This is a genomic window from Achromobacter sp. GD03932 (assembly GCF_029839485.1).
Taxonomy (GTDB): domain Bacteria; phylum Pseudomonadota; class Gammaproteobacteria; order Burkholderiales; family Burkholderiaceae_B; genus Achromobacter; species Achromobacter bronchisepticus_A.
Window position 1 is genome coordinate 221,027 of record NZ_JAOCAT010000004.1, and the last position, 44,210, is coordinate 265,236.

At 68.8% G+C, this 44,210-nt stretch carries 45 protein-coding genes (1 of these 45 cut by a window edge); 25 read left to right on the forward strand and 20 right to left on the reverse strand.

Annotated features, from left to right (window positions below; genetic code table 11):
* The 9 genes in view from ccmA to ccmI are tightly spaced (at most 29 nt apart) and all read left to right on the forward strand, a layout consistent with a single transcriptional unit that may run on beyond the window.
* On the forward strand, positions 1–617 hold the 3' portion of the coding sequence (gene ccmA / locus N5C88_RS05780) for a heme ABC exporter ATP-binding protein CcmA (RefSeq protein ID WP_280014945.1). Its footprint begins 58 nt before the window's first position; only the last 617 of its 675 coding nucleotides appear in the window; its start codon lies off the left edge, out of view; the stop codon is at positions 615–617.
* Entirely contained in the window at positions 583–1,248 is a 666-nt protein-coding gene (gene ccmB / locus N5C88_RS05785; protein ID WP_013393089.1) for a heme exporter protein CcmB, read from the forward strand. Before ccmA ends, ccmB begins: the two co-directional genes overlap by 35 nt.
* 7 nt (positions 1,249–1,255) lie before the next feature.
* Positions 1,256–2,044, forward strand: coding sequence for a heme ABC transporter permease CcmC (ccmC, locus tag N5C88_RS05790; protein ID WP_280014946.1), 789 nt, complete (start codon positions 1,256–1,258; stop codon positions 2,042–2,044).
* Positions 2,041–2,208 (forward strand): heme exporter protein CcmD, encoded by a 168-nt coding sequence (ccmD, locus tag N5C88_RS05795; protein ID WP_280014947.1) that lies wholly within the window; start codon positions 2,041–2,043, stop codon positions 2,206–2,208. The genes ccmC and ccmD overlap by 4 nt, the downstream gene beginning before the upstream one ends.
* Positions 2,205–2,660, forward strand: coding sequence for a cytochrome c maturation protein CcmE (ccmE, locus tag N5C88_RS05800; RefSeq protein ID WP_280014948.1), 456 nt, complete (start codon positions 2,205–2,207; stop codon positions 2,658–2,660). The genes ccmD and ccmE overlap by 4 nt, the downstream gene beginning before the upstream one ends.
* Entirely contained in the window at positions 2,657–4,663 is a 2,007-nt protein-coding gene (locus tag N5C88_RS05805; protein ID WP_059379379.1) for a heme lyase CcmF/NrfE family subunit, read from the forward strand. Before ccmE ends, N5C88_RS05805 begins: the two co-directional genes overlap by 4 nt.
* Positions 4,663–5,184, forward strand: coding sequence for a DsbE family thiol:disulfide interchange protein (locus tag N5C88_RS05810; protein ID WP_059379378.1), 522 nt, complete (start codon positions 4,663–4,665; stop codon positions 5,182–5,184). Before N5C88_RS05805 ends, N5C88_RS05810 begins: the two co-directional genes overlap by 1 nt.
* A gap of 29 nt (positions 5,185–5,213) precedes the next feature.
* A complete protein-coding gene (locus N5C88_RS05815) occupies positions 5,214–5,675 on the forward strand; it encodes a cytochrome c-type biogenesis protein (protein ID WP_165867929.1) in 462 nt (153 codons plus the stop codon).
* Positions 5,672–6,964 carry a c-type cytochrome biogenesis protein CcmI gene (gene ccmI, locus N5C88_RS05820; protein ID WP_280014949.1) on the forward strand — a complete coding sequence of 431 codons (1,293 nt, stop codon included), beginning with the start codon at positions 5,672–5,674 and terminating at the stop codon, positions 6,962–6,964. The genes N5C88_RS05815 and ccmI overlap by 4 nt, the downstream gene beginning before the upstream one ends.
* A gap of 27 nt (positions 6,965–6,991) precedes the next feature.
* On the opposite strand, the gene N5C88_RS05825 is transcribed toward ccmI, so the two are convergent.
* The 4 genes from N5C88_RS05825 to N5C88_RS05840 all read right to left on the reverse strand — a co-directional run bounded on the left by N5C88_RS05825 (position 6,992) and on the right by N5C88_RS05840 (position 12,736).
* Entirely contained in the window at positions 6,992–10,192 is a 3,201-nt protein-coding gene (locus N5C88_RS05825) for a tetrathionate reductase subunit A (protein WP_280014950.1), read from the reverse strand.
* A gap of 61 nt (positions 10,193–10,253) precedes the next feature.
* A complete protein-coding gene (gene nrfD, locus N5C88_RS05830; protein WP_059379390.1) occupies positions 10,254–11,288 on the reverse strand; it encodes an NrfD/PsrC family molybdoenzyme membrane anchor subunit in 1,035 nt (344 codons plus the stop codon).
* Between the two features lie 19 nt (positions 11,289–11,307).
* Complete coding sequence (dsrO, locus tag N5C88_RS05835) at positions 11,308–12,078, reverse strand: sulfate reduction electron transfer complex DsrMKJOP subunit DsrO (protein WP_280014951.1); 771 nt, start codon at positions 12,076–12,078, stop codon at positions 11,308–11,310.
* 127 nt (positions 12,079–12,205) lie between these two features.
* On the reverse strand, positions 12,206–12,736 hold the full coding sequence (locus tag N5C88_RS05840; RefSeq protein ID WP_280014952.1) for a DNA-deoxyinosine glycosylase: 531 nt from the start codon (positions 12,734–12,736) through the stop codon (positions 12,206–12,208).
* Between the two features lie 168 nt (positions 12,737–12,904).
* On the opposite strand from N5C88_RS05840, the gene N5C88_RS05845 reads away from it, so the two are divergent.
* A complete protein-coding gene (locus N5C88_RS05845) occupies positions 12,905–13,768 on the forward strand; it encodes a pirin family protein (RefSeq protein ID WP_118933965.1) in 864 nt (287 codons plus the stop codon).
* 47 nt (positions 13,769–13,815) lie between these two features.
* Here N5C88_RS05845 and N5C88_RS05850 read toward each other — a convergent pair whose 3' ends face one another.
* Both N5C88_RS05850 and N5C88_RS05855 read right to left on the reverse strand, forming a co-directional pair.
* The gene (locus N5C88_RS05850) at positions 13,816–14,274 is read right to left on the reverse strand and encodes a hypothetical protein (protein ID WP_280014954.1); all 459 of its coding nucleotides are present in this window, start codon (positions 14,272–14,274) and stop codon (positions 13,816–13,818) included.
* A complete protein-coding gene (locus N5C88_RS05855) occupies positions 14,264–14,731 on the reverse strand; it encodes a MarR family winged helix-turn-helix transcriptional regulator (RefSeq protein WP_118933967.1) in 468 nt (155 codons plus the stop codon). Before N5C88_RS05855 ends, N5C88_RS05850 begins: the two co-directional genes overlap by 11 nt.
* Before the next feature lie 217 nt (positions 14,732–14,948).
* On the opposite strand from N5C88_RS05855, the gene N5C88_RS05860 reads away from it, so the two are divergent.
* Complete coding sequence (locus N5C88_RS05860) at positions 14,949–15,977, forward strand: AraC family transcriptional regulator (protein ID WP_118933968.1); 1,029 nt, start codon at positions 14,949–14,951, stop codon at positions 15,975–15,977.
* 12 nt (positions 15,978–15,989) lie between these two features.
* Here N5C88_RS05860 and N5C88_RS05865 read toward each other — a convergent pair whose 3' ends face one another.
* A complete protein-coding gene (locus N5C88_RS05865; protein ID WP_280014955.1) occupies positions 15,990–16,598 on the reverse strand; it encodes a hypothetical protein in 609 nt (202 codons plus the stop codon).
* A gap of 232 nt (positions 16,599–16,830) precedes the next feature.
* Between N5C88_RS05865 and N5C88_RS05870 the strand changes: the two genes are divergently transcribed.
* Positions 16,831–17,457, forward strand: coding sequence for a hypothetical protein (locus tag N5C88_RS05870; RefSeq protein ID WP_280014956.1), 627 nt, complete (start codon positions 16,831–16,833; stop codon positions 17,455–17,457).
* Between the two features lie 11 nt (positions 17,458–17,468).
* Here the strand turns inward: N5C88_RS05870 and N5C88_RS05875 are convergent, their stop codons facing one another.
* From N5C88_RS05875 to N5C88_RS05905, 7 genes are all read right to left on the reverse strand, one after another.
* Positions 17,469–17,786, reverse strand: a complete 318-nt coding sequence (locus N5C88_RS05875) for a hypothetical protein (protein WP_280014957.1) — start codon at positions 17,784–17,786, stop codon at positions 17,469–17,471.
* A 92-nt stretch (positions 17,787–17,878) separates the two neighbouring features.
* The gene (locus N5C88_RS05880; protein WP_251880725.1) at positions 17,879–18,775 is read right to left on the reverse strand and encodes a transporter; all 897 of its coding nucleotides are present in this window, start codon (positions 18,773–18,775) and stop codon (positions 17,879–17,881) included.
* Positions 18,772–20,382, reverse strand: a complete 1,611-nt coding sequence (locus N5C88_RS05885; protein WP_280014959.1) for an NAD(P)/FAD-dependent oxidoreductase — start codon at positions 20,380–20,382, stop codon at positions 18,772–18,774. Before N5C88_RS05885 ends, N5C88_RS05880 begins: the two co-directional genes overlap by 4 nt.
* Positions 20,383–20,407: 25 nt before the next feature.
* The gene (locus N5C88_RS05890) at positions 20,408–20,935 is read right to left on the reverse strand and encodes a flavin reductase family protein (protein WP_059379363.1); all 528 of its coding nucleotides are present in this window, start codon (positions 20,933–20,935) and stop codon (positions 20,408–20,410) included.
* Entirely contained in the window at positions 20,932–22,173 is a 1,242-nt protein-coding gene (locus N5C88_RS05895) for a styrene monooxygenase/indole monooxygenase family protein (RefSeq protein ID WP_059379362.1), read from the reverse strand. The genes N5C88_RS05890 and N5C88_RS05895 overlap by 4 nt, the downstream gene beginning before the upstream one ends.
* A 20-nt stretch (positions 22,174–22,193) precedes the next feature.
* Positions 22,194–22,982, reverse strand: coding sequence for an SDR family oxidoreductase (locus tag N5C88_RS05900; protein WP_059379361.1), 789 nt, complete (start codon positions 22,980–22,982; stop codon positions 22,194–22,196).
* 179 nt (positions 22,983–23,161) lie between these two features.
* Positions 23,162–24,082: a LysR family transcriptional regulator gene (locus N5C88_RS05905; RefSeq protein WP_118933974.1), complete on the reverse strand. Its 921-nt coding sequence runs from the start codon at positions 24,080–24,082 to the stop codon at positions 23,162–23,164.
* 125 nt (positions 24,083–24,207) lie between these two features.
* Here N5C88_RS05905 and N5C88_RS05910 point away from each other — a divergent pair, with 125 nt between their 5' ends.
* Genes N5C88_RS05910 through N5C88_RS05920 form a run of 3 tightly spaced genes read left to right on the forward strand, consistent with a single transcriptional unit; the run spans position 24,208 to position 26,742 of the window.
* The gene (locus N5C88_RS05910) at positions 24,208–25,116 is read left to right on the forward strand and encodes an NAD(P)-dependent oxidoreductase (RefSeq protein ID WP_280014961.1); all 909 of its coding nucleotides are present in this window, start codon (positions 24,208–24,210) and stop codon (positions 25,114–25,116) included.
* A gap of 42 nt (positions 25,117–25,158) precedes the next feature.
* Complete coding sequence (locus N5C88_RS05915; protein ID WP_280014962.1) at positions 25,159–26,124, forward strand: tripartite tricarboxylate transporter substrate binding protein; 966 nt, start codon at positions 25,159–25,161, stop codon at positions 26,122–26,124.
* Between the two features lie 36 nt (positions 26,125–26,160).
* Positions 26,161–26,742 (forward strand): amino acid synthesis family protein, encoded by a 582-nt coding sequence (locus N5C88_RS05920; protein ID WP_118933977.1) that lies wholly within the window; start codon positions 26,161–26,163, stop codon positions 26,740–26,742.
* Between the two features lie 6 nt (positions 26,743–26,748).
* Here the strand turns inward: N5C88_RS05920 and N5C88_RS05925 are convergent, their stop codons facing one another.
* Positions 26,749–27,438, reverse strand: coding sequence for an FCD domain-containing protein (locus N5C88_RS05925; RefSeq protein WP_054459156.1), 690 nt, complete (start codon positions 27,436–27,438; stop codon positions 26,749–26,751).
* A 174-nt stretch (positions 27,439–27,612) separates the two neighbouring features.
* On the opposite strand from N5C88_RS05925, the gene N5C88_RS05930 reads away from it, so the two are divergent.
* The 7 genes from N5C88_RS05930 to N5C88_RS05960 all read left to right on the forward strand — a co-directional run bounded on the left by N5C88_RS05930 (position 27,613) and on the right by N5C88_RS05960 (position 34,509).
* Positions 27,613–29,184 (forward strand): amidase, encoded by a 1,572-nt coding sequence (locus N5C88_RS05930; RefSeq protein WP_280014963.1) that lies wholly within the window; start codon positions 27,613–27,615, stop codon positions 29,182–29,184.
* A gap of 168 nt (positions 29,185–29,352) precedes the next feature.
* Positions 29,353–30,558, forward strand: a complete 1,206-nt coding sequence (locus N5C88_RS05935; protein WP_059379355.1) for an ABC transporter substrate-binding protein — start codon at positions 29,353–29,355, stop codon at positions 30,556–30,558.
* Positions 30,559–30,674: 116 nt separating this feature from the next.
* Positions 30,675–31,565 carry a branched-chain amino acid ABC transporter permease gene (locus tag N5C88_RS05940; protein ID WP_059379354.1) on the forward strand — a complete coding sequence of 297 codons (891 nt, stop codon included), beginning with the start codon at positions 30,675–30,677 and terminating at the stop codon, positions 31,563–31,565.
* 2 nt (positions 31,566–31,567) lie between these two features.
* The gene (locus N5C88_RS05945; RefSeq protein ID WP_251880737.1) at positions 31,568–32,548 is read left to right on the forward strand and encodes a branched-chain amino acid ABC transporter permease; all 981 of its coding nucleotides are present in this window, start codon (positions 31,568–31,570) and stop codon (positions 32,546–32,548) included.
* On the forward strand, positions 32,548–33,285 hold the full coding sequence (locus N5C88_RS05950) for an ATP-binding cassette domain-containing protein (RefSeq protein ID WP_280014964.1): 738 nt from the start codon (positions 32,548–32,550) through the stop codon (positions 33,283–33,285). The genes N5C88_RS05945 and N5C88_RS05950 overlap by 1 nt, the downstream gene beginning before the upstream one ends.
* On the forward strand, positions 33,278–34,012 hold the full coding sequence (locus N5C88_RS05955) for an ABC transporter ATP-binding protein (RefSeq protein WP_059379352.1): 735 nt from the start codon (positions 33,278–33,280) through the stop codon (positions 34,010–34,012). Before N5C88_RS05950 ends, N5C88_RS05955 begins: the two co-directional genes overlap by 8 nt.
* Positions 34,012–34,509, forward strand: a complete 498-nt coding sequence (locus tag N5C88_RS05960; protein ID WP_059379351.1) for an ureidoglycolate lyase — start codon at positions 34,012–34,014, stop codon at positions 34,507–34,509. Before N5C88_RS05955 ends, N5C88_RS05960 begins: the two co-directional genes overlap by 1 nt.
* 1 nt (position 34,510) lies before the next feature.
* Here N5C88_RS05960 and N5C88_RS05965 read toward each other — a convergent pair whose 3' ends face one another.
* The 3 genes from N5C88_RS05965 to N5C88_RS05975 form a co-directional block, all read right to left on the reverse strand.
* The gene (locus tag N5C88_RS05965) at positions 34,511–35,140 is read right to left on the reverse strand and encodes a class I SAM-dependent methyltransferase (protein ID WP_280014965.1); all 630 of its coding nucleotides are present in this window, start codon (positions 35,138–35,140) and stop codon (positions 34,511–34,513) included.
* Positions 35,141–35,304: 164 nt separating this feature from the next.
* Positions 35,305–37,161, reverse strand: a complete 1,857-nt coding sequence (locus N5C88_RS05970) for a phosphoenolpyruvate carboxykinase (GTP) (protein WP_280014966.1) — start codon at positions 37,159–37,161, stop codon at positions 35,305–35,307.
* 145 nt (positions 37,162–37,306) lie between these two features.
* Positions 37,307–38,929: an acyl-CoA synthetase gene (locus tag N5C88_RS05975; RefSeq protein ID WP_280014967.1), complete on the reverse strand. Its 1,623-nt coding sequence runs from the start codon at positions 38,927–38,929 to the stop codon at positions 37,307–37,309.
* A gap of 124 nt (positions 38,930–39,053) precedes the next feature.
* Here N5C88_RS05975 and N5C88_RS05980 point away from each other — a divergent pair, with 124 nt between their 5' ends.
* Complete coding sequence (locus N5C88_RS05980; protein ID WP_059379347.1) at positions 39,054–39,779, forward strand: TetR/AcrR family transcriptional regulator; 726 nt, start codon at positions 39,054–39,056, stop codon at positions 39,777–39,779.
* On the opposite strand, the gene N5C88_RS05985 is transcribed toward N5C88_RS05980, so the two are convergent.
* Entirely contained in the window at positions 39,743–40,654 is a 912-nt protein-coding gene (locus tag N5C88_RS05985; protein WP_280014968.1) for an SDR family oxidoreductase, read from the reverse strand. The two genes, N5C88_RS05980 and N5C88_RS05985, sit on opposite strands and share 37 nt — an antisense overlap.
* 136 nt (positions 40,655–40,790) lie before the next feature.
* On the opposite strand from N5C88_RS05985, the gene N5C88_RS05990 reads away from it, so the two are divergent.
* Positions 40,791–41,585: an enoyl-CoA hydratase/isomerase family protein gene (locus N5C88_RS05990; RefSeq protein WP_280014969.1), complete on the forward strand. Its 795-nt coding sequence runs from the start codon at positions 40,791–40,793 to the stop codon at positions 41,583–41,585.
* On the opposite strand, the gene N5C88_RS05995 is transcribed toward N5C88_RS05990, so the two are convergent.
* Positions 41,582–42,460, reverse strand: a complete 879-nt coding sequence (locus N5C88_RS05995) for a LysR family transcriptional regulator (RefSeq protein ID WP_118934960.1) — start codon at positions 42,458–42,460, stop codon at positions 41,582–41,584. The two genes, N5C88_RS05990 and N5C88_RS05995, sit on opposite strands and share 4 nt — an antisense overlap.
* A 119-nt stretch (positions 42,461–42,579) precedes the next feature.
* On the opposite strand from N5C88_RS05995, the gene N5C88_RS06000 reads away from it, so the two are divergent.
* Positions 42,580–44,079, forward strand: coding sequence for an MFS transporter (locus tag N5C88_RS06000; RefSeq protein ID WP_280014970.1), 1,500 nt, complete (start codon positions 42,580–42,582; stop codon positions 44,077–44,079).
* The last annotated feature ends 131 nt before the right edge of the window (positions 44,080–44,210 follow it).

Genomic DNA, 44,210 nt, shown 5'->3' on the forward strand with positions numbered 1-44,210 from the left:
GCGGATGTTCCGCGCCCGTGGATTTCGAGCTGCATGGCGGCCAGTTGCTACACGTGCGCGGCGCCAACGGCAGCGGCAAAACCAGCCTGCTGCGCATGTTGGCCGGCCTGCTGCGGCCGCTGGCGGGCAGCGTGCTGTGGCGCGGCGACGATGCGCGCCGCGATGCCGCCGGCTACCGCGCCTGCATGGCCTACCTGGGACACGGCAACGGCCTGTGCGGCGAACTGAGCGCCGCCGAGAACCTGCGCTACGCCCTGCACGTCGCCGGCACGCCGCAGGCCGAAGCTCGGTTATCGGGCACCCTGCGCGCATGGCGCCTGAAATCCTGTGCCGACATGCCCGCCCTGCGCCTGTCCCAGGGACAGGGCCGGCGGCTGGCGCTGGCGGCGGTCGTGCTCGGCGCCAAGCCCCTGTGGCTGCTGGATGAACCCGACGCCGGCCTGGACGCGGCCAGCCTGGAGCAGCTGCGCCTGGCGCTGGAAGCCCACCTCGCGGCCGGCGGCGCCGCCGTGCTCGCTTCGCACCGCGAACCCGGCACCGCCGCCACGCATACCCAAACCCTGAACATGGATGATTACGCGGATGCTGGCTACGCTGTCGCAGTTGGCATTGCGTGAAATCCGTTTGGCCTGGAGACGGCCCGCGGACACGCTGGGCGCCACCCTGTTCTTCATCGTGGCCGGCACGCTGTTCCCCCTGGCGGTCGGCCCCGACCCCGCGCTGCTGCTGGCCATCGGACCGGGCGTGCTGTGGGTCTGCGCCCTGCTCGGCATCCTGCTGACGCTGAACCGGCCTTTCGCCCAGGACTACGACAACGGCGCGCTGGAACAGCTGCTGGTGTCGCCGCACCCGCTGCCGCTGCTGGTGGGCGCCAAGCTGGCGGCGCACTGGTTCAGCAGCTGCCTGCCCCTGATCCTGGCCAGCCCGGTGCTGGCGCTGCAGTTCGGCCTGTCGCCGCAGGCCATCGGCATCCTGGTCCTGTCGCTGCTGCTGGGCACGCCGACGCTGGCGCTGGTGGGCGGGCTGGGCGCGGCGCTGACGCTGGGCCTGCGCGGCGGCGCCCTGCTGCCGCTGCTGGTGCTGCCGCTGTACGTGCCGGTGCTGATCTTCGGCGCGGGCGCGGTGTCGGCCTCGCACGCGGGCATGGGCGCCGGACCGCAATTGTCATTGCTGGGCGCATGCCTGTGCCTGGCCATCCTGTTGTGCCCCTGGAGCGCCTCGGCGGCGCTGCGCGTGGCGCTGGACTGAGGACGCCATGCACAAGCCCCCTGCCCTGAACGCATATCCGCCCGCCGCGGCAGCCGGCGCGGGCTGGCTGCGATACGCCTCGCCCGCCGCGTTCTATCCGCTGGCCGGCCGCATGATTCCATGGCTGGCGCTGGGCGCCGCGCTGTTCGCGGCCGCGGGCCTGTACGTGGGGCTGGCGGTCGCGCCCACCGACAGCCAGCAGGGCGAGGTCTACCGCATCCTCTTCATCCACGTCGGGGCGGCATGGATGTCAATGTTCCTGTACCTGGTCATGGCGCTGTACGCCGCCCTGGGACTGATCTTCAACACCCGCCTGTCGTTCATGATGATGCGGGCGCTGGCCCCCACCGGCGCGTTGTTCACCTTCCTGACCCTGTGGACCGGCGCGCTGTGGGGCAAGCCGACCTGGGGCGCCTGGTGGGTCTGGGACGCCCGGCTCACCTCCGAACTGATACTGCTGTTCCTGTACCTGGGCTTCATGGCCTTGCAGGCGGCCGCCGACGACGACACGCAGCGGGCCGACCGCGGCGGCGCCATCCTTGTGCTGGCGGGCGTGATCAACGTGCCCATCATCTATTTCTCGGTGCGCTGGTGGAGCACGCTGCACCAGGGCGCGTCGATCAACCTCACCACCGCGCCCAGCATGGCCCACATCATGGTGACCGCAATGCTGCTGATGGTGGCGGCGTTCTGGTTCTACAGCGCGGCGGCGGCGCTGGCGCGTGTGCGCGGCATCATTGCCGAACGCGAGCCGGGCGCGGTCCGGGCGGACAGGACGCGGCGGGAGGCGGCATGAGCTGGGACGCGCTGTTCTCGCTGCAAGGCCATAGTCCCTATCTGCTGGGCGCGTATGGCGTGACGCTGGCGCTGATCGGCCTGGAAGCGTTGATGCTGTGGCGGCGCAGCCGCGTCCGGCGCGCGGCGCAGGCTGCCGCCCTCGTGGACGGGACGGCGCCATGAGCCCGCGCAAGCGCCGCGCGCTCGCCATCGTGGGCGGCCTGGGCCTGCTGGCCGCGGCCGCCGCGCTGGTGCTCAACGCCCTGCAATCCAATCTGGTGTTCTTCTTCAGCCCTACCCAGGTGGTGGCGCAGGAAGCGCCCGCCAACGGCAGCTTCCGCGTCGGCGGCCTGGTGGAGCAAGGCTCGCTGCGCCGCGAGGCCGACGGCCTGACCCTGCGCTTCGTGGTGACGGACACCGCGCACACCGTGCCGGTCACGTATCAGGGCCTGCTGCCCGACCTGTTCCGTGAGGGCAAGGGCGTGGTGGTGGCCGGCAAGCTGGGACCTGACGGCGTGTTCCGCGCGACCGAGGTGCTGGCCAAGCACGACGAAAACTACATGCCGCCCGAGGCCGCCGATGCGATCAAGCGCGCTGGCGCCGGGCCTGACGCCATGCGCGCGGAGGCGCAATGATTCCCGAGATCGGCCTGTTCAGCCTGATCCTGGCGCTGCTGGTGGCGCTGGCGCAGGGCGTGCTGCCGCTGGTGGGCGCCGCCACGGGCTGGCAAGCGGGGTTGCGGGTGGCGCGGCCCGCCGCCATCGGCCAGTTCGGCTTGACCACCGTGGCCATAGGCTGCCTGGCCTGGGCGTTCCTGGACAACGATTTTTCCGTGCTGTACGTGGCCGCCAACTCCCACGCGGACCTGCCGGCCGCCTACCGCTTCGCGGCCGTCTGGGGCGGGCATGAAGGATCGCTGCTGTTGTGGCTTTACCTCTTGACCGCCTGGACCCTGGCCGTGGCGCTGTGCAGCCGCCGCCTGCCCCTGCCCTTCGTCGGCCGCGTGCTGGCGGTGATGGGCTGGATCAGCGTGGGCTTCCTGCTGTTCCTGCTGTTCCTGTCCAACCCCTTCGAACGCCTGATGCCGCCCGCCATGGCCGGCCGCGACCTGAATCCGCTGTTGCAGGATCCCGGCATGATCGTGCATCCGCCCATGCTGTACATGGGCTACGTGGGCTTTTCGGTGGCCTTCGCCTTCGCCATCGCGGCCTTGCTGTCGGGCGAGCTGGACGCCATGTGGGCGCGCTGGGTACGCCCCTGGACGCTGGCGGCCTGGACCTTCCTGACCATAGGCATCCTCCTGGGCAGTGCCTGGGCCTATTACGTGCTGGGCTGGGGCGGCTGGTGGTTTTGGGATCCGGTGGAAAACGCCTCCTTCATGCCCTGGCTGGCTGGCACCGCGCTGATCCATTCCCTCATCGTCACGGAGAGGCGCGGCGCCTTCCGCAGTTGGACCGTGCTGCTGGCGATCTGCACGTTTTCGCTCAGCATCCTGGGCACGTTCCTGGTGCGCTCGGGCGTGCTGACGTCCGTCCATGCCTTCGCCGTGGACCCGGGCCGCGGACTGTACATACTGGGATTCATGCTGGTGATCGTGGGCGGATCGCTGGCGCTCTATGCCTGGCGCGCGCCCACGGTGGGCCTGGGCGGAGGATTCTCGCTGCTGTCGCGCGAATCCCTGCTGCTATCCAACAATGTGGTGCTGACCGTGGCGGCGGGATCGGTGCTGCTGGGCACGCTCTACCCGGTGGTGCTGGACGTGCTGGAGTGGGGCAAGATCTCCATCGGTCCGCCCTATTTCGAAGCCGTATTCGTGCCGCTGATGACGCCTGCCATCTTCCTGATGGGCGTCGGTCCGGTGGCGCGCTGGAAACAGGCCGAGCTGCCCGACCTGGGCCGCCGCCTGCGCATCGCCTTCGCGGTCAGCGTGGCCACGGCCGTGCTGCTGCCACTGGCCATGCCGGGCCCGGCGCGGCTGGGCTCGCCCATGGTGATGTTGGGCCTGTGGCTGGCCGCGTGGTCGGTCGCCAGCGCCGCCGCGCACGCCTGGCAGCGTCTGACGGACGGCGACGGCAACTGGCTGCGCCGCTTGGGGCGCCAGCCGCGCTCCTGGTACGGCATGCTGCTGGCACACGCGGGCATGGGTGTCTTCATCGCCGGGGTCACGCTGGCCAATGGCTATGAGGTCAAGCAGGAGCTGCGGATGGAGCTGGGCGCCACCCAAGAAGCCGGCGGCTACGCCTTCACCTTCGCCAGCATCGCCCCGGCTGCCGGGCCGAACTACAGCGCGCAGCGCGCCGTGTTCCCAGTAACCCGCGACGGCAAGCCGGTGCTCACCCTGTATCCGGAAAAGCGCCTCTACACGGTGCAGGACATGGCGCTGAGCCAGGCCGACATCGACAGCGGCTTCACCCGCGACCTGTTCGTGGCGCTGGGCGAACCGGTGGGCGACAAGGCCTGGACGGTGCGCCTGCAGGTCAAGCCCTTCATGACCTGGATCTGGACGGGCTGCATCCTGATGGCGCTGGGCGGCCTGCTTGCGGCCGGCGACAAGCGCTACCGCCGCGCGCAGGAGCCGGCGCGCGCGCCGCAGCCCACCATGCCCGGGGCCGCGCGGCCCACGCGGGAGGGCGCCTGATGCTGCGCTACCTGGTGCCGCTGGCCGCTTTCCTGGCGATGGCCGTGTTCCTGGCGATGGGCCTGTCGCGCGATCCGCGCGCGGTGCCATCGGCCATGATAGACAAGCCCGCCCCCGCCATCGGCCTGCCCGTGCTGCTGGACCCCGGCAGGAAACTGGAAGTGCAATCGCTGCGCGGCCAGGTCTGGCTGCTGAATGTGTGGGCGTCCTGGTGCGGGCCGTGCAAGGACGAACTGCCGGTGCTGCGCGAAGCCGCCCGGCGCCACGGCATTCCGTTGTATGGCTTGAACTACAAGGACAAGCCGGAAGAAGCCGAAGCCTGGCTGGCGCGCAACGGCAACCCCTACATCGCGTCCGCGAGCGACATCGATGGCCGCGTCGGCATCGAATATGGCGTCTACGGCGTGCCCGAGACCTTCGTGATCGACCGCGACGGCCGTATTCGCTACAAGCAGTTGGGCCTGATCACGCCGGAGATCTGGCGCGACCGCATCCAGCCCGCCATCGAGGCGCTGCAATGAAACGGCCCGCCGCCCTGCCTTGCCGCTTGTTGCGGACCGCCCTGCGCGCCTTGTTGCTGGCGCTGGCCTTGACCGCTGCCGCGCGCGCCCAGGTCCACGCCGGCGCCGCGCAGCCCTTGCCCCCTGTCCTGGAACAACGCGCCGACAAGCTGGCCCACGGACTGCGCTGCCTGGTATGCCAGAACCAGACCCTGGCCGAGTCGAACGCACCGTTGGCCCAGGACATGCGCAAGCTGATCCGCGATCAATTGGCCGAAGGCCGCAGCGACGCGCAGATCATGCGCTTCTTCGAAGACCGCTATGGCGACTTCGTGCGCTACGACCCGCCCTTCAAACCCATCACCTGGCTGCTGTGGCTGGGGCCGTTCGCGCTGCTGGCGTTGGGCTTCGTGGTGCTGGTGCGCACCTTGAAGCGCCGCGCCGGCGCGCGCGCGCCCCTGACCGCCGACGAACGCGCGCGCGCGGCGCGCTTCCTGGATACCGGCTCATGACCGCACTCTGGATCATCGTGGTGCTCCTGCTGCTGGCAACCCTGCTCTGCCTGATTCCGCCCTTGCTGCGGCGCGCGCCCGCCGCACAACCCGCGTCCGAGGCCAATGTGCGCGCGTTCTATCTGGCGCAGCGCGAGCAATTGCGGCGGGACATGGACAACGGCAGCCTCACTGCCGCCGCCGGCATGCGCGCGGAGGAAGAGCTGCAGCGTGACCTGTTGCAGGACCTGGACTTGCGGCGCGGCCGCAGCGCGCCCTGGGCTGGACAACGCGCCGGGATCACCGCCGCCTGCCTGCTGACCGTGCTGATTCCGGTGGCGGCCGTGCTGCTGTACGGCCAATTGGGCAACCCGCGCGCGGCGGCCAGCGCCAGCGCGGGCCAACCCGCCGAACCGCATGCGGCGGACGCCGGCAACGACATGACGCTGGCCATCAATGCCCTGGCCCAGCGGCTGCGGACCGCGCCCGATGACGCCGACGGCTGGCACATGCTGGCGCGTTCGTATGAAACCCTGGGACGCTATACCGATGCGGTAGCGGCTTACCAACAGGTGCTGCGATTGGTTCCTGGCCAGCCCGCGGTACTGGCCGACCTGGCCGACGCGCTGCTATCGGCCAACCAGGGCAACCCCGACGACGCCTCCATCGCGGCGGTGGCGCAAGCCCTGGCCGCGCAGCCGGACCAGCCCAAGGCCCTGGCCTTGGCCGGCATGATGGCGTTGCGCCGCGGCGACGCGGCCGAGGCGCTGGCGCATTGGGAACGGCTGCAGGCGCAATTGCCGCCGGACTCGGAGGCCGCGCGCCAGATCCAGTCCAACATCGCGCAGGCGCGCGCCATGGCGGGCGCGCCTGCCAGTGCAACTGCCACGGCCTCGGCCCCCGGATCCGCCCCCGTCTCGGCGTCGGCTCCTGCCGCTGGCGCAGCGACTACGCCCGCAGTCACCGCCGCCCGCATCAGCGGACGCGCCAGCATCGCCGACGCGCTGCGCGGCCGGGTCCAGCCCTCCGATACCGTGTTCATCCTGGCGCGTCCCGAGGAGGGATCGCGCATGCCGCTGGCCATCCTGCGCATGCAGGTCTCGGACCTGCCGCGGGATTTCGTGCTGGACGATAGCAGCGCCATGTCGCCGGACGCGACCTTGTCGCGTGCCAGCAAGGTGCGCGTGGAGATCCGCGTCAGCAAGTCCGGCACGGCGGCCGCGCGGGCGGGCGACCTGGGCGGCGCGCTATCCGGCATCGGCGTCCATGCGGAAGGACTGACGCTGGTGGCCGATACCGTCGTACCCTGAGGCTCACGATACCGGCCGCCTGCGCCCTCAGACCCGCTCGATCCGCGCCGGCAGCCCCTGGCGCACCGCCGCGCCGGACACCCAATCGATCCAGACGTTGGCATGCTCGCCGCGCGTGGCGTCGCCGAATCCCAGGTCGTTCAGGTTCACGCCCGCGGCCAGCGCCGGATCGTGCGCCATGGGCTTGCCATCCACCACGTGGGCGCGCGCGCCCAGCTCGGTGTGGCCGTAGCCGTGCTCGATGCCCACCGCGCCCGGCTGGATGCCGTCGCGCAGCAGCGCCAGCCCGGTCACCGCGCCGCCCGGCGTCACGATGCGCACCGCATCGCCGTTGCGGATGCCCAGGCGTTCGCCGTCCTGCCGGTTGATCGACACCGGGTTGTGCGGATGCACCTGGCGCAGGCGGTTCACGCCGATGGACATGGAGCTCATCAGGTTGGATTTGAACGAGCTGAGCAGGAAGGGCCAGTCCTGCCGCGTGTATTGCGCGCGCATATCACTGCCGTCGGCCAGCCGCGTCGGGTACCAGGTCGGACAGCCGCTATAGCGCTCGCCCGTCATGGAATGGCGAAAGCCCGCCAGTTCCTCGCTCCAGACCTGCAGCGGCTTGGCGTAGGCGGCGCGCGTCTGACGCGTCCCGCCCTCTTCCACCCAGGCGTCCTGCATCTTGTCGAAGCGCCCGCCGCGGCTCATCACCATGGCCACCTGGCGCCATTCGCCCGGCTTGAGCTTCTGCTGCAACAACGGACCGTAGCGGTCCACGCCGGTGAGCGCCATGTCGTCATCGCTGGCCTCCGGCACCGGCTTGCCGGCCGCGAAGGCGATGTTGGCGATGCCGCGCAGGAAGAAGTCCTCCGGCGTGTCCAGCGCGTACTTGACGCCGTCCTTGTCGGAGATGGCGCCCGCGCCGAAGCCCGGCATGCCCAGCCGCTTGGCGCAGGCGATCAGGAAGGTTTCCAGGCAGACCGGCTCGCCCGTGGCCGTGCGGGCCACGCGCGGCTGCACGGCAGGCCAGCGCACGGTGGACGCCTTGGCCACCACGTCCGCCCAGGGCGCCGAGACGCCCCAGCTTTCGTAGGTCACCGTGTCCGGCACGATGTAGTCGGCCAACGCGTTGGTCTCGTTGATGAAGGGGTTGATCGATACCGACAGCGGCAAGAGGCGCGGATCCTTCATCTTGTCGATGATGACGCTCTTCAGGCCGGCGATGCCGTAGATCGGGTTGCTCATGTGGTTGAACCAGACCTTGGCATGGTACGGATAGCCCGCCAGCGCGGACGCCAGCATTTCCGAGCTGAGCCCGCCGGTGGCCGGATACCAGGGCGCTGCGGCCGGATAGGCCGGCTGGCCGGCGGCCTTCTTGCGCTTGAACTCGCTGGACTTCTCGTATGGAAAACGGTTGCGCGACAGGCCCACGCCCTTGGGCGTGGCGCGGTTGGCGAAGCCGGCGATGTTGTAGCGCGGCCCCTGCCCGTAGGGCGGGAACGGGCCGGCATCCAGCACCAGGCCGCCTTCGACGTTGAGGTTGCCCACCAGCGTGTTCAGCATGGCAATGGCATAGGCCGTATAGAAACCCGAGCCGCTCATGGTGCCGCCGTGCGCGTCGGCCACGGCGCGCTTGCCGTAGCTGGTGAAACGCTCGGCCAGCGACGCGATCTTGGCGGCCGGCACGCCGCTCAGTTCCGCGTATTCGTCCAGCGTCTTGCGGCGCGCTTCCTCGCGCAGCAGCGACAGCGAACTGCGCACGCGCAGCGCTTGCGGCGCGCCGTCCATGCCGGGCGCGGCGACCGTGTCGTCCACGAACAGCGTGGCGGACGCGGCCGCGGTGTGCGGCGCCAGCGTGCCGTCTTCAAGGCGCACGACGTACACGTCTTCCCACTTCTCGCCGGCATCGGCCGGGCGCGGCCAGCCCAGGTCGGCGCCGCGCAGGAAACTGCCCAGACGCGGATGGCCGGGTTCCGCCACCACCAGATGGGTGGCGTTGGTCCAGGCCGCCTCGCCCGCGGCCTTCATGGCCGCTGGGCCGGGCTGCGCCAGCGCGCGGGCATCGTAGCGCTCGTTATCCAGGATCCAGCGGATCAGGCCCATGGCCAGGCCCAGGTCGCCGGCCGGATTGACCGGCACCCACTCATTGCCCGATCCGGCCGACAGGCTGGACGAGGCCGGCAGCATCGGCGACACGACCACGTAGGTGAAACCAGTCTCTTCCGGCCGCACGCGGGCCTCGGCCAATTGGCGGGCCTGGCGCTGGAACGGGTTGCCGGCCTGCGCCGGCGCCGCGCCGATGAACAGGCCGAAGCGCGCGTTGTCCCAATCTGGCTTGCCGTGAGGCATCCCCTTCAGGTCGCCCAATGCGGCGCCCGCGCCCACGCGGAAGCTCTGGCCGCAATAGGAACCGTGGTTGCTGAAGTTGACCGTGCCGAACGATTGCCCGGCGAAGCGCTGGATCAGCGGGGTGCGGCCTTCGTTGGATGCATCGGTGAACAGGAACTGGTTGACCTTGGCGCCGTACTCGGGATTCTGCGGGTCCAGCGGCGTTTCGCGGTCGAAGATGGCGCGCAGGCCGTCCACCTGGCCTTCGCCGAACAGGTCGCCGCCTTCGCAGACTTCCTGCACCAGCTGTTCGAACGAGATGGTCTGCCACTTGCCCTCGCCGCGCTTGCCCACGCGCTTGAGCGGCTGCAGCACGCGGAACGGGCTGTTCATCTGCTCCAGCATGGCCGAACCGCGCGCGCAGGACGTGGCGCGCCCTTCCAGGCCGTTGTCGCCGCCCAGTTGCGCGTAGACCTCGCGCACCGGCGCTTCCATCGCGGCCGGCCGGGTCGTGGCCAGCGGATGGTAGGGGTTGCCGGCCACGCGCAGGATGCGGTTTTCCTGCGTATCCACGCGCAGGCGCACGCCGCACTGGGTCCAGCAGCCCAGGCAGCTGGAGGGGCTGACCGTCTGGCCCGGCTGCGCGCTGAGCACGCCAGTCAGGGGATCGATGCGAAATTCCGGCGTCAGCGAATTGCCGCGCACGGCATGCGCCGTGGGCACGCCCGCCGTGCCTTGCGCCAGGCCCTTCACGGCCCGGACCACGGTCTCGCCGTAGCCCGCCGCGAACGCCGCCATGCCGCCGGCGACCACGCCGCCGCGCACCATCATCTTGCGCCGCGCCTCGTCGCGCGGTTGATCGGCGGCCTCGTCCGGCGGGGCGCCGCGCTTGTCGTCTTCGTGTTGCTTGTCCATTGCTTTTATTCCATGTTCTTTCGTCTAGGACCTGTGCACACACAGGCCCAGGCGGCGGCGCTCAGGCCGCCAGGCCGCGCGTGCGCGCCGGAAACAGCTCCAGCGCGTAGGTCACGGCGGCGATCAGCGCCACGCACAGGCCCAGCACGCCCACCATGCCCAGCAGTCCATCGCTGCCCCAGGGCATGTCGTACAGATAGAGGCCGGCGCCGTACTTCGGCACGCCCTGCACGCTCATGAAGACCACCCAGCGGAAGATCCACGCGGCCGCCAGCATGGTCAGCGCCAGCGCGGCTGAAGGCAGCGGCGCGGCCAGCGTGCGCGCCGGACGCTGCAACAGCGCGATCATGCAGAAGCCGGTCGCCACCGCACCCGCCAGGCTGACGCGCCAGATCGGAAACTCCGCGAACAGCCGCAGCGCGGCGTCGAACGAAGGGTCCATGCCCAAGAGGCCCAGCAGCGCCCAGGCGCCGGCGCCCAGCGCCATCATCACCACCGCGGTCACGCTCAGGCTGCGCAACAGTTCCACCGGCATGGCCTGCGTACCGCCGCGCAGCCAGCGGCCCACCAGGAACATGGCCCCCAACGCGCCCAGCCAGGCGGTCAACGCGAAGTTCACCGGCAGGAACACCGTGTGCCACAACGGCCGCGAACGCAGCACCATCACTTCCGCGCCGGTATAGACCAGGATGGACAGCGCCGACACCGCCAGCGCCATGCCCAGCACGCGCACCCAGCCGATGCGGCCCCACCACCAGGCGGCGCAGAACAGCAACGCCAGGGTCACGAACACCGGCAGCAACAAGGCGCCCAGCCACATCCAGGACCAGGGCGTGACATGCGCGTAGAAGTGCCAGAAGCGGCCCGGCTGGTGCAGGTCCGCCAACAGCGACACGGGCGCGGCGATGGCGCTGACCAGCAGCACCGTCACGGCCGCGGGCAGCAGGCGACGGGCAGGCGAGCCCGCGCTGCCAAAGGCCGCAAACGCGGCGGTCAGCGCGGTGGTGGCGCTGATGCCGATGAGGAAGAAGTACTGCACGGCCCACGGCAGCCAGGCGGCGTCGTAGACCGGCGTCAACAATTCAGAGATCTGCATGCTCATCCCCTTTAATGGCTCAATGGCCGCCAGCCAGCCGCACGCCGGCCTGGCCGTCGACCTGATGGACGAACGCATCGGGCAGGCCGATGTAATAGACGTGAGGATCGGTCTTCATTTCGGGCTTGAGCACCTTGATGTCTTCCTTGTGCTCGACCAGCAGCCTGGAAATCGCGCTGTCGGGATCGTTCATGTCGCCGATGACGCGCGCGCCGCCCACGCAGCTTTCCACGCAGGCCGGCAGCAGCCCCGCTTCCAGGCGGTGCTCGCAGAAGGTGCATTTGTCGGCGGTCTGCGTTTCGTGGTTGATGAAGCGGGCGTCGTAGGGACAGGCCTGCACGCAATAGGCGCAGCCCACGCAGCGCTCGTTGTCGACCAGCACGATGCCGTCTTCGCGCTGGAAGGTGGCCTGCACCGGACAGACCGGCACGCAAGGCGGGTTGTCGCAGTGGTTGCACAGGCGCGGCAGCATCACCATGGAGGCGGGGCCGCCGGCGTCGGGCAGGACTTCGTATTGCAGGACGGTGGTGCGGAACTGCCCGATGGGAGGCAGGTTCTCCATGGAACAGCTGACCGTACAGGACTGGCAGCCGATGCACTTGCGCATGTCCACGACCATGCCGTAGCGCTTGCCCGCCATGCCGGGGCGGCGCGGCGGCTGGCCGTTGATGCCGGCGGCCTCGGCGCGGATGGGTATGACGGTGGCCGCGGCCCCCAACCCCAATAAGCCCTTCAGGAAGCCACGTTTACCCGGCAGTGGCGGTTCCGGGGGGCTGGCGGGGGTACTCATAGTGCTTCTCCAAGCGTTAATTCTGTTACGGGAATTAACTTATCACTTGGAGTTATATAGAGGCTTGATAAGTATCAAACCGGGGACGGATAAGTGTAAACCCGGAGCCGGTCTGCGGCCCAACCCGTCAATCCTCGATCTTGAGCGCCCGGCCCCAGGCAGCCAACTTGTGCTCGAACGACGCCGCCGCATGCGCCGGGCTGGTCGACGGCAGGTCCATGTATTCCAACGGGACGGTCAGCCCGGGCCGCACGTGGCGGCGGTACATCGCCGCGGCCTTGGCGCCGTTGAAGCAGACCCGGACGATGCCGGGGTGGCGTTCCAGGAATGCGGCGAAGTCGTTGGCGACCAGGGTGTCGCCGCGGATATCGGCGTCCAGGCTGCCGGGACGCTCGCAGGCTTGCAGCACGTCCCACAAGGCGACGCCAGCGGCTTGCAGGGCCTGCAAGCGCTGCGCATAGTCCAGGCCGGGATCGAAGCCGAAGACGCTGGCCGCGATGGGCCAGAAGGCGTTGCGCGGATGCGCGTAATAGCGGCCCTGCCGCAGCGATGCCACGCCAGGCATCGAACCCAGCACCAGCACGCGCGCGCCCGCCCCCGCCACCGGGGCAAAGCCTTGGACCTGATCGTTGTTGCCGCCCGCCTGGGCCGTATTCATGCCGTCTTCCATGCCCGAAGGATACGCCAGCCGCGAGTTCCGGCCCCACTGTCCGATTCATGGAACAGTGCTTATCAATGCCGGGGACTACCGCCGAAGAGGTGGCGCCCTTATCTTATTAATCATGACGAACGGCCCCGATGGGGCCGCGCAACAGGAAATACGACCATGAAGAAGATCCTCGGATTGCATGCCAGCCCCCGTCCCCACTGGGTGGGCGACGGCTTCCCGGTGCGCTCCATGTTCTCCTACAACGACAAAGGCAAGAACACCAGCCCGTTCCTGCTGCTGGACTACGCCGGACCGGCGCAGTTCGAGCCGGCCGAGCATCCGCGCGGCGTCGGGCAGCATCCGCACCGCGGCTTTGAAACCGTGACCATCGTCTATAGCGGCGAAGTCGAGCACCGCGATTCCACCGGCAACGGCGGCGTCATCGGTCCCGGCGACGTGCAATGGATGACGGCGGCCTCCGGCATCCTGCATGAGGAATTCCATTCCCACGCCTTCACCCGCAAGGGCGGCGAGCTGGAAATGGTGCAGCTCTGGGTCAACCTGCCCGCCAAGGACAAGATGGCGCCGGCCGGCTACCAGGGCATCCTCGACGCGGACATCCCGGCGGTGGAACTGCCTGACGGCGCGGGCACGCTGCGCGTGATCGCGGGCAATTACGCGGGCCACGCGGGACCGGCGCGCACCTTCACGCCGATGGACGTGTGGGACGTGAGGCTGGCCGCCGGCAAGTCGGCGACCTTCCCCGTCGCCGAGGGCCGCAACAGCATGCTGGTGGTGCTGCGCGGCACGGTGCTGGTCAACGGCGAAACCGTGGCGCGCGATGCGCAGCTGGCGCTGTTCTCCCTGGAGGGCGAGGACATCACCGTCGAAGCCAACAACGACGCGGTGTTCCTGGTGTTGAGCGGCGAGCCCATCGACGAGCCGGTGGTCGGCTACGGCCCCTTCGTGATGAACACGCAGGCGGAGATCGTTGAAGCGATCCAGGACTTCAACGCCGGCCGCTACGGCAAGATGCACTGAGGCAACCGGGCCGGCTGGCCTCTCGCCCCGCACAGCGGGACGGGAGGCTAGGACCGGCCCTGTTCTCGCGCGCCCCGCCGCAAGCGGCCCAGCCAGAGGCCGTCGCGGATGTTCAATCCGATCAGCGTCAGGTTGGCCGCGCCTGCCGCCAGCTCCACCGCCTGCACCCCGTAGAACACCCCATCCAGCAAGCCCGCCTGCGCGCGCAGCGCCAGGAACACCGCCGCGGGAACCAGAATCAGCAAACCATTGGCCGCGATGAAAGGCATGCGTTTGCGCTTGGCCAACAGCAGCGGATGCCTGCCCTTGCCGCCCATCAGGAAACCGCTGGCGGCGGTCAGCATCATGACGGGCACGAAACCCAACAGCGCATACGCGATGGCAAGCTTGACCTGGGCCACCGCGGACGCGGTCAGGAACAGTTCGGACACCACCGTTGAAATCCAGAACGCCGCCAGAAACAGCAGCGTCGACATGGCGGCAGCGGCATGGATTCTATGTTTCATGACCTTGCTCCCCGTGCGCGGGAACGTGCGCGGCCAGCAGGCCCGCCAGCACCCTCCCCGCCGTTTCCAGTTCAGCGGCGCTGAAGCCGCCGGCCAGTTGGCGCGCGCGCTCCTTCCAGCGCGCGTCGATGGCGCCATAGACGCGCCGCCCCTCATCGGTCAGCCGGTACAGCGGCGAGCGCTTGTGTTGCGGATTGGGGCGGACCTCCACCAGTTGCGCCTCGGACAGCAGGTTGAGCTGCTTCTGCGCGCCCTGGCGCGTCACGCCCATGGCGGCGGCGACCTGCGGCGCGCTCAGAGGCTGTCCCGCCAACGCCAGGGCGCCCAGCATCTGCCAGCGCGCGCTGGTCAGCGCCTGCGGCGCGACGAAGGCATCGCCCCAATCGAGCAGCGCGCCGTTCAACTGGAACAAGGTCAGGATCACCCCGGTGAGCCGTTCTTCCTTGGTTGGATTCATTGCTGGCCTCCCGGTCTTTCGGTTTAATTGACAACCAGTTTCCAACTATGGAAACTGGTTGTCAATATAAATCTGGACTGTTTTTCTGCGCACACCGGACAGCCGCCGCAAAAAACGGATAGCGTCCCCTGCCTCTGGACGGGTTTTCCACCAGTCCGCCCTGTCCGGCGCAGCTTTACTATCAAAGCCTTCAAGGCCCCGGCAGTGGAGTTTCCCCATGCTCGACACGATGCAGTCCGCCACCAGCACGACTTGGCCGCCGGCCGCGCCGCGGATCGAGTCGGTCCTGGGCCTGCCGGCGCAGCAATTGTTCGCCTCCGGCGATCTGGACGAAGCCCGTTCCATGGTCGGCCGCGTCATGCGTCCGCACCACCTGGGCGTGGTCGGCGCGCTGCAGCGCCTGGACGCCCGCATGCACCACCAGCCGCTGGGCGAGGTCTCGCTGAACCGCCTGCGCTACGGCGCCAACGTCGAGATCCGTCCCGGTCCGCTGGAGGACTTCTTCCTGGTGCAGATGCCGCTGTCGGGCTGCGCCCGCATCAGCAGCGGCCCCCAGCAGCTGGATTCGACGCCCGAGGTCGCCTCGGTCGTCAGCCCGGACGACGACCTGGCCATGCGCTGGGCCGACGACAACGACCAGTTCATGCTGCGCGTGGGCCGTTCGCTGCTGGAACGCACGCTGGTGGGCCATCTGGGCTGTGCGCTGGACCGGCCGCTGCGTTTCCAGCTGGGATTCCGCTGGCGCGAATGTCCCGCCTGGCGCTGCCTGATGAGCTATCTGCTGGACTGCTCGACGCAGCATGCCAACCTGGCCGAGCACAAGCTCATCGTGCACCAGATGGAACAGCTGGTCGCCGCCACCCTGCTGTCGGCCCAGCCCCATAACTATGCCGGCGCCCTGCCCGGCCGCCGCGGCGCGGTGCTGCCGCGCCACGTGCGCAGCGTCCAGGATTACCTGCAGGCGCACGCGCACGAACCCGTCAGCGCCGAACAGCTGGCGCGCATCGCCGGCGTCAGCGTGCGCAGCCTGTACGCGGGATTCAAGGAATTCCTGGGCGTGAGTCCCATGCACTACCTGCGCGACCTGCGCATGGAGCGCGCGCACGCCGAGCTGGTCTCGGGCGAAAGCCGCAACATCGCCGGCGTGGCGCTGCGCTGGGGCTTCGCGCACATGGGGCGCTTCAGCGCCGGATATAAGGAACGCTACGGCGTAAGTCCAAGTCAGAGCCTGCGGCGGCGCGGGTGAAGCGGCGCCGCTTCAGGGTCGGGCTGGCGCGGCCGGCTTGGCCTTGGCAGAGGCATCCTGCGCCATGACCTCACGCGCGAGCTGATTGATCTTGGGAGCGGCCTTCATGGCGCCGTCCTTGTGCTTTGTCAGGAACTGACGCGCGTAGTGCCGTTCAAGCTCGCAAGGATTCGGATTCTTGCCCGTGAAACCCACGGAGGCGTCTATCAACTTGCCCGCATGCGCCTGCTCGGCAAGGACCCGCTTGCGCATGGCCTGGATTTTTTCCGCCGCGTCCTTGCGCCCTTCCTGGGAATTCAAGCGCTGGGAGAGCCTGGCGCGCAGCGCGGCCGGGTCCGTCGGCGCGCGGGCCAGGTCCATGCCCAGGCTCGCTTGCGCCAGGGCCATGGCCACCATCCCCTGGACCTCCGGCCCGTCTGCCGGATACAGCTTGCAAGCGGCAATGAAACCCATGTGCGCGACCGCCTTGTCGCCCAGCCACTCCTGACCGCCATCGCTCCCCATCGGAAAGCCCAACGAGTCGCGCATCGGCTCCTGCACTTCAAAACTGCTGCCCGTGTTCTGTGCCGCGGCAAATCCGCCGCACAAGCAAAACGCCAGCGCCGAAATTGTTCTTTTCATCACGTTCCCCGTGCGCATCTGCTGCGCGAATCCCCAAGCCGCATGCTATTCCAACATCGGGCGGATTGATGAGTGAAGCCCGAAGCCCCCATGCGGGAGCGGACTTGCAGTTGCATCCCAACAACGCGTGCTTGGCTGGTTTGCCGGCCTCTATGGCGCGGAGCCCGTGTTTCCACGAAACTCGCGCAGAAGAAAGTCCGCCGGTCCGGCGCAGCCCCTGCAAGGAAACGCGATGAAAACACTGAAAAGCAGTCTTCTTCTTTGCGTGTCGCTGGTCATGAGCCCTGCATCTGCCGGGGAGGATGCCGAAATGAAGGCGTTCGAGGCTTCGAGTGACGCCTTGCGCTCGGGCGAGGCAAACGCCAAGGCCAGGCGCGCGGCCGTGGATGGCTTGTCACCCCGCCTGCAGAAACTCTCGCAAGGCCAGCGGGCCGCCTCGCACATCGCAGCTGCTGGCGCCTGCGCCATCGAGGTTCCAAGCGCGGACCTCGATAAACTGTCGTCGCTGGCAACGGCGGAAGCGATCCTGGACAAGCCGCTCTCTCAGGCTCCCCTGGATGGAAGAAAGCTTGCGCTCCTGACGATGGATGCCGTGGGCACCGAAGTAGCGGTCGCGGCGGCAAACAAGCGTCAAGTACGTCTGGGAAAATTAGCTCAGGCCGAGCGCGACTGGGTCTCCCGGATACGGGTCGAGGTAAAAAAGATCAATCCCAAAGGCGAACCCAGCGACTGCCGCTATCTACGCGCGCAGATCGATGACCTGCTGGAAAAAGCCGACAGCGACGACTCGCTGGTCAAGGCCGAAGTCATCCTGTTGGCCGTAGCGGAGATCGAACGGCGGAACAGGTCTGCACGCTGAACGCCCCGGGCCTACGGCTGTTCAATCCACGGCGCCATCGCCTCGTCCCGGCTCCAGTGACGCCAGCCGTACCGGTAAGCGTGCTGCAAATAGGGTCCGCGCAGGATGCGAGGCTCACTGTCCGTGGCCTGTTCCGTGCCGAGCAAGTGCAGAACCTGGGCCCAGTCCGCCAGCCCGCCCTGGGCGCCGCGCAATGCCGCATCCGCAAGCCGTCCGGCCTCTTCGACAGATTCCGCCCGCACCAGGAAGCAGGTATCCGCGCCATCCGGACCACCTGTGTACGGGTCCTCGGATTCGTTGCCCCAGCGTATCGCTTCGTACAGATTCATGACCCTGCCCCGTCCCGTCGACAGCGCAACGATACCAGCAGAACAGCCCTGCTGAGACCGACAGCCAGGGCCTTCCAGTGCTGCCGCCAGGCCTAGAACGGTATCCCCAGCTTCACATACAACTGCGCCCCTTCGGGCCGGTTCTTGACCTTGAAATCCTGCTGCCACTTCGCAGTAAACAGCCAACCCTTTTCATTCATGTACCGCACCGATGGACCGAAGCCGAAAGCCCGGGCGCGGCCGGCGGCGCTATTGGGGCCGCTGTCGTCCGTGACCTGCTGGAAGGCGTAGCCGCCCACCCCCAGCACCCAGCCCTTGCCCACGCCCCAGCCCAGCGCGTAGTCGGCGTGCAGGGCCTGGCCCGAGCGCGTGTCGGTGGCGGAATTGGTGAAATTGAAGTCGTACATGACTTTCAGGTCGGCGTTGAAACCGTCCGGACTGATGCGGCTCAATGCGAACACCGGCTGCGCGGTCCAGTAGTTCTTGCCCAGGCTGGACGGGTCCTTGCGGTCGTACTCGCCGGTGGGTGCGTACATGTCCAGCCCCACTACGTAATGCAGGCTTTCGGACGGGTGATAACCCAGCGCCACGCCCAGCGTCATGTCGCCCAGGCCGGTGCTGCGGTTGCGCTGTCCGGCCGCCTTGGCGGTCACGTCCAGCAGCGGCGCGATGGCATGGAAGGCCAGCTGTCCGCCCATGACCTGCTGCTGCGTGACCCAGATCAGGCGCGGAGCCAGCACGTTGACGTCCACCTTGAAGCCGGGCACCGGCACGCGCTGGCCGTCATTGCCGCGCAGCGTGTCGTAGCGCGCCCCGCCGGCATAGACCAGCATGTGCACGCCCGGCGGCGGCAGCGCGCCCGACATGAAGTTTTCCAGGCCGTCCGGGTAGATGCCCAGGCCGCCGCCCTCGGTGGCCTGGGCCCCCGCGCTGGCCAGCGCCAATGCCAAGGCGCTGGCCAGCCGCCGGAGTTTCAGGTGTCCGTTCATGTTCCCCTCCTGCCTATTTGTTGTGCGACGAGATAGCCGGAGCCGCCGCCCAGGCCGGGGCCCGGGTGGGTGGCGGCGCCGATGTGAAAGAGATTGCGCAGCGGCGTGCGGTGGCCGCGCGCGCCCTGGCCGCCGGCAAAGGGCCGCAGCCAGAAGAACTGGTCGGGCGAACACACGCCCGAGTAGGGATCGCCGCCCACCAGATTGCAGTTCAGCCCTTCCAGGTCGGCCGGCGAGTACGCGCGCCGGCCGACGATGCGCCGCGCCAGACCTGGCATCACGCGCTCCATGCGCGCCTGCACCCGGTCGGCCATCGCCTCGCGCAAGGCCTCGTTCCAGCGGCCGTCGGCGGGCGCGGCCAGCTCGCCCGCGGCATCGCCCTTGATCCGCGCCGGCAGTTCCTGCATCTGCACCCACAGGATCCAGCCGCCGGGCGGCGCGCGCGTGGGGTCGACCGCGACGGGCTGACCGATGGCCAGGGTGGGACGCGCGGGCAGCAGGCCGTTGTTGGCCTCGGTCACCGAGGCGCAGACCTGCTCCATGCTCTCGGTCAGGTGCACCAGCGGCACGTGGCGCAGCTCCGGCGTCAGCCAGTCCGGCGGCGCGTTCAGCGCAAAATGGATCTGCATGCCGCCGCGGCCGTAGCGATAGCCGGCGGCGCGTTCGCGCACGGCGGGTGGCGCATCGGGCAGCAACTGTCCGTACAACTGGCCGGGCGTCACGTTGCAGACCACGGCTTCTGTCGCGCGATACTCGCGTCCACCCGCCAGCACGCCCACCGCGCGGCGCCGCTTGCCCTGGCCGCTAGTGATGACGCGTTCGACCTCGACGCCAGTCTGCAAGCGGCCGCCGTGCCGTTCGATGACGGCGGCCAGCGCGTCCACCACGCCGCTGCCGCCGCCCTTGACCACCGGCATGCCGCCGGCCACCACCGCTGCGAAAGTCAGCTTGCCGATCAGCGCGGAACAGGCATCGTCCGGACCCAGGCCGGTGTGCAGCACCCAGGGCGCGATCAGCGCGCGCGCGGCATCCGACTGCAGCGCGCGTTCGGACCAGCGGCGAAAGCTCTCCATCGAGTCGGCGGCAAAGGCCGCCAGGCCGTCCATGCCGCGCTTGCGCCATTCGCCGAACAGCAGTTTGAGCATGCCCGCGCCGTAGGGGTTCTGCCCCAGCAGGCCGAAGGTCAGCGCCGCGTCCTCGCCGAACAGGCGCTGCGCCATCGCGCCGAAGGCCGCGCCGTCGCCGGGCGCCCAGGCATCCAGCCGCCGCGCGCTGTCCGCCACGTCCTGCTTCAAGGCCAGGCCCGAGCCGTCGGGCAGCACCAACCCGGTGGCGTACTCGCCCTGCATGAATTCCAGCCCGGCCTCGTGCAGCGCGGGCTTGAGCGCCGCGTAGGCCGGGCTGCCCATGAACAGCGGATACCAGCAGGACAGCACGTCGTGGCGGTAGCCGGGGAACAGCTCCTCGGTGCGGATGCAGCCGCCCAGCCTGTCGTTGCGTTCCAGCACCAGCACGGACTTGCCGCGCTGCGCCAGCAAGGCGGCGCAGACCAGCGAATTCATGCCGCTGCCGACGATGATGACCTGCGCCTCTGACTCCAGGGGCATGATGCGCTCCGATGAAAGTGGGCCGCTACGCGGCGGTCAGCGCGGTAAAGCGCCCGGCATGGAACACCAGGGGCGTGGCCGCCACGCTGGCCACGCGCAGCACCCGGCCGAACAACAGCAGATGGTCGCCCGCGGGGCTTTGCTGGTCGTTGGCGCAGACCAGGGTGGCCACCGCCCCTTCGATGGCGGGCACGCCTTCCGGCACGTCGTGCACGGGCGCCCCCGCGAACTTGTCCGGCACCGCGGAACTGGCAAAGCGCATTGCCAACTCTTCCTGGCCGCAGGCCAGAACGCTGATGGTGAAGTGGCTGCAATCGCGGAACGCCGCCAGGTTGGGCGAATGGTTCACCAGGCTCCACAACACCAGCGGCGGGTCCAGCGACAGCGAGGCGAAGGAGTTGATGGTGAGCCCGACCCGGCGGCCGTCCGGACAACGCGTGGCGACGATGGCCACGCCGGTCGGATAGCTGCCGAGCACGCCGCGCAGGACCTTGGGGTGCAGATCGGTGCAGCCCCAGTCCAGGGGCAGGCCCGCCGCGCAATCGGGCTTCATGCCGCCGCCCGCGCCGGCTGCGCCGCGATGAAGGCTTCGCAGGCCGTGGCGTCGCCCCACCAGGGGTACAGCGACGGCGGATGGTTGAAGCCGTTGGCGATGGTACTGGCGATCGCCGGCGTGTGGTCCGCGGCCTGCAGCAGCTTGAGCAGGTGAGGCGGCGGCGGCAACAACATCGAATTGGTCCATTCCACCACCGCGCCCGCGTAGTCCCAGAAACGCTCGAAGGTGCGCTGCATCCATTCCGCCGTGAAGGTGGCGTCGCCATGCGACAGGATCGCGTCCAGGTACACGGCGCAGGCCTTGGTGGCGTTGTTAGATCCCTGCCCCGTGATCGGGTCGTTGGTCACCACCGCATCGCCCAGGCCGAACACCAACCGGCCCGACGGCAAGGTCAGCACCGGCTTGCGCACCGTGGGCGCGAAGCTGCCGGCCAGGATGCCGTTGGCGTCGGTCAGCTCCACCGCGCTGCAGCGCTCGGCCTCCCAGGGCAGATAGGCGTGCAGGATATGCAGGCTTTGCGCCAGATGCTCCTGCGGCGACTTGATGTCGCGCCAGCAATCCATCGGACCACCGGGTACGCCTTCGAACACCATGATCTCGCAGGGACCGCTGACGGTCAGCGCCGGGAACACGAAGTACTCGCCCACGCCCGGAATCAGGTTGAAGGCGACGCGCGAATGCTCCGGCGCCGGGCGCATGCCGTGCACATAGGTCAGCGCCAGCGCGCGCTGCGGCCGGTCAAAGCGCGAGCGCAGCGCATCGCGCTCGAACAGCTTGACCACCTCGCCCTTGCCCGCGGCCAGCAACACCAGGTCGTGCGAGGCCGCCAGCAATTCGAGTTCGGCCACGCCGCCGTCCTGGATCAGCAGCCGGCCGCCGCGCGCGGCGAACAGTTCCATCCAGGCCGGCATCTTGATGCGCTGGTCCACCGCCTGCGCGGGACGGTCCAGGCGCGCGACCCAATCGATCAGCTTGTGGCCGGGCCGCTCAGGATGCGGTATCGCCAGGCCGATGCCGTCGACGGTCGGACAGTCGGCCTCCCACTGGTTCAAACCCAGGTCACGCTCGACCTGCAGCGAGGCATCGAACATGCACTGGCTGGACATCACTTTGCCGCGCCGGATATCGTCCGGCTCGCGGTTGGTGACGACAGTCACTTCATACCCTTTGTCCAGCAGTCCCAACGCCAGGGGCAGGCCGGCCTGCCCTCCACCCACGATCGCGATTCGACGCATGTCTGTTCTCCTTTGTATGGCTAGGCGGCCAGGCGCGGAATCGCGGGCTTGGCCTGTTCGGGGCCCATGGCGGAATAGCCGCCGTCCACCGCGTAGTCGGCGCCGGTGACGAAGCTGGCATGGTCTGAAAGCAGGAAGGCAACCACCTCTGCCACTTCGGCCGGATCGCCGGCGCGGCCCAGCAGGTGGTAGTCCGCGGCCACCCGGTCGGTCTTGGCGCGGTCGCCCTGCGTCAGCTCGTCCATCACGCGCGACCAGGTCCAGCCTGGCGACACGGAGTTGACGCGTATGCCGTCGGCGGCATAGTCCATCGCCATGTTGCGGGTGACCTGCAGCAGCGCCGCCTTGGACACCGGATAGAGCCAGCGTCCGGTCTGCGCGACGCGCGAGGAGATGCTGGTGAAATTGACGATGGCCCCGCCGCCGGCGGCAAGCAGATGCGGATGGACCGCGCGCGCGGCCATCACGGCGCTGACCACGTTCACGTCGAGCGCGCGCAGCCAGTCGGCGCGACCCGATGCGGCGCCGTCGTCCAGGTAGGTCGCGGCCAGGTTGACGAGAAAATCGATGCGGCCGAAATGCGCCGCGGCATCGGCCACGCCGCGTTCCAGTTGCGCGTCCTCCGCGATGTCCACCGGCCAGAAGCGCGTGCCGGCCGGATCGGCGGCGGCCACGCGTTCGCCGCCGGCCGCGTCGATATCGAACAGCGCCACGCGCACGCCATAGGCGCGCAGCGCGGCGACCACGCCCGCGCCGATCAGCGTGGCGCCGCCGGTCACGATGGCCACTTTATTGTCCAGACCCTTCATCGCATCACCTCACCGTAGGCTGATTGAGTGAGGCGAATACTGGCGCCGCGCGCCGCGGCCGCGTTAGCCGGATCCGGCCGACGCTATCCGCAAACTGCGTTTATTCGAGGCAAGCTTGCGCCAGGTCCAACAGGCGTGTCCGGAAAATGCGCCGGCTGTCCGTTCCCTGCGGATGCCGGCTAGGCCGCCGGCCGGGCTCGGCCCGGTTTGCGCGAGGTCCGCGCGTGCTCTTTGATCAGGCGCACGAAGCGCTGCACCTGCCGGCCGGGGCGCTCGAAGCGCGAACGCACCAGACTGAGCGACAGCGGGATGGACTCGCGCAGCGGCCGCGTCACCACGCCGGGCCAGCCCTGCTGCCCGACCGAGAACTCATCGACGATGGCCACGCCCGCGCCCACCCGCACCAGGGCGCAGGCCAGCTCGGCGCGCACGATTTCCACGGCCGGATTCCAGCTGACGCCGGCACGCTGGAAGGCCGCGGCCACCAACTGTCCGAACGGAATGTTGCGGTTGTAGAGGATCAGCCGGCACTCGGCCAGCTCGGCCAGGCTGACCGCCCGCCTTGCGGCCAGGGCATGGCCTTGCGGCAGGATGCAAACCATCTCGCCGGTGGCCAGCGGCTCGACCACCAGGTTGGGATGGTCTATCGGCAGCACCGACACGGCCAATTCCGCCTTGCGCCCCAACAGCTCGTGCGCCATGTCGGACAGCAGCGTGGTGTGGAACTTGAGCCTGACGTTGGGATAGAGCTCCATGTACTGCGCGATCACGGGCGGCACGAAGTTCAACGCCAGGCTGGGGCTGGAACACAGGGTCAACGCGCCCTCCGGCCGCTCGGCCAGGTCGCGCGCCAGTTCGTCGATGCGCAGGGCTTCGTCGAACAACGGCCCCACCTCCTGGAACAGACGCTGCGCTTCGGGGGTGGGCGTGAGCTTGCCCTTGTCGCGTTCGAACAGTTGCAGGCCCAGGCTTTGCTCGGTATGGGCGATGAGGCGGCTGACCGCGGGCTGCGACACGAACAGCAGCTTGGCCGCGCCGTTCATGGAACCGGTCAGCATCACCGCCCGGAACGCTTCCATCTGCCTGAGCTTGAATCGCATGGCTGATCCGATAATCGTTTGTTATAACCCCTGGCCAACTTAGCATAAGCGCTGAAATCACGCTTTCATTAGCATCCCAGATGGCTCCTGGCGCGCTTTCCAGGACGATTCGATAAAGGGAATGCATGACTCTCACAGTAGGTTTCGTGGGCTTGGGCATGATGGGCCTGCCCATGCTGGAAAACCTCGCCCGCGGCGAGGAGCGCTACAACATCCTGGCGTATGACCGCGACCCCGCGCGCCTGGAGCGCCTGGCGGACCACCCCGCCTGGAACCAGACGCTCAAACCGGCCGCCGGCCTGCAGGCGCTGGCCGCCTGCGACGTGGTCATCACCATGCTGCCCGACAGCGCCGTCACCAACGCGGTGATCGAAGGCGAACACGGACTGGCGGGCGTAATGCGCCCCGGCTCCGTGCTGCTGGACATGGGTTCGTCCAACCCGGCCGAAACGCTGCGGCTGGCGCCGCTGTTGCGCGCGGCAGGCGTGACGCTCATCGATGCCCCGGTGTCGGGCGCAGTGGCCAAGGCGGCCGCCGGCACCCTGGCCATCATGGTGGGCGCCGATGCCGAGGGCCTGGCGCGCGTGCGCCCGCTGCTCTCGCGCATGGGGGCTTCGCTCATCCACACCGGCGCCGTAGGTTCCGCCCATGCCATGAAGGCGCTGAACAACTACGTCTACGCGGCCGGCCTGCTGGCGGCCAGCGAAGCGCTCCTGATCGCGCAGCGCATGGACCTGGACCTGGAAGTGTTCACCGACGTGCTCAACGCCTCCAGCGGCCGCAACGTCGCCACCGAAACCAAGCTGCGCCAGTTCATCGTGCCCGGCAGCTACAACGGCGGCTTTGCCCTGGCGCTGATGGCCAAGGACCTGCGCACCGCCGATGCGCTGCAGACCCTGGCCGGCGTTCCGGCCTCGCAGCTGTCGCTGTGCACGGCGCTGTGGCAGCGCGCGCTTGCCGACATGCCCGCCGGCGTCGACAACACCGAAATCCACCGCTACCTGCAAGGCCTGGAAGCCCCGGCGCCGGCCTGAAGCGCCGGACGCCAACGATAACGAGATCCACAGGAGACAAGCATGAAACGATCCGCCGCCGCGCTTGCGCTGGCGCTGGTTCTGGGCGCGCCGCTCGCGCCCGCCGGCGCCGCGGGCTATCCCGACCACCCCATCCGCATGGTCGTGCCCTTTCCGCCAGGCAGCATCACCGACGTGGTGGCCCGCAGCCTGGGTAAGGCCATGGCCGACGATTTGGGCCAGCCGGTTGTGGTGGAGAACAAGCCCGGCGCCAACGGCATCATCGGCACCCACGACGTGGCCCGCGCCAAGCCCGACGGCTACACCCTGGTGGTGGTGGGCGTGTCCACGGCGGCCAGCGGCGTGAGCCTGTTCAAGGACCTGCCCTACAACCCCGCCACCGACCTCACGCCCATCGGCGCCGTCGCCGAAACGCCCTATCTGCTGGTGGGTTCGCCACGCATGCCGGGCACCCAGGTATCCGATCTGTTTGCCTACGGCGCCCAGCATCCGGGCAAGCTGACCTATGCCTATGGCTCGGGCAGCGCGCAGGTGTTCGGCGCCAAGCTCGCGGCCATGGGCAAGATCAACGTCACGCCAGTGCCTTATCGCGGCGGTCCGCAGGCGCTCACCGACGTCATCGGCGGCACCGTCGACCTTACCTTCACCGATATGGCCAACGGCCTGCAGCAGGCGCGCGCCGGCAAGGTCAAGACCTACGGCGTCAGCACCCCCGAACGCTTTCCGTTGGCCCCGGACATTCCCACGCTCAACGAAACCGGCGCCGCCGGCTTCGACCTGACCGTGTGGTTCGGCCTGATGGGTCCGGCCGGCCTGCCCGCGCCCGTGGTCGAACGCCTGTCGCAATCGCTGGACAAGGCCCTGGCCAACGGCGAACTCAGGCAGACCTATGAACGCCAGGGCCTGAGCGTCAAGCAGCAGACGCCGGCCGAATTTGGCGGTTTCGTGCGCGCCGAGATCGACAAATGGGCCGCCATCGTCAAGGAAACCGGCATTCCGCCGCAATAGAACGCCCTCTTTCAACCGCTACCAGGAATTCCCCGCATGTCGCTGATCGATATCCGCAAACGCTGCCTCATCGTCGAGACCACTTACCACGAGAACGGCCCGGCGCCCGAACGCCCGCTCAAGCTGGCGGCTTCCTGCGCCGTCATCCGCAATCCCTATGCCGGCCGCTACGAGCCGGACCTGATGCCCTTCATGGCGGAACTGCGCAGCCTGGGTACGCTGCTGGCGACCGAGCTGGTCGAGACGCTGGGCGGCAAGGACCAGATCGAGGTCTACAGCAAGGCCGCCATCGTCGGCCTGGACGGCGAAATGGAGCATGGCGCGGTCTGGCACGAGGCCGGCGGCTGGGCCATGCGCAGCGTGCTGGGCGAACCCCGCGCCATGGTGCCCGCCGTCAAGGCCGTGGCCGTGGCTGGCTACCGCATGATGGTGCCGGTGCACTACATCCACGCTTCGTATGTGCGCAGCCACTTCAACAGCATCGAGATCGGCATTCAGGATGCGCCGCGCGCCAACGAGATCCTGTTCGCCCTGGTCATGGGCACGGGCGGCCGGGTGCATTCGCGGCTGGGCGGACTGACCAAGGAAGCCGTGTCCGTGCACGACGGACAGCGCTAGGGAGACTCAGGCGCCCGGGATCGTCAGCGACAGGCCCGCGCGGTCGGCCACGTTGCAGATATGGGCGCGCATGGCGCGGCGCGCGGCGTCGGCGGAACCGGTAGCCAGCGCGTCGATGATGGCCGCGTGCTCGTAGATCGGCTCGCGCACGCGCGCCGGATCGGCGAACGCGACCTGCCGGCTGCCGTCCACCACTTCGGCGATGTTCTCGGCCAGGTCCAGCAGCATGGGGCTGCCGGCGATCTCGTACAGGCAGGCGTGGAAGGCGCGGTCGCCTTCCGACATGGCCACCAGGTCGCCAGCGTCGGCGGCCTGCTCCATGTGCGTGATGGTGGCGCGCAGGCGGGCCAGCCCCGCCTGGGTGACGACGCCCGCGGCCAGGCCGGCGGCCAGCTCCTCCAGCTGGTTGCGCACCAGATAGACGTCGCGCAATGCATAGCGGCCCTGGAAGCGCCAGCGGCCGTAGGCGCTGCCCAGGCCTTTTTCGCCGGGCCGGGCGATGAACACGCCGCGGCCAGCTTCGCTGCGCAGCAGTCCCAGCCCTTCCAGCATGGTGATGGCCTCGCGCAGCGAGGCGCGGCTCACGCCCAGTTCCTCGGCCAGCTGGCGCTGCCCCGGCAGCTTGCCGGCCTCGGCCCAATCGCGCTGGCGGATGCGGGCCTGCAACTGCTGGGCTATGTGTTCGACGGTGTTCATCGCGGAATTCTCAAGGCAGGGGTGCGCGGCTACCGCCCGGTTTGGCGTTGACAGCCATATACTGCCTGGGCATTATGACATTCAACTGGTCTGACCGGTTAGGATAAAGCCGTACTGCAAAGCGCCCCGGCACGGCCGCGGGCCCCACGCACTCTCTCGTACATAGCGCCGCTCATGACCGACCTCTACGATCGATTTGCCCGCGCCGTCGACGCCATGGCCCGACTGGCTGACTACCCCTATTCCGAACGCCGCCAGGCCTGGCTGGACCGGCTGCGCGTCAATCTGCCCGAACTCACCGTGCTGGACTCGCTGGCGCCGGAAGCCGAGCTGGGCTACCTGGCGCCGCCGCCCGCCGCGCCCGCTGAACGGCTGCCCGCCGCGCAGGCCGGCCGCGGCGTCGCGGTGTCGCGCCACGCCCGCGGCATCGCCGCCATTGCCCGCGAATGCCGCGAGGACCCGGCGCGCGCCGCCGACGCCGCCCGCGCCGCGCTGGCCGCAGCCCGGCAGCAGGCCGGCCTGAATGCCTTCATCAGCCTGTCCGACACCCCGGCGCTGGACGGCGCCGCGGCCGCGGCCGCGCGCAGGCTGCGCGAAGGCGCGGCCATGCCGCTGATGGGCGTGCCGATCGCCGTCAAGGACCTGATGCAGGTCGCAGGCTTTCCCCAGACCAACGGCAGCGGCGGCCTGAAGCCGCCGCCCGCGTTGCACGATGCGCTGGCCGTGGCGCGGCTGCGCGAAGCCGGCGCGCTGGTGGTGGGCACGACCAACCTGCACGAGCTGGCCTACGGCATCACCAGCGAAAACCCGCATTACGGCTGGGTCGGCAATCCGCGCGGGGCGGGCTATACCGCGGGCGGCTCCAGCGGCGGCTCGGCCGCGGCGGTGGCCGCCGGCATCGTCCGCGTGGCCATCGGCACCGACACCGCAGGGTCCATCCGCATCCCCGCCGCCTGCTGCGGCGTGGTCGGCTTCAAACCCACCTTCGACGCCATTTCGCGCGAGGGCGCGCAGGCGCTGGGCGCCAGCCTGGACCACCTGGGTCCCATAGCCGCCAGCGTGGCGGATGCCGCCCTGGCCTATTCGATCATGTCGGGCCAGGCCGAACGCACCGTCAGCGCCGGCGCGCTGACGGGCCTGCGCGTGGGCGTGCCGCGCAATTACTTCTACGACCCGCTGGCCGAGGACGTGGCGCAGGCAGTCGACCATGCGCTGGCGCGGATGCAGGCCGATGGCGCCACGCTGGTGCCGCTGGACCTGCCCGGCGTCGAGCACAGCGCGGCGCTGCAATTCGCCACCCTGTGCAGCGAAGCCACCGACATCCACTGGCGCCGGCTGGTCGACCAGCCCGAGACGCTGGGCGACGACGTGCGCGTGCGCCTGGAGATCGGCCAGTTCTTCCCTGCCACCTGGTACACGCGGGCGCAGCGCGGCCGCGCCGCGCTGGCGCGCATGTTCGACCAGGCGATGCAGTCGGTGGACGTGCTGGTCACCCCCACGCTGCGCATCGAGCCGCCGCGCTCCGGCGCCGGCGCGGTCACCATCGGGGGCCGCGAAGTGCCGCTGCACACCGCCGTCACGGGCCTCACCATGCCCTTCAACCTGACCGGCATGCCAGCGTTGACGCTGCCCTGCGGCAGCGGCCGCAACGGCTTGCCGCTGGGCTTGCAGATCGCCGGTGCGCGCGGCGCCGATTGGCGCGTGCTGAACACCGCCGCCCGCGTGGAAAGCCTGCTGGCGGCCTGACGCCGCCGCCAGGGCCGGCGCCATCGCCGGCCCCGGTCTCCATGCTGGTAAGCCCTAACTGGTCAGACCGGTACTACAAGATTACAAACAAGCAGAGTTCCCGCCCGCCGACGCCTCGCCCGCGCGAGCGACGGCATCGCCGTTGATCCTTTCCAAAAGGAAACCACGATGAAACTGCTCCGCTTAGCCGCAGCCGTATCCGCGGTCGTACTTGCCTCTGCCGCCCACGGCGCCGATCCTGTCGTCATCGGCGTGAGCATCGCGCAGTCCCCGCCCGGCTCGGTGGTGCAAGGCACCCAGGTGAAGGACGGCGTGGAAATCATCGCCAAGATGATCAACGACAAGGGCGGCGTGCTGGGCCGGCCGCTGAAGATCGTCTACGAAGACAACCAGGGCATTCCGGAAAAAGGCCGCGCGGCGGCCGAGAAACTGATCTCGCGCGACAAGGTCGTGGCCGTGACGGGCGGCCACCAAAGCTCGGTCTGCCTGGCCGAAATCGAAGTCGCGCACCGCTACAAGGTGCCCTACGTCAACACCAATTGCTGGTCCGACGACGTGCGCGCCAAGGGCTATCCGGAAGTCTTCAATCCGGCCAACTACAACACCCGCGTCTCCAGCGCCATGGCCGACACCATCGCGGCGCTGAAGGTCAAGAACGTGATCGCCTTCGCCGAGAACACCGACTACGGTATCGGCCAGGCCAAGCTGCTGGGCGAGTTCCTCAAGAAGGCCGCGCCGCAGACCCAGTACAAGTACGTGGCGCTGGACCGCGCCGGCAAGGACTTCACGCCGGCCGTGCTGCCGTTGCGCGCAAGCCCGCCGGACCTGGTGGTCAACATCATGCTGCCGCCGGCCGCCTACATCCTGATGAACCAGCTCTACGAACAAGGCGTGGCGCCCAGCGCCAAGACCTGGTTCTACGACGGCGCCGGCATCGCCGACTATCCGGACTTCTGGAAGAACGTGAAGGAAGCCGGCAAGTACATGCTGGCCTTCGGCCTTTACCACCCGCAGATGCCCATGCCGCAGATGGGCCTGGACGTGGCCGCCACTTACCAGAAGCAGGCCAAGACCGAACCCAACCGCCTGATCTTCCAGGCCGCGGACTCGGTGCTCCTGATCGCCCGCGCCATCGAAGAGGCCAAGTCCACCGACAGCGCCGCCATCATCAAGGCGCTGCAAGGCATGCAGTTCGAAGGCGTGCGCGGCAAGTTCGGGTTCTCGCAGCAGCCCGGCTACACCTACCAGCAGTGGGTCGACATTCCCTACGTCACCTATCAGCTGACCGAGGTGGACCAGCCACTGAGCAAGACCACGCTGATCCAGGCCACCGGCCAGCCGCTGCAGGTCGACAAGCTGGTCAAACCGAAATAGTGGCGCCCCCACGCGGCGTCTTCGGCTTGCTGCCCCGACAGCAAGAAGGCTGGATCGCCTCCACGCCGTGACCGCAACACGCGCCGGGGCCGCGCCCCGGCGCCAGGGAGAATCGAGTGCTGGCATTGGACCTGTTCGTCAACGGCCTGATCATCGGCCTGTACTACGCGCTGATGGCGGTCGGCCTGACCATGATCTTCGGCATCCTGAAGGTCGTGAACTTCGCCCATGGCGAGTTCTACATGATAGGCGCCTACACCTACACCCTGGTGTCGCTGGCCCTGGGCGTACCCCCCTGGCTGGCGCTGCCGGTCGCGGCCGCCGCTGGCGCGCTGCTGGGCTGGGCCACGGAACGCTGGCTGATGCGTCCGCTGTATGCGGGCTACGGCTCCTGGGGGCTGATGAAGGACGAGTACGCGGTGGTCGTTACCTTCGGCCTGTCGCTGCTGCTGATCAACCTGGTGGACAAGGTCGTGGGCCCCTACCCCATGCGCGGCCCGGCGCTGTCCGACGTGACGCGCATGGCGATCGGCCCCTTCATGATGAGCGGCCAGAAGCTGATCACCGCGGGCCTGTCCATCGTGCTGCTGATCGGACTGGCGCTCTTCATCAAGCGCTCTCTGTGGGGCCGGCAGGTGCAGGCGGTGGCGCAGAACCGGCTGGGCGCCTCTATCGCCGGCATCGACACGGCGCGCGCCAGCAGCATCATCTTCATGGCCTCCGGCGTGCTGGCGGCGCTGGCCGGCGCGCTGCTGGCGCCGGTCATCAACCCGGCGCCGGACGTGGGCGCGTTTCCGGCGATCAAGTCCTATGTGATCGTGGTCATAGGCGGCATGGGCTCGATTCCCGGCAGCATCGTCGCGGCGCTGGCGCTGGGGGTGCTGGAGAGCTTCGGCGCGGTCTACCTGTCCTATGACTACCGCGACACCTTCGGCCTGGCCTTGCTGATCCTGATCCTGCTGTTCCGGCCCAAGGGCCTGTTCGGCGAGCGCGCGCGGGAGGTCTGAACATGGATCCGCTGACCCATCCCAATCTGCTGCGCAACAAGCTGACCCAGGAAATGCGGCTGTCGCTGGCGTTCCTGGCCGTGCTGGCGCTGCTGCCGCTGGGCGTGTCCTCGCCGTACTGGCTGGGCGTGCTGATCGTCAGCATGTACTTCGCCATGCTGGCCTGCGGCTGGAACCTGCTGGCGGGCTATGCCGGCCAGTTCTCGCTGGCGCCGGCCGCCTTCGCCATGCTGGGCGGCTACACCACTGGTCTCCTGGCCTATCACTGGCAGGTGCCGCTGTGGCTGGGCCTGCCGTTGTCCGCGGTGGTGCCCGGACTGGTCGGCTTGGTGCTGGGCCGCATCGTGCTGCGTCTGTCCGGGCCCTACCTGGCGCTGACCACGCTGTCCTTCGCCGAGATCGTGCGCCTGGTGATCTACAACTCCATCGACTTCACGCGGGGCGACCAGGGTCTGCACGTGCCGGCGCTGCTGGAGAGCCGCGTGGGCAACTACTACCTGTTCCTGGCCGCGCTGGCGGCGGTGACGCTGCTGATCTTCCTGCTGCTGCGGGCGCGCCCGGGGCGCTTCCTGCAGGCCATCCGCGACGACGAGATCGGCGCGGCCAGCCGCGGCATCGACGTGGTGCGCTACAAGACGCTGGCCTTCCTGGTCAGCTGCGCCATCTGCGGCTTCGCCGGCGGCCTGTACGGCACCTTCGCGCAGCTGGTCAGTCCGGAACTCGGCATCGTGACGCAGACGGGCATGGTGATTGCCATGGTGGTGATCGGCGGCATGGGCACGCTGGTCGGGCCGCTCCTGGGCGCGGTGCTGGTGTACGTCGCGTCGGAACTGCTGCGCGACGCGGGCAACATCCAGATGATCGTATTCGCGCTGCTGGTCATCATCTTCGCGCGCTTCTTCCGCGAAGGGCTGTGGGGCCTGGCGCGCCGCGCCTTCCTGCGCCGATCCAGCGACGCCCGCGCCAGCGCCAGGGGGGCCTGATGCCACTGCTGCAGATATCCGGAATACAAAAACGCTTCGGCGGCCTGCTGGCCGTGAACGGCGCGGGCATGGACGTCGCCGACGGCGAGCTGCTGGGACTGATCGGCCCCAACGGCTCCGGCAAGACCACCCTGCTCAATGTGCTGTCCGGCCACCTGGCGGCGGACGCGGGACAGGTGCTGCTGGACGGCCGCAGCGTGATGGGCCTGAATCCCACGCGGCTGACGCGGCTGGGCGTGCTGCGCATGTTCCAGATGACCCGCGTCTTCAACCGGGTCAGCGCCTATGACAACCTGATCGTGTGCGGGCTGGCCATGGGCCTGGACGAAACGGCCGCAAGCCGCCGCGCGCTGGATCTTCTGGACGAGCTCAAGCTGGCCCACGTCATGCACCTGGACGCCGGACAGTTATCGGGCGGACAGAAGAAGCTGTTGGAGTTCGGCGCCTGCTTCATGGCGCAGCCGCGCATCGCGCTGCTGGACGAGCCCTTCGCCGCGGTGCATCCGGTCATGAAGGAAACCATGTCGGAATTCATCCGCCGCCGCAACCAGAGCGGCCAGACCTTCATCCTGGTCAGCCACGACATGCCGGTGGTGGTGGACTTGTGCCCGCGCTCGGTGTGCATGAACGCCGGCCGCGTGCTGGCCGACGGCCCCACGCAGCAGGTGCTGCGCGAACCCGCGGTGATCGAAGCCTATCTGGGCGAACCGGGACAAGAGGAGCAGAACCATGCCTGACACGCTGCTCGCCATGGAAGGCGTGACCGCGGGCTACATGGGCGACATCGACGTGCTGCGCAACGTCTCGCTCACGGTGCAGGCCGGCCGCATCAGCGGCCTGATCGGCCTGAACGGCGCGGGCAAGTCCACGCTGATGAAAGCCATCTGCGGCTTCCTGCGGCCCAAGTCCGGCCGCGTCACGCGCGCCGGGCGCGACATCTCGGGCCAGCCGCCGCACCGCATGATCGACGACGGCCTCTGGTACATCCCGCAGGAGTCCAGCCTGTTCCCCTACCTGACGGTGGAAGAGAACCTGCGCCTGCCGCTGGAAGGCCGGCGCAAGCGCTACGGCGACGTGCTGGAGCCGCGCTTCAAGGAAACGCTGGAGCGCTTTCCGGTGCTGAAGGAAAAGCTCAAGGACCAGGCCGGCAACCTGTCCGGCGGCCAGCAGAAATCGCTGGAATTCGCCAAGGCCTACATGGTGCAGCCGCAAGTCTGCCTGATCGACGAGCCCAGCATCGGCCTGGCGCCGCGCGTCGCGGCCGAAGTCTTCCAATGGATCCGCGCCTTCGCCGACGCCGGCATGGGCATCCTGCTGGTGGACCACAACGTGCGCCGGGTGGTGGCCATGTCCAACCACATCTACGTGCTGAGCCTGGGCGAGATCACCGCCTCGGGTTCGCCGGAGGACTTCGCCGGCGACCTGCACGAGCAGGTGCGCGAATGGCTGGGGATCAATTTCTGATGGCTGCCCGCACCCTGATCGCCCAGCCCCTGACACCCGAGACCTTCGCTCCCTATGGCGAGGTCGTCAGCAGCGCCGGCCGCGCCGGCCGTTCCATCAACGCCGGCACCTCGCTGCGAGTGGAAATGGGCGAACCCGATCTGCTGGACGCGGAAGGCCGGCCTTCGCTATCGGTTTTCCGTGCGCAGGCGATCGCCCTGCCCTTTGCCGCGCGCATGCTGGAACGCCACAGGCTGGGCAGCCAGACCTTCCTGCCGCTGGCAGGCACGCCTTATGTGGTGTTGGTGGCACTGGGCGCGGAGGCGCCGGACCTGGCCACGCTGCGCGCCTTCATGGCGGGCGCTGGCGTGGGCATCACGCTGCGCAGGGATGTCTGGCACCACCCGCTGATGGCGCTGGCGGACGGCGAATTCGCCGTGCTGGAGCGCGCAGGCCCCACGGTGGATTGCGAAGTGATCGATCTGCCGGATGCGCCCTGGACCATCCAGGCCGCCTGAACTACACCGTACGCCGCCAGACGCTGGCCAGCCAGGGCTGTTGCTCGCGCGGCAGGCCCTGCGGCCGGTAGTAGTGTTCCAGCGCCTCGAAGCCGGCCGCCGTCAGCAGCGCGCTCCAGCCTTCCAGGTCATGGTAGGCGCCGTAGCGCCCGCGGTTCCAGCCTTCCTGGTTGCCGCCGCGCGGGTTGGAGCTGAACAGCACGCCGCGCGGCTTGAGCGCGCCATGCAAGGCTCGCAGCACCTGCGGCAGTTCCTGGCCAGGCACGTGGAACAAGGCGGCGTTGGCAAAGATGCCGTCGAAGCGCTCTGGCGGCAACGCCAGGCGCAGGAAGTCCTGCTGCCAGACCTCGCAGCCAGTGGCCTGCCGCGCCACCTCGACAAAGCGCGGCGTCCCGTCCAGGCCGACCGGCCGGTGGCCCAGGGCCGCGAACGTTTTCAGGTCGCGGCCCGGCCCGCAGCCGAAATCCAGGATGTCGTAGGGAGGATCGCCTTCGATGTGGCGCAGAAGCGCCGCAATGTTCTGGCTGACGTCATGGTCGCGCGTGCCGGCCTCGAACGATTCCGCGTTCTCTTGGTAGTGCGCGACGGTCAGGGAGCTGATCTTGGCGAGGTCTTCGGCGTCGAGTTTCATGGGGTGATTGTGCCGCAAAAAACCGCATGCGGCCGTCGCCGGAAGTCGGCTCCGTCCGGCTGTCTGGCAACCGGGCGGATCCGTCAACCTGCGCAAGCTTCCCATGGAGTGTCAGACGCCGGCAGTGCGCCAGCGTCGGACACCCTCTCGACGCCCTGCCGGCCTCAGGCCGCCAGGCGGCCTTCGATGCTGGCCTTGGTGGCCGGCAGGTCTGCGGGCAGGCCCTGCTTGAGCTGGGCGAAGAGCTCCTGGTGCAATGCCAGTTCGTCGCGCCAGGCGGCGGCGTCGACCGACATGACCTGTTCGAACTTGTCCGGGCTGAACTCCAGGCCGGTCCAGTCGATGTCCTGGTAGCTCGGCGAAATGCCGAACACCTGGTCCACGCCCTTGGACTGGCCGTCGATGCGGCCCAGCATCCAGCGCAGCACGCGCATGTTGTCGCCGAACCCCGGCCAGACGAACTTGCCGTCCGGACCCTTGCGGAACCAGTTGACGCAGTAGATGCGCGGCAAGGTGGCTCCGGCGGCTTCCAGCTGCTTGCCCAGCTTCAGCCAGTGGCTGAAGTAGTCGCTCATGTTGTAGCCGCAGAACGGCAGCATGGCGAAGGGATCGCGGCGCACCACGCCCTGCTGGCCGGCAGCGGCGGCGGTGGTTTCCGAGCCCATGGTGGCGGCCATGTAGACGCCTTCGACCCAGTTGCGGGCTTCGGTGACCAGCGGCACGGTGGTGGAGCGGCGGCCGCCGAAGATGAAGGCGTCGATGACCACGCCTTCGGGGTTTTCCCATTCGGGGTCGATGGACGGGCATTGCGCGGCCGGCGCGGTGAAGCGCGCGTTCGGGTGCGCGGCCTTGCGGCCGGTTTCGCGCCCGATGGCGGGCGTCCAGTCCTGGCCCTGCCAGTCGATCAGGTGCGCCGGCGGTTCGTCCGTCATGCCTTCCCACCAGACGTCGCCGTCATCGGTGAGCGCCACGTTGGTAAAGATGACGTTGGCCTTGAGCGTGGCCATGGCGTTGAAGTTGGTCTGCTCGCTGGTGCCCGGGGCCACGCCGAAGTAGCCGGCTTCCGGGTTGATGGCGTGCAGGCGGCCGTCCTTGCCGGGCTTGATCCAGGCGATGTCGTCGCCGATGGTGGTGACCTTCCAGCCGTCCATGCCTTGCGGCGGGATCAGCATGGCGAAGTTGGTCTTGCCGCAGGCCGACGGGAACGCGGCTGCCACGTGATACTTGCGGCCCTTGGGCGAGGTCACGCCCAGGATCAGCATGTGTTCGGCCAGCCAGCCCTGGTCGCGGCCCATGGTGGAGGCGATGCGCAGCGCGAAGCACTTCTTGCCCAGCAGCGCGTTGCCGCCGTAGCCCGAGCCGAAGCTCCAGATTTCGCGGGTCTTGGGGAAATGGACGATGTACTTGGTCGGGTTGCACGGCCAGGCCACGTCGGCCTCGCCTGCGGCCAGCGGTTTGCCCACCGAATGCACACAGGGCACGAAGTCGCCGTCGGCGCCCAGCACGTCATAAACCTGCTTGCCCATGCGCGTCATGATGCGCATGTTCACGGCCACGTAGGGGCTGTCGGACAATTCCACGCCGATGTGGGCGATGTCCGAACCCAGCGGACCCATCGAGAACGGCACGACATACAGCGTGCGGCCGCGCATGGCGCCGTCGAACAGGCCGTTGAGCGTCTCGCGCATGGCGGCGGGCTCGGCCCAGTTGTTGGTCGGGCCGGCGTCCTCGGCGCGATCGGAGCAAATGAAGGTGCGGTCCTCCACGCGGGCGACGTCGGAAGGATCCGAGCACGCCAGGAAGGAATTAGGCCGCTTGGCGGGGTTCAGCCTGCGCATCGTGCCCGCCTGGACCATCTGTTCGCACAGCCGGTCATATTCTTCCTGGGAACCGTCGCACCAGACGACCTGGTCCGGCTTGGCCAGCGCCACAAAGCTGGCGACCCAGTCGATCAGGCCGCGGTGCTTCACATAGGCAGGCACGTTCAAGGCTGCCAATCCCCCATCCAAAGGCTTATTCATCGGGGTTTATCTCCATACTAGTAAGGCTAATGGTGATACGGCCCCAATTGGCATGGGGCCGTATCAATTTGCGCCATCATACTTGCAGCGGCTGGTTGCCCGTCAACCCATCCTCTTGGACGACATTGTCACCGGTTGAGACGGGTCAGGCGTAGCGGCCGTCGCGCAGCTCGCGGCGGATGATCTTGCCGGTGGCGGTCGTCGGCAAACTGGTTACAAAGCGGATCGCGCGCGGATACTCGTGGGCCGCCAGGCGCTTGCGCACGTGGGCCTGCAGCTCCTGCACCAGCGCGTCGCTGCCGTCGTAGCCTGCGTTCAGCACCACATAGGCCATCACGATCTCGGTGCGCTGGGCGTCTGGCACACCCACCACCGCGGCCATGCGCACGGCCGGATGGCCGATCAGGCAGTCCTCGATGGGTCCCGGGCCGATGCGGTAGCCGGCGCTGGTGATGACGTCGTCGTTGCGGCCGACGAAGCGGATGAAACCCTGCGCATCGCGCACGCCCTGGTCGCCGGTCAGCAGGTAGTCGCCCGCGAATTTTTCGGCGGTGGCCTCGGGGTTGTTCCAGTAGCCCAGGAACATGACGGGGTCCGGCCGCAATACGCCGATATTCCCCTCCTGTCCATCCGCCACTTCGACACCACGGTCATCCACAATAGCAACCCGGTGGCCCGGCGCCGCGCGGCCGATGGCGCCAATGCAGGGGTCGAACAGGGACGAGCAGGACGACACCAGCATGTTGCATTCGGTCTGGCCGTAGAACTCGTTGATGGTCACGCCCAGCACGCGCCGGCCCCAGTCTATGAGTTCGGCCCCCAGCGACTCGCCGCCGCTGGCCACCGAGCGCAGCGCCAGCGCGCCGGCGCCGGCCGGCAGCTCGGCGCCGCGCATCATCTTGAGTGCGGTGGGCGGCAGGAAGGTGTGGGTCACGCCATGGCGCGCCATCAGCTCGAAGGCGCTGGCGCCGTCGAACTTCTCGAAGCGGCGCGCCAGCACCGGCACGCCGTGGTGCCAGGACGGCAACAGCACGTCCAGCAGGCCGCCGATCCAGGCCCAGTCGGCCGGCGTCCACATCAGCGCGGCATTCTCCGGGAAGAATTCGTGCGACATCTCCACGCCCGGCAGATGGCCCAGCAGCACCCGGTGCGCGTGCAGCGCGCCCTTGGGCTTGCCGGTGGTGCCCGACGTATAGATGATGACGGCCGGGTCGTCGGCCGCCGTCGCCACCGGGGTGTAGTCGTCGGATTCGGCGGCCAGCGCAGCGTGGAAAGGCACGGCGTCGTCCGGGCAGTCCGGGTCGATGCAATAGACCACCTTCAGGTCGGGCAGCCCGGCGCGGATCTCGCGCAGCTTGCGGCAGCCTTCCGCGTCGGTCACCAATGCGGCCGCGCCGCTGTTGGCCAGGCGGTACTGGATCGCGTCCACGCCGAACAGCGTGAACAACGGCACCGCCACCGCGCCCATCTTGTAGACCGCGATATGGGTCACCGCCGTTTCGGGCGCCTGCGGCAGGTAAACGGCGACGCGGTCGCCGCGCTTGACGCCGTGGCGCTCCAGGCTGTGCGCCAGGCGGTTGGACTGGGCCCTGATCTGATCGAAGGTGTAGCGCGATTGCGCGCCGTCGCTCTGCTCGTAGATCAGCGCCAGCCGGCCGCTGCCGTCGGCCCACTTGTCGCAGGCGTCGACGCCGATGTTGTAGGCCGCCGGCACCTGCCATTGGAACTGGGACGCGAGCTGCGCGTAGGAATCGGCTCTGGACAGCATGGTTTGTCTCTGATGTTGTTGTCGAACGCGCCGGCGCCCGGCGCCAGCGATGTAACGTCTTGCCTCAAACTTGACCCTGGCTCAATAATAAGCCCCCGCCCCTCCCCAGCCCACTCCCCGCCGCATGGAAAAAGCCGCCACCGTCCCGATGCGCCGCCCGCCGGCCAGCGCCAAATCCGAACAGCGCATCCGCGACATCCTGCGCGTCGCCCGCCAGGTCTTTTCCGAAGCCGGCTTCCAGGCGGCCACCACCACCGAAATCGCGCAGCGCCTGGGCGTGTCCGAAGCCACCGTGTTCACTTACTTCGGCGGCAAGCGCGAACTGTGCGTGCGGGTGATCAGCGACTGGTACGACGAGATCATCGCCAAGGTCGAGGACAGCCTGCCCCACGTGCACGGCGCGCGGGCCCGGCTGCATTACCTGGTGCATGCGCACCTGCGCCATCTGCTGGCCGAAGGCACCGGGCTGTGCGCCTTCATCCTGTCCGAAGGGCGCGCGCGCAACGACGATTTCGGCGAGGTCTACGCGGAACTGCAACGCCGCTACACCGCGCCGCTGATGGGCATCCTGGCCCAGGGCCAGGCCGACGGCGATATCCGCCGCGACATGCCGCTGCGGCTCTTGCGCTCGGCCGTCTACGGGCCGATGGAGCACGTGCTGTGGGACGCCATCCTGCGCGGCGCGCGGGTGAACGTGGCCGCCACCGCCGACCAGCTGGTCGGCTTTCTGTGGCAGGCGCTGCAACCGCCCGCGCAGGACGCGCTGGCGCTCGCGCAATTCCGCGGCGAAGTACGGGACGCCCTGCATCGGCTTCAATCGTCGGAAAACAAGGACGGCGGCTCGTACTGAGGAAAGCCGTTGTAGGCCTCGCCCCGCTCGGCGGGCGCCAGGGTCCATGAATGGCGGGCGTTGGGCACGCCGCCATCCACCCGGATGACGCTGCCGTTGATGAAGGCGGCGGCCGGCGACAGCAGGAACACCACCGCCGCCGCCAGCTCGGCCTCGGTGCCGAAGCGCTGCAGCGGCACCTTGGTGCGCAATTCGCGCAGCACGGCGCGGTAGTCCTCGTCGTAGCTGTCCATGCCGCTGGAAGCGATCCAGCCCGGCGCCACCGCGTTGACGCGCACGCCCGCATGGCCCCATTCGCAGGCCGCGGTTTCGGTCAGGTTCCAGACGCCGGCGCGGGCCGCGCCCGAATGCCCCATGCCCGGCATGCCGCCCCAGATGTCAGCCAGCATGTTGACGATGGCGCCGCCATGCTGGCGCATGTGCTGGGTATAGACCTCGCGCGACATCAGGAAGGTGCCGTGCAGATTGTTCTGCACCACCGCGTTCCAGCCGTTGTAGCTGATGCGGTCCAGCGGCGCGGGGAACTGGCCGCCCGCGCAATTGAACAAGCCGTCGATGGCGCCATGCCGCCCCAGCGCATCGGAAACCGCGCCGCGCACGCCGGCCTCGTCGCGAATGTCGCAGGCGTGCATGCTGATGCGGCTGGCGGCCTCCGGATAGATGCGGGAGATTTCGTCCTGCGCCGCCTGCAGCTTGTCCAGCTTGCGCCCCACCAGCGCCAGGCCTGCGCCCAGCGACGCCAGCTCGTGCGCGGTGCAGCGGCCCAGGCCGCTGCCGCCCCCGGTCACGACGATGGTCTTGCCTTGATACAGGCCCGGCCGGAATACCGACGCGTAGCGCTGGCCGGCGGCCGCGCCGCCTGCGTTCTGGCTCATGTCTCGCTCCATTATTTTTTTGAGGATAACTCAATATTTGTTCCGATTCGATGGCCGGAACAGAAATTTCAACCTAGAATCGATCGTTAGTCCCGTTGCTTTGTTGAGCTTGAATCAAGAAAACTGGAGACCAGGAATGACCACGCCCGCCCCGCTGGACGTCGCCCACGACGGCCCCATCGCCCGCCTGACGCTGAACCGCCCCGACATGCGCAACGCGTTCGACGACACGCTGATCGCCGCCCTGACCGGCGCCGTGCAGGCTGCGGTGGACGATCCCGCCGTGCGCGTGCTGCTGCTGACCGGCGCGGGCAAGGCCTTCTGCGCCGGCGGCGACCTGAACTGGATGCGCAAAATGGCCACGCTGACCGACGCCGAGAACCGCGCCGACGCGGCCAAGCTGGCCCGCATGCTGCACGCGATCTGGTCCTGCCCCAAGCCCGTGGTGGCCTGCGTCAACGGCGACGCCTATGCCGGCGGCATGGGCCTGGTGTCGGCCTGCGACATCGCCATCGCCGCGGACAGCGCGCATTTCTGCCTGTCGGAAACCCGGCTGGGGCTGCTGCCCGCCACCATCAGCCCCTACGTGCTGCGCGCCATGGGCGAGCGCGCGGCCAACCGGTACTTCCTGACCGCCGAGCGCTTCGACGCCGCGACCGCGTTCCGGCTGGGATTGGTGCACGATATCGCGCCCCTGGCCGAGCTGGCGCAGCGCGCCGAGGCGCTGTGCCACGCCCTGTGCGACAACGGCCCCGGCGCGGTGCAGGCCAGCAAGCGGCTGGTGCGCGATTTCGCCGGCCAGGAGATCGACGCCGCCCTCATCGCCGACACGGTGGAGCGCATCGCGGCCGTGCGCAGCACGGCCGAAGCCCGCGAAGGGGTCAGCGCCTTCCTGGAAAAGCGCGAGCCCGCCTGGCGCGCAAAGCGCTAGGCGCCCAGCCGCTCGGCCAGGAAATCCACGAAGGCCCGCAGCTTGGGCAGCGGGTGCCTGCTGTCCGGCCACAGCACGGAAAAGCGGCCACCGGCATCGAGACAGTCGTCCAGCACGGTGGCAAGACGGCCTTCGTCCAAGGCCGCCCGCAGCGCAAAATCGGGCAGATAGGCCAGGCCCAGCCCAGCTTGGGCCGCGCCGATCAACGCCTCCACGCTGTTGAAGCTCAGCGCCGCCGGCGCGGGTGCGACAGGGCCGTCGCGGAACTGCCATGGCTGCACCTGGCCCGTGCCCGGATAGCGATAGGCCAGCCTGGCATGTCCGTCCAAGTCGCCCGGCGCTCGCGGCGTGCCACGGGCGGCCAGATAGGCGGGCGCGCCCGCCACCACGAAGCGGTAAGGCCGCAGCGGCCGCGCCCTCAAGCGCGAATCCGCAAAGTCGCCGCTGCGTATCACCGCGTCCAGCCCCTCGCCGATGACATCGACGATGCGGTCGTTGAAATCCAGTTCCAGCTCGATCTCGGGATAGCGGCGGGTGAACTCGGGCAGCAATGGCAGCAGCAGGCGGTAGCCGATGGCCGGCACGCTGACCCGCAGCCGGCCGCGCGGCGCCTCGCGGCCCCGCGTCACCTCGGCTTCCGCTTCATCCAGTTCGTTCACGATGCGCAGGCAGCGCTCCAGGTAGAGCGCGCCCTCTTCGGTAAGGCTGATGCGCCGCGTGCTGCGGTTGAGCAGGCGCACGCCCAGCCTGTCCTCCAGCCGCGCCACGCTCTTGCCCACGGCCGAGGCCGACAGGCCCAGATGCTCCGCGGCCGCGACATAGCTGCCGCGCTGTGCGGCGTGGACGAAGGCGTGTATTCCGTTCAGGCTGTCCATTTCCGCCCCATTAAGGATTATTTATCCGCTCAGACAGGATATCGGCGGTGTTTTTGTTTCATTGACGCAATTTTATCCTTCATCGACGCCTATCCCGGCTATTCCAACCTGATTCGTCGATGCCTTCTTCTTCCTCAGTTCCTGTCTCCCCGGGCTGGACCGTGCTTGCCGTCTGCACGGCCGCCCTCATCCTGCCCTTGAGCTTTTCCGGCGGCGCCGTCGCCACGCCCGCCATCGGCCGCGACCTGGGCGGCGGCGCCCAGGCGCTCGGCTGGATCACCAACGCCTTCATGCTGAGCTTCGGCAGCCTGCTGATGGCGGCGGGCACGCTGGCCGATGCCTATGGCCGCAAGCGCCTGTTCGTGTCCGGCGTGGCCTTGTTCGCGCTGGTATCGGTTGCGCTGGCGCTCGCGCCCACGGTGGCCTGGCTGGACGGCCTGCGCGCGCTGCAAGGCGCGGGCGCCGCCGCGGCCCTGGCCGGCGGCTCGGCGTCCCTGGCCCACGCCTGCCCGGGCCCGGCGCGCACCCGTGCATTCGGCCTGCTCGGCGCCAGTTTCGGCGCGGGCCTGGCGCTGGGGCCGATGCTGGCCGGCCTGCTGATCGACAGCCTGGGGTGGCGCTCGGTCTTTCTGTCGAGCGCCGCGGTCGGCGCGCTGGCGCTGGCCGTCGCCCTGCCCCGGATGCAGGAATCGCGGGACCCGCAAGCGGGCCCGCTGGACTGGGCCGGCAGCCTGACCTTCACCTGCGCGTTGGCGCTCTTGACCTGGGGCATCCTGGAAACGCCCGCCGCGCGCGACGCGTCGGCGCTCGCCTGGAAGCTGCTGGCGGCGGCGGCGCTGTGCCTGCTGGCCTTCGTGGCAATCGAGCGGCGCGTGCGCCGGCCGATGCTGGACCTGGCGCTGTTGCGCTATCCGCGCTTTGTCGGCGTGCAGATGCTGCCCGTGGCCACCTGCTATTGCTATGTGGTGCTGCTGGTGCTGCTGCCGATCCGCTTCATCGGCATCGAGGGGCGCGGCGAAGCCGGCGCGGGACTGGCGATGGCGGCCCTGTCCGCGCCGCTGCTCTTCATGCCGGCGGCCGCCGTCTGGACCACGCGCTGGATGAGCGCGGGCCGTAGCTGCGCGCTGGGCCTGCTTGCCGCTGCCCTGGGCCTGTATTGGCTCAGCCGCATCGGCGTCGCACAGCCGGCCCAGGCCGCGCTCTGGCCGATGCTGCTGATCGGCGCGGGCACCGGCCTGCCCTGGGGCCTGATGGACGGCCTCTCGATGAGCGTCGCGCCGCCCGAGCGCGCGGGCATGGCCGCCGGCATCTTCAGCACCACCCGCGTGGCCGGAGAAGGCATCGCGCTGGCCAGCGTCAACGCCTTGCTGACCTTGTTGGTCGCCCATCGGCTCGGCGCGGATCCAGGCGCCGCCGCGCAATACCTCGCGGCCGGCGACATGGCGCAGGCCCTGGCCCACCTGCCCGGCGCGGGTCCGGCGCTGCTGCGCCAGGCTTATGACGAGGCCTTCCGCCAACTGCTGCACGCGCTGATCGCGATCACCCTGGCCTGCGCCGCCGTGGTGGCGCTGTTCCTGGATGCGCCGCGCAGCCAGACGCTGCAGGCACGCATGCCATAATTCCTGGCGCAATTTCAGGAAGTCTCATGCCACACGCTTTTCCCCCCCTGAACGCCGAGCGCCTCTGGGCCCGCGTCGAAACCCTTTCCCGCTACACCCTGCCCGAGGTCCCCTGGACCCGCCGCGCGTTC

Bases quoted from the DNA above. Each gene is read 5' to 3' on its own strand.
- ccmB (WP_013393089.1), top strand. From the start codon at position 583: ATGCTGGCTACGCTGTCGCAGTTGGCATTGCGTGAAATCCGTTTGGCC.
- ccmC (WP_280014946.1), top strand. From the start codon at position 1,256: ATGCACAAGCCCCCTGCCCTGAACGCATATCCGCCCGCCGCGGCAGCC.
- ccmD (WP_280014947.1), top strand. From the start codon at position 2,041: ATGAGCTGGGACGCGCTGTTCTCGCTGCAAGGCCATAGTCCCTATCTG.
- ccmE (WP_280014948.1), top strand. From the start codon at position 2,205: ATGAGCCCGCGCAAGCGCCGCGCGCTCGCCATCGTGGGCGGCCTGGGC.
- N5C88_RS05805 (WP_059379379.1), top strand. From the start codon at position 2,657: ATGATTCCCGAGATCGGCCTGTTCAGCCTGATCCTGGCGCTGCTGGTG.
- N5C88_RS05810 (WP_059379378.1), top strand. From the start codon at position 4,663: ATGCTGCGCTACCTGGTGCCGCTGGCCGCTTTCCTGGCGATGGCCGTG.
- ccmI (WP_280014949.1), top strand. From the start codon at position 5,672: ATGACCGCACTCTGGATCATCGTGGTGCTCCTGCTGCTGGCAACCCTG.
- N5C88_RS05825 (WP_280014950.1), bottom strand. From the start codon at position 10,192: ATGGACAAGCAACACGAAGACGACAAGCGCGGCGCCCCGCCGGACGAG.
- nrfD (WP_059379390.1), bottom strand. From the start codon at position 11,288: ATGCAGATCTCTGAATTGTTGACGCCGGTCTACGACGCCGCCTGGCTG.
- dsrO (WP_280014951.1), bottom strand. From the start codon at position 12,078: ATGAGTACCCCCGCCAGCCCCCCGGAACCGCCACTGCCGGGTAAACGT.
- N5C88_RS05840 (WP_280014952.1), bottom strand. From the start codon at position 12,736: ATGAATACGGCCCAGGCGGGCGGCAACAACGATCAGGTCCAAGGCTTT.
- N5C88_RS05845 (WP_118933965.1), top strand. From the start codon at position 12,905: ATGAAGAAGATCCTCGGATTGCATGCCAGCCCCCGTCCCCACTGGGTG.
- N5C88_RS05850 (WP_280014954.1), bottom strand. From the start codon at position 14,274: ATGAAACATAGAATCCATGCCGCTGCCGCCATGTCGACGCTGCTGTTT.
- N5C88_RS05855 (WP_118933967.1), bottom strand. From the start codon at position 14,731: ATGAATCCAACCAAGGAAGAACGGCTCACCGGGGTGATCCTGACCTTG.
- N5C88_RS05860 (WP_118933968.1), top strand. From the start codon at position 14,949: ATGCTCGACACGATGCAGTCCGCCACCAGCACGACTTGGCCGCCGGCC.
- N5C88_RS05865 (WP_280014955.1), bottom strand. From the start codon at position 16,598: ATGAAAAGAACAATTTCGGCGCTGGCGTTTTGCTTGTGCGGCGGATTT.
- N5C88_RS05870 (WP_280014956.1), top strand. From the start codon at position 16,831: ATGAAAACACTGAAAAGCAGTCTTCTTCTTTGCGTGTCGCTGGTCATG.
- N5C88_RS05875 (WP_280014957.1), bottom strand. From the start codon at position 17,786: ATGAATCTGTACGAAGCGATACGCTGGGGCAACGAATCCGAGGACCCG.
- N5C88_RS05880 (WP_251880725.1), bottom strand. From the start codon at position 18,775: ATGAACGGACACCTGAAACTCCGGCGGCTGGCCAGCGCCTTGGCATTG.
- N5C88_RS05885 (WP_280014959.1), bottom strand. From the start codon at position 20,382: ATGCCCCTGGAGTCAGAGGCGCAGGTCATCATCGTCGGCAGCGGCATG.
- N5C88_RS05890 (WP_059379363.1), bottom strand. From the start codon at position 20,935: ATGAAGCCCGATTGCGCGGCGGGCCTGCCCCTGGACTGGGGCTGCACC.
- N5C88_RS05895 (WP_059379362.1), bottom strand. From the start codon at position 22,173: ATGCGTCGAATCGCGATCGTGGGTGGAGGGCAGGCCGGCCTGCCCCTG.
- N5C88_RS05900 (WP_059379361.1), bottom strand. From the start codon at position 22,982: ATGAAGGGTCTGGACAATAAAGTGGCCATCGTGACCGGCGGCGCCACG.
- N5C88_RS05905 (WP_118933974.1), bottom strand. From the start codon at position 24,082: ATGCGATTCAAGCTCAGGCAGATGGAAGCGTTCCGGGCGGTGATGCTG.
- N5C88_RS05910 (WP_280014961.1), top strand. From the start codon at position 24,208: ATGACTCTCACAGTAGGTTTCGTGGGCTTGGGCATGATGGGCCTGCCC.
- N5C88_RS05915 (WP_280014962.1), top strand. From the start codon at position 25,159: ATGAAACGATCCGCCGCCGCGCTTGCGCTGGCGCTGGTTCTGGGCGCG.
- N5C88_RS05920 (WP_118933977.1), top strand. From the start codon at position 26,161: ATGTCGCTGATCGATATCCGCAAACGCTGCCTCATCGTCGAGACCACT.
- N5C88_RS05925 (WP_054459156.1), bottom strand. From the start codon at position 27,438: ATGAACACCGTCGAACACATAGCCCAGCAGTTGCAGGCCCGCATCCGC.
- N5C88_RS05930 (WP_280014963.1), top strand. From the start codon at position 27,613: ATGACCGACCTCTACGATCGATTTGCCCGCGCCGTCGACGCCATGGCC.
- N5C88_RS05935 (WP_059379355.1), top strand. From the start codon at position 29,353: ATGAAACTGCTCCGCTTAGCCGCAGCCGTATCCGCGGTCGTACTTGCC.
- N5C88_RS05945 (WP_251880737.1), top strand. From the start codon at position 31,568: ATGGATCCGCTGACCCATCCCAATCTGCTGCGCAACAAGCTGACCCAG.
- N5C88_RS05950 (WP_280014964.1), top strand. From the start codon at position 32,548: ATGCCACTGCTGCAGATATCCGGAATACAAAAACGCTTCGGCGGCCTG.
- N5C88_RS05955 (WP_059379352.1), top strand. From the start codon at position 33,278: ATGCCTGACACGCTGCTCGCCATGGAAGGCGTGACCGCGGGCTACATG.
- N5C88_RS05960 (WP_059379351.1), top strand. From the start codon at position 34,012: ATGGCTGCCCGCACCCTGATCGCCCAGCCCCTGACACCCGAGACCTTC.
- N5C88_RS05965 (WP_280014965.1), bottom strand. From the start codon at position 35,140: ATGAAACTCGACGCCGAAGACCTCGCCAAGATCAGCTCCCTGACCGTC.
- N5C88_RS05970 (WP_280014966.1), bottom strand. From the start codon at position 37,161: ATGAATAAGCCTTTGGATGGGGGATTGGCAGCCTTGAACGTGCCTGCC.
- N5C88_RS05975 (WP_280014967.1), bottom strand. From the start codon at position 38,929: ATGCTGTCCAGAGCCGATTCCTACGCGCAGCTCGCGTCCCAGTTCCAA.
- N5C88_RS05980 (WP_059379347.1), top strand. From the start codon at position 39,054: ATGGAAAAAGCCGCCACCGTCCCGATGCGCCGCCCGCCGGCCAGCGCC.
- N5C88_RS05985 (WP_280014968.1), bottom strand. From the start codon at position 40,654: ATGAGCCAGAACGCAGGCGGCGCGGCCGCCGGCCAGCGCTACGCGTCG.
- N5C88_RS05990 (WP_280014969.1), top strand. From the start codon at position 40,791: ATGACCACGCCCGCCCCGCTGGACGTCGCCCACGACGGCCCCATCGCC.
- N5C88_RS05995 (WP_118934960.1), bottom strand. From the start codon at position 42,460: ATGGACAGCCTGAACGGAATACACGCCTTCGTCCACGCCGCACAGCGC.
- N5C88_RS06000 (WP_280014970.1), top strand. From the start codon at position 42,580: ATGCCTTCTTCTTCCTCAGTTCCTGTCTCCCCGGGCTGGACCGTGCTT.